General features: G+C 65.9%; 50 protein-coding genes and 1 pseudogene (2 of these 51 running past the window's edge). 17 read left to right on the top strand and 34 right to left on the bottom strand.

The window, feature by feature from the left end:
- From ABD05_RS33930 to ABD05_RS33940, 3 genes are all read right to left on the bottom strand, one after another.
- Positions 1–960 carry the 5' portion of a saccharopine dehydrogenase family protein gene (locus tag ABD05_RS33930; RefSeq protein WP_047904726.1) on the bottom strand. 285 nt of this gene lie to the left of the window's left edge, so only the first 960 of its 1,245 coding nucleotides appear in the window; its start codon is at positions 958–960; its stop codon lies beyond the left edge, outside the window.
- 43 nt (positions 961–1,003) lie between these two features.
- Positions 1,004–1,921 (bottom strand): hypothetical protein, encoded by a 918-nt coding sequence (locus ABD05_RS33935; protein ID WP_047904481.1) that lies wholly within the window; start codon positions 1,919–1,921, stop codon positions 1,004–1,006.
- A gap of 287 nt (positions 1,922–2,208) precedes the next feature.
- Positions 2,209–2,910, bottom strand: a complete 702-nt coding sequence (locus ABD05_RS33940; protein WP_047904482.1) for a glutathione S-transferase family protein — start codon at positions 2,908–2,910, stop codon at positions 2,209–2,211.
- Between the two features lie 135 nt (positions 2,911–3,045).
- On the opposite strand from ABD05_RS33940, the gene ABD05_RS33945 reads away from it, so the two are divergent.
- Positions 3,046–4,026 (top strand): helix-turn-helix transcriptional regulator, encoded by a 981-nt coding sequence (locus ABD05_RS33945; protein WP_047904483.1) that lies wholly within the window; start codon positions 3,046–3,048, stop codon positions 4,024–4,026.
- On the opposite strand, the gene ABD05_RS33950 is transcribed toward ABD05_RS33945, so the two are convergent.
- Both ABD05_RS33950 and ABD05_RS33955 read right to left on the bottom strand, forming a co-directional pair.
- Entirely contained in the window at positions 4,008–4,889 is an 882-nt protein-coding gene (locus tag ABD05_RS33950; RefSeq protein ID WP_148669205.1) for a hypothetical protein, read from the bottom strand. The genes ABD05_RS33945 and ABD05_RS33950 overlap by 19 nt on opposite strands.
- Positions 4,890–4,954: 65 nt before the next feature.
- Positions 4,955–5,599: an HD domain-containing protein gene (locus ABD05_RS33955; protein WP_047904485.1), complete on the bottom strand. Its 645-nt coding sequence runs from the start codon at positions 5,597–5,599 to the stop codon at positions 4,955–4,957.
- 156 nt (positions 5,600–5,755) lie between these two features.
- Here ABD05_RS33955 and ABD05_RS33960 point away from each other — a divergent pair, with 156 nt between their 5' ends.
- On the top strand, positions 5,756–6,163 hold the full coding sequence (locus tag ABD05_RS33960; RefSeq protein ID WP_047904486.1) for a DUF3224 domain-containing protein: 408 nt from the start codon (positions 5,756–5,758) through the stop codon (positions 6,161–6,163).
- Positions 6,164–6,300: 137 nt separating this feature from the next.
- Here the strand turns inward: ABD05_RS33960 and ABD05_RS33965 are convergent, their stop codons facing one another.
- The 4 genes and pseudogenes from ABD05_RS33965 to ABD05_RS33975 form a co-directional block, all read right to left on the bottom strand.
- Positions 6,301–7,866: a methyl-accepting chemotaxis protein gene (locus tag ABD05_RS33965; protein ID WP_047904487.1), complete on the bottom strand. Its 1,566-nt coding sequence runs from the start codon at positions 7,864–7,866 to the stop codon at positions 6,301–6,303.
- A gap of 318 nt (positions 7,867–8,184) precedes the next feature.
- On the bottom strand, positions 8,185–8,595 hold the full coding sequence (locus ABD05_RS33970; protein WP_047904488.1) for a VOC family protein: 411 nt from the start codon (positions 8,593–8,595) through the stop codon (positions 8,185–8,187).
- A gap of 168 nt (positions 8,596–8,763) precedes the next feature.
- Positions 8,764–9,047, bottom strand: a pseudogene (locus ABD05_RS39220) (cupin domain-containing protein).
- 104 nt (positions 9,048–9,151) lie between these two features.
- Entirely contained in the window at positions 9,152–9,979 is an 828-nt protein-coding gene (locus tag ABD05_RS33975; RefSeq protein ID WP_047904489.1) for an SDR family NAD(P)-dependent oxidoreductase, read from the bottom strand.
- 99 nt (positions 9,980–10,078) lie between these two features.
- On the opposite strand from ABD05_RS33975, the gene ABD05_RS33980 reads away from it, so the two are divergent.
- The 3 genes from ABD05_RS33980 to ABD05_RS33990 all read left to right on the top strand — a co-directional run bounded on the left by ABD05_RS33980 (position 10,079) and on the right by ABD05_RS33990 (position 11,549).
- Positions 10,079–10,453, top strand: coding sequence for a heavy metal-responsive transcriptional regulator (locus ABD05_RS33980; RefSeq protein WP_047904490.1), 375 nt, complete (start codon positions 10,079–10,081; stop codon positions 10,451–10,453).
- Positions 10,454–10,841: 388 nt separating this feature from the next.
- The gene (locus ABD05_RS33985) at positions 10,842–11,045 is read left to right on the top strand and encodes a cold-shock protein (RefSeq protein WP_011549079.1); all 204 of its coding nucleotides are present in this window, start codon (positions 10,842–10,844) and stop codon (positions 11,043–11,045) included.
- 279 nt (positions 11,046–11,324) lie between these two features.
- Complete coding sequence (locus tag ABD05_RS33990; RefSeq protein ID WP_047904491.1) at positions 11,325–11,549, top strand: hypothetical protein; 225 nt, start codon at positions 11,325–11,327, stop codon at positions 11,547–11,549.
- Between the two features lie 204 nt (positions 11,550–11,753).
- On the opposite strand, the gene ABD05_RS33995 is transcribed toward ABD05_RS33990, so the two are convergent.
- The 3 genes from ABD05_RS33995 to ABD05_RS34005 all read right to left on the bottom strand — a co-directional run bounded on the left by ABD05_RS33995 (position 11,754) and on the right by ABD05_RS34005 (position 14,591).
- Positions 11,754–12,881, bottom strand: a complete 1,128-nt coding sequence (locus ABD05_RS33995; protein WP_047904492.1) for an aminotransferase class V-fold PLP-dependent enzyme — start codon at positions 12,879–12,881, stop codon at positions 11,754–11,756.
- Between the two features lie 231 nt (positions 12,882–13,112).
- Positions 13,113–13,652 carry a P-loop nucleotide/nucleoside kinase family protein gene (locus ABD05_RS34000; protein WP_047904727.1) on the bottom strand — a complete coding sequence of 180 codons (540 nt, stop codon included), beginning with the start codon at positions 13,650–13,652 and terminating at the stop codon, positions 13,113–13,115.
- 207 nt (positions 13,653–13,859) lie between these two features.
- Entirely contained in the window at positions 13,860–14,591 is a 732-nt protein-coding gene (locus ABD05_RS34005; protein ID WP_047904493.1) for a TetR/AcrR family transcriptional regulator, read from the bottom strand.
- Between the two features lie 52 nt (positions 14,592–14,643).
- On the opposite strand from ABD05_RS34005, the gene shc reads away from it, so the two are divergent.
- Together shc and ABD05_RS34015 are read left to right on the top strand one after the other, a co-directional pair.
- Positions 14,644–16,698, top strand: coding sequence for a squalene--hopene cyclase (gene shc, locus ABD05_RS34010; RefSeq protein WP_047904494.1), 2,055 nt, complete (start codon positions 14,644–14,646; stop codon positions 16,696–16,698).
- A gap of 207 nt (positions 16,699–16,905) precedes the next feature.
- The gene (locus ABD05_RS34015; protein ID WP_047904495.1) at positions 16,906–17,277 is read left to right on the top strand and encodes a cupin domain-containing protein; all 372 of its coding nucleotides are present in this window, start codon (positions 16,906–16,908) and stop codon (positions 17,275–17,277) included.
- A gap of 37 nt (positions 17,278–17,314) precedes the next feature.
- On the opposite strand, the gene ampC is transcribed toward ABD05_RS34015, so the two are convergent.
- Positions 17,315–18,484: a class C beta-lactamase gene (gene ampC / locus ABD05_RS34020; protein ID WP_047904496.1), complete on the bottom strand. Its 1,170-nt coding sequence runs from the start codon at positions 18,482–18,484 to the stop codon at positions 17,315–17,317.
- Between the two features lie 594 nt (positions 18,485–19,078).
- On the opposite strand from ampC, the gene ABD05_RS34025 reads away from it, so the two are divergent.
- From ABD05_RS34025 to ABD05_RS34035, 3 genes are read left to right on the top strand one after another with little or no spacing between them, the layout of a single operon-like run.
- Positions 19,079–20,380 carry a hypothetical protein gene (locus ABD05_RS34025; RefSeq protein ID WP_047904497.1) on the top strand — a complete coding sequence of 434 codons (1,302 nt, stop codon included), beginning with the start codon at positions 19,079–19,081 and terminating at the stop codon, positions 20,378–20,380.
- On the top strand, positions 20,374–21,156 hold the full coding sequence (locus ABD05_RS34030; RefSeq protein ID WP_047904498.1) for a DUF1266 domain-containing protein: 783 nt from the start codon (positions 20,374–20,376) through the stop codon (positions 21,154–21,156). The genes ABD05_RS34025 and ABD05_RS34030 overlap by 7 nt, the downstream gene beginning before the upstream one ends.
- 14 nt (positions 21,157–21,170) lie before the next feature.
- Complete coding sequence (locus ABD05_RS34035) at positions 21,171–23,159, top strand: DUF4034 domain-containing protein (protein ID WP_238594205.1); 1,989 nt, start codon at positions 21,171–21,173, stop codon at positions 23,157–23,159.
- Positions 23,160–23,214: 55 nt separating this feature from the next.
- On the opposite strand, the gene ABD05_RS34040 is transcribed toward ABD05_RS34035, so the two are convergent.
- Positions 23,215–24,027 (bottom strand): alpha/beta fold hydrolase, encoded by an 813-nt coding sequence (locus ABD05_RS34040; protein ID WP_047904500.1) that lies wholly within the window; start codon positions 24,025–24,027, stop codon positions 23,215–23,217.
- Positions 24,028–24,116: 89 nt separating this feature from the next.
- Positions 24,117–24,587: a hypothetical protein gene (locus ABD05_RS34045; RefSeq protein WP_047904501.1), complete on the bottom strand. Its 471-nt coding sequence runs from the start codon at positions 24,585–24,587 to the stop codon at positions 24,117–24,119.
- Between the two features lie 403 nt (positions 24,588–24,990).
- On the opposite strand from ABD05_RS34045, the gene ABD05_RS39385 reads away from it, so the two are divergent.
- Positions 24,991–25,125 carry a hypothetical protein gene (locus ABD05_RS39385; protein WP_006405345.1) on the top strand — a complete coding sequence of 45 codons (135 nt, stop codon included), beginning with the start codon at positions 24,991–24,993 and terminating at the stop codon, positions 25,123–25,125.
- 52 nt (positions 25,126–25,177) lie between these two features.
- On the opposite strand, the gene ABD05_RS34055 is transcribed toward ABD05_RS39385, so the two are convergent.
- From ABD05_RS34055 to ABD05_RS34095, 9 genes are all read right to left on the bottom strand, one after another.
- On the bottom strand, positions 25,178–27,670 hold the full coding sequence (locus ABD05_RS34055; protein WP_175804812.1) for a glycoside hydrolase domain-containing protein: 2,493 nt from the start codon (positions 27,668–27,670) through the stop codon (positions 25,178–25,180).
- Between the two features lie 641 nt (positions 27,671–28,311).
- Positions 28,312–29,499 carry a YncE family protein gene (locus tag ABD05_RS34060; protein WP_047904503.1) on the bottom strand — a complete coding sequence of 396 codons (1,188 nt, stop codon included), beginning with the start codon at positions 29,497–29,499 and terminating at the stop codon, positions 28,312–28,314.
- A gap of 122 nt (positions 29,500–29,621) precedes the next feature.
- A complete protein-coding gene (locus ABD05_RS34065; RefSeq protein WP_047904504.1) occupies positions 29,622–31,124 on the bottom strand; it encodes a M81 family metallopeptidase in 1,503 nt (500 codons plus the stop codon).
- The gene (locus tag ABD05_RS34070) at positions 31,121–32,410 is read right to left on the bottom strand and encodes a Zn-dependent hydrolase (protein WP_047904505.1); all 1,290 of its coding nucleotides are present in this window, start codon (positions 32,408–32,410) and stop codon (positions 31,121–31,123) included. The genes ABD05_RS34065 and ABD05_RS34070 overlap by 4 nt, the downstream gene beginning before the upstream one ends.
- A 34-nt stretch (positions 32,411–32,444) precedes the next feature.
- A complete protein-coding gene (locus tag ABD05_RS34075) occupies positions 32,445–33,146 on the bottom strand; it encodes an ABC transporter ATP-binding protein (protein WP_047904506.1) in 702 nt (233 codons plus the stop codon).
- The gene (locus ABD05_RS34080; protein ID WP_047904507.1) at positions 33,143–33,910 is read right to left on the bottom strand and encodes an ABC transporter ATP-binding protein; all 768 of its coding nucleotides are present in this window, start codon (positions 33,908–33,910) and stop codon (positions 33,143–33,145) included. The genes ABD05_RS34075 and ABD05_RS34080 overlap by 4 nt, the downstream gene beginning before the upstream one ends.
- Positions 33,907–34,950, bottom strand: a complete 1,044-nt coding sequence (locus ABD05_RS34085) for a branched-chain amino acid ABC transporter permease (protein ID WP_047904508.1) — start codon at positions 34,948–34,950, stop codon at positions 33,907–33,909. The genes ABD05_RS34080 and ABD05_RS34085 overlap by 4 nt, the downstream gene beginning before the upstream one ends.
- Positions 34,947–35,807 (bottom strand): branched-chain amino acid ABC transporter permease, encoded by an 861-nt coding sequence (locus tag ABD05_RS34090; protein WP_047904509.1) that lies wholly within the window; start codon positions 35,805–35,807, stop codon positions 34,947–34,949. Before ABD05_RS34090 ends, ABD05_RS34085 begins: the two co-directional genes overlap by 4 nt.
- 69 nt (positions 35,808–35,876) lie before the next feature.
- Positions 35,877–37,085, bottom strand: a complete 1,209-nt coding sequence (locus ABD05_RS34095; protein WP_034182498.1) for an ABC transporter substrate-binding protein — start codon at positions 37,083–37,085, stop codon at positions 35,877–35,879.
- A 229-nt stretch (positions 37,086–37,314) separates the two neighbouring features.
- Between ABD05_RS34095 and ABD05_RS34100 the strand changes: the two genes are divergently transcribed.
- On the top strand, positions 37,315–38,169 hold the full coding sequence (locus tag ABD05_RS34100) for a FadR/GntR family transcriptional regulator (protein WP_047904728.1): 855 nt from the start codon (positions 37,315–37,317) through the stop codon (positions 38,167–38,169).
- A gap of 151 nt (positions 38,170–38,320) precedes the next feature.
- On the opposite strand, the gene ABD05_RS34105 is transcribed toward ABD05_RS34100, so the two are convergent.
- The 3 genes from ABD05_RS34105 to ABD05_RS34115 are packed head-to-tail and all read right to left on the bottom strand — an operon-like array spanning position 38,321 to position 42,613.
- Positions 38,321–39,745 carry an aldehyde dehydrogenase family protein gene (locus ABD05_RS34105; protein ID WP_047904510.1) on the bottom strand — a complete coding sequence of 475 codons (1,425 nt, stop codon included), beginning with the start codon at positions 39,743–39,745 and terminating at the stop codon, positions 38,321–38,323.
- A 28-nt stretch (positions 39,746–39,773) separates the two neighbouring features.
- Positions 39,774–41,171: an aspartate aminotransferase family protein gene (locus tag ABD05_RS34110; RefSeq protein ID WP_047904511.1), complete on the bottom strand. Its 1,398-nt coding sequence runs from the start codon at positions 41,169–41,171 to the stop codon at positions 39,774–39,776.
- 50 nt (positions 41,172–41,221) lie between these two features.
- Positions 41,222–42,613, bottom strand: coding sequence for an APC family permease (locus ABD05_RS34115; protein ID WP_047904512.1), 1,392 nt, complete (start codon positions 42,611–42,613; stop codon positions 41,222–41,224).
- A 252-nt stretch (positions 42,614–42,865) separates the two neighbouring features.
- Here ABD05_RS34115 and ABD05_RS34120 point away from each other — a divergent pair, with 252 nt between their 5' ends.
- The 3 genes from ABD05_RS34120 to ABD05_RS38465 all read left to right on the top strand — a co-directional run bounded on the left by ABD05_RS34120 (position 42,866) and on the right by ABD05_RS38465 (position 46,899).
- Positions 42,866–43,960 (top strand): AraC family transcriptional regulator, encoded by a 1,095-nt coding sequence (locus ABD05_RS34120; RefSeq protein WP_047904513.1) that lies wholly within the window; start codon positions 42,866–42,868, stop codon positions 43,958–43,960.
- Positions 43,961–44,286: 326 nt separating this feature from the next.
- Positions 44,287–46,722, top strand: a complete 2,436-nt coding sequence (locus ABD05_RS34125; RefSeq protein ID WP_047904514.1) for a PEP-utilizing enzyme — start codon at positions 44,287–44,289, stop codon at positions 46,720–46,722.
- Between the two features lie 24 nt (positions 46,723–46,746).
- Positions 46,747–46,899, top strand: a complete 153-nt coding sequence (locus ABD05_RS38465; RefSeq protein ID WP_158361730.1) for a hypothetical protein — start codon at positions 46,747–46,749, stop codon at positions 46,897–46,899.
- A gap of 40 nt (positions 46,900–46,939) precedes the next feature.
- Here the strand turns inward: ABD05_RS38465 and ABD05_RS34130 are convergent, their stop codons facing one another.
- Complete coding sequence (locus ABD05_RS34130) at positions 46,940–47,314, bottom strand: S26 family signal peptidase (protein ID WP_047904515.1); 375 nt, start codon at positions 47,312–47,314, stop codon at positions 46,940–46,942.
- A gap of 333 nt (positions 47,315–47,647) precedes the next feature.
- Between ABD05_RS34130 and ABD05_RS34135 the strand changes: the two genes are divergently transcribed.
- Together ABD05_RS34135 and ABD05_RS34140 are read left to right on the top strand one after the other, a co-directional pair.
- Entirely contained in the window at positions 47,648–48,628 is a 981-nt protein-coding gene (locus tag ABD05_RS34135; protein ID WP_047904516.1) for a bifunctional helix-turn-helix transcriptional regulator/GNAT family N-acetyltransferase, read from the top strand.
- 191 nt (positions 48,629–48,819) lie between these two features.
- The gene (locus ABD05_RS34140) at positions 48,820–49,509 is read left to right on the top strand and encodes a pentapeptide repeat-containing protein (protein WP_047904517.1); all 690 of its coding nucleotides are present in this window, start codon (positions 48,820–48,822) and stop codon (positions 49,507–49,509) included.
- Positions 49,510–49,562: 53 nt separating this feature from the next.
- Here ABD05_RS34140 and ABD05_RS34145 read toward each other — a convergent pair whose 3' ends face one another.
- From ABD05_RS34145 to ABD05_RS34170, 6 genes are all read right to left on the bottom strand, one after another.
- A complete protein-coding gene (locus tag ABD05_RS34145; RefSeq protein WP_047904518.1) occupies positions 49,563–50,129 on the bottom strand; it encodes an SLOG cluster 4 domain-containing protein in 567 nt (188 codons plus the stop codon).
- 78 nt (positions 50,130–50,207) lie between these two features.
- Complete coding sequence (locus tag ABD05_RS34150) at positions 50,208–51,455, bottom strand: MFS transporter (protein WP_047904519.1); 1,248 nt, start codon at positions 51,453–51,455, stop codon at positions 50,208–50,210.
- Between the two features lie 351 nt (positions 51,456–51,806).
- Positions 51,807–52,136 (bottom strand): H-NS histone family protein, encoded by a 330-nt coding sequence (locus tag ABD05_RS34155; protein ID WP_047904520.1) that lies wholly within the window; start codon positions 52,134–52,136, stop codon positions 51,807–51,809.
- Between the two features lie 1,129 nt (positions 52,137–53,265).
- Positions 53,266–54,693 carry an aspartate ammonia-lyase gene (gene aspA / locus ABD05_RS34160; RefSeq protein WP_047904729.1) on the bottom strand — a complete coding sequence of 476 codons (1,428 nt, stop codon included), beginning with the start codon at positions 54,691–54,693 and terminating at the stop codon, positions 53,266–53,268.
- 433 nt (positions 54,694–55,126) lie between these two features.
- Positions 55,127–56,608 (bottom strand): cysteate racemase, encoded by a 1,482-nt coding sequence (gene cuyB, locus ABD05_RS34165; RefSeq protein ID WP_047904521.1) that lies wholly within the window; start codon positions 56,606–56,608, stop codon positions 55,127–55,129.
- Positions 56,605–57,242: the final stretch of a dicarboxylate/amino acid:cation symporter gene (locus ABD05_RS34170; RefSeq protein ID WP_047904730.1), read on the bottom strand. It continues 652 nt past the right edge of the window; only the last 638 of its 1,290 coding nucleotides appear in the window; the start codon falls outside the window, past its right edge — the gene reads right to left on this strand; it ends in the stop codon at positions 56,605–56,607. The genes cuyB and ABD05_RS34170 overlap by 4 nt, the downstream gene beginning before the upstream one ends.

Below are 57,242 nucleotides of genomic sequence, written 5' to 3' on the forward strand. Positions count from 1 at the left end.
ACCCTCACCGGGTTTCGGCAGCAGGAAGCGCTCCATCAGGCTGCGCACCGGCTTGATGAGGACACCCACCATGAACGCGCCGAGGCCTGCCACCATCGCCAGCGCGGCCAGGCGGCCCTTGAGGCCCGTGCCGGTCATCACGGCTTCGTCGTAGGTGAACCGGCTGCCGTACGCATTACCTGCAAGCGCATTGGAGCGATGCACGACACGCTCGTTGATTGCCGCCATCACGAAGGGCGCGATCCACGCGTCGCAGTCGCGATCGAATTCAGCCGATCGAACCGCGTGCTGCCGCACCGCGAAGCCATGACCTTTCGGGCACAGCGAATAAGGATCGAGCAGTTCCCTGCGCAACGCGGGATCGGCCGCGGCTTCCCGGACGACGTTGATCACGCTCGCCACCGTACCGCCCGATGCGCCGCCCTTCAGCGTTCTGACGCGCATCTTCACCTGCCCGGCCGGCACGCCCCATTGCTGCCGTGCCTGTTGCTGCAGGAAGAACACGCCCATGTCCGACGGAACCGAATCGAACCCGCAGCAATGAACGATGCGCGCGCCCGATCGCCGGGCCGCGGGCTCGTATTTTTCGATCATCTGCTTGATCCACTGCGTCTCGCCGGTGAGGTCGCAGTAGTCGGTGCCGGTTTCCGCGCAGACCCTGACCAGCGGCTCCCCGTAAAGCGCGTAGGGCCCGACAGTCGACACGACCACCCGCGTTTGCGCACAAAGCGCCCGCAATTGCGCTTCGTCGGCCGCGTCGGCGACGATGATCGGCACGGACTGCCCCGCCGCGCCGAGCGCATCCCTGACCTGCCTGAGCTTCGCTTCGGACCGGCCGGCGATGGCCCAGCGCAGCGTCTCGTCGGCGCCCGACAGGTAATCGGACAGGTAGCGGGTCAGGATCTGCCCGACAAAACTGGTGGCGCCAAATACGACGAGATCGTGGGTCGGCTGGGTCATGGACGGTTCCTTCGGCGCGGGCGTGTCGCGAGCATCCGTGCCGTTAGCGTTGCTTTCCGGGTTCATCGAAGGCCTTCAAAGGCGTCGGCAGGTTCAGGACCAGTTGCGCGTCTTTTACCACGTCGAGACGCATGACGGTGGAAGCGCCGAGCCCGTCGAGCAGCTGGCTCAGCGGGCCGCCGTGCCGCACCAGCTCGACACCGCGCGGCAACAGGCGCTGGGCGAACGATAGCGTATTGGCTTGCTCCAAGGTTTGGTGCCATTCGCCGTCGATGCGATTGATCATCGTCGTCGTGCTCATCCGCGATTGCGGCGCGACGTGGGTCAGCGCAGGCAGCGGCACGCTCAGGCTCAGATCCGGACGGCCTCCCGAGCCGGCAATGCGTGCGCTGGCGGCGGCGCCGAGGTTCACGTCGATATCGGCGAGCCACTTGGGCAACTGATAGCCGTGTACGCCGCGAACCCGCGCGATTTCAGTGGTAACCGGCAGCGCCAGCACGTGCGCGAAGAAGCTCCGGCGCCGCATCGAGTCGATCAGCTCCAGTGCGTGCGACCCGCGCGCGCCGGGCCGGCGGATCACCACCGCGACGGAAACTTCGTCATACGGATCGTTATCGCAGACCGAATACGAAAAGGAGGTCAGCGCGACCAGCCCTTGCCCGGGGAGCGCTCGCAGCGGTTCGAGCGGTACCGGCAGCATGGTCCGCAGGCGTTCGAGCGGCGCAAGGAACAACAGCTGAATGCTGCTGGAACGGTAGTAGAAGTTCGGCGCCCAGGTCGGCCCGACCCGCGAAACGACCTGACGCTTCGGAATCCGACGGAAAAAATCGATTTTCCCCGCGGCGGGATCGCGCGCCACCTCGTCCAGGTCCGGATTCATCCGGAACCGGTCGTAGTACCCGCCTTCGGGCACGTCGACCGTATGCGGCCCGAATTCAACCTGTGTAAACCGCCTGTCCATGTTCGTCGCCTCTCGTCGATGATTGACCGTCGCAGGCAACACCCGAAGCCTGCCGATTCACTGCCGTCAGCAAGCACTCTAGGATTGAAGTCAACTTTAAGGTCAAGGATCCGAATAGAGGAGCAAGTCGGTCTTCGATTACGTGGCTCGCCGGCAATCGCGTTGCGGTCGAATCATTTGGCGGTCGTGCGACGGCCCTTGCCGCGTATCGTCACCACGCCGTGATCGCGCAGCCGATCCATCGAACAGGAGCAGGCACGGGATACGTCACAATGAAAGCCGAAATCTCAGGCTGAAGGCCGCCCTCTACCCGCTACCGAAGGCACCTGGTCAAGCCCGCGAAGAAAATCGGGAACCGCTTCTCCGATCGACGCGAGATAGCCGGCCATCGCGCCGGCGACTTTCCGCACGGCGGGACGTGCGGTCATCCGCGCACGCCACGCGAGCAGGTTCGGCGTCTCCGTTGTCATCGGCGCCCCCTTGCGTGCACCGAACAACTGCGCCATGTAAAACGCGATGTCGGCATAGGAATACGCCCCGGCCAGAAATTCCCGATCGGCAAGTACGCGCTCCATGCGCCGATAGTATTGCGACGCTTCGGCGCGCGCGGCCTGCGCCGCCGGATCGTCCGGCGTCGCTTCAAGCCCCATCAGCCGGATAACGTGCGGAAAATAGATTTCGTCGCTGCAATGTTCGAGCTGACGCGCGATGGCGCGCGCCGCCGGATGCGCCGGCCATAACGCAGGATCGGGCTTCAGATCCTCGAGATATTCGAATATCTGCGTGGAATCGAAGATCTCCAGCGTGCCGTCCATCAGCACCGGCACCTGCCGCTTCGGATTGATGCGCAGTACGTCGGGATGCTTTGGGTCATAGCCGCGAAGCTGGCTGAACGGCGCCATCACCAGCTCGAAGTCGATACCCTTCTCGTGCGCAGCAATCTCGACCTTGGCACCGAACATGCTCAGCGGTCCGGAAATTATCTTCATCGCTTTTCCTTTACTTTCTCGAATGCGCTCGTGCTTGTTCGAGCTTGTTCTCGATTGAACGGATCAGGCATGCCGCAAAGCATAAGTCCTATAACATGACACCTCATGTCAGGTATTTGAGGTAACGTGTCGCGTATGAAAGCCAGTCGCCTGTTGTCGATCATGATGATGCTGCAAGCGCGCGGCCGGATGACCGCACCGGCGCTTGCCGAAGCGCTGGAGGTGTCCGAGCGCACGATCCTGCGCGATATCGACCAGCTCTCCACTGCCGGCGTGCCCATCTGGGGCGATCGCGGCCGCAACGGCGGTTTTCAGCTGCGCGACGGCTGGAGTACCGATCTCACCGGGCTCACCGAGCACGAAGCGCATGCGCTGATCCTGGCGGGTTTGCCAGGGCCGGCGAGAGAGCTGGGCCTCGACGGCATGGCCAGCTCCGCACGGCTGAAGATGATGGCCAGCCTGCCTCCCGGCTCGCGCGAGCAGGCCGATCGTGTCGCCAGCCGGCTGCACATCGATACCGTCGATTGGTACCGGGCGCAGGAAACGCCTGAATTCCTGCGAGAAGTCGCCGACGCGGTGTGGGGTTCGTATCGTATCGACGTGAAGTATCGGAGCTGGCGCGGTATGTCCCGCCGCGAACTCGAACCGCTCGGCCTGGTGCTCAAGGGAGGCGCCTGGTACCTGATTGCCAAGGTCGTCGGCAAGCCCGGCGCACTGACCTTCCGGCTGGCGAATATCTGCGAATTCAGCGCGACGCGCCGCCGTTTCAAGCGCCCTGCGCGATTCGATCTGGCGGCGCACTGGCGTGACGCGATGAGCCGGTACGAGACCGATCTTTATCGGCTGACCGCCCATATCGCCGTGTCGCCGCGCGCCGAGAACTGGCTGGCCAATGCGCGGATCAAGACCGCGCCGGTCTTGCAGAAGGCCGGCAGCGCGGAGGTGCCGTCAGGATGGAAGGAACTCCTGATGCCCATCGAATCCATCGAGCACGGCGCGCGGAAGCTGCTGGGGTACGGCGCGCATCTGAAGATCCTCGGGCCGCAGGCTCTGAAGGATCGATTCATCGAAGAGTTGTCGCAGTTGAAGGTGCTCTATCAATCAGGTGACGAATGAAGCGGTGCCGTTGGCGTCGATGCGGTCGCCGGCCGATGCGTGGTGCCGGCACCACTGCCCGCTTTCGAAAGCGCGACGTCGATCAATCGCGCATCGTTGCGTGCGCGTGCCGCATGCAGGGCGATCGCAATCTTCCGATACGCGTCACGATTGGCCACCGATGGCGGATCGCAGCGCAGCAGGTTGTCGGCGCCGGAGTCGTCGCGAATGGTCAGCTTCGCCGGCTGACCGGCGCTGATGTAACCAAGCTGCCGGTTTGCCGATGGACGGTCGCGCTTCAGCATCGTGTCCGTATGCCCGTCCGTTCCCCACTGAGCAGGCTGGCCAGCCTGCCAGCCCGCCCCGCATATCGCGCCTGTTTGATCGGCGGTGATGCATCCGGTGCGGATCTCGATCATGGAACAGTACTCGCGGCTCAGTACGGATTCCGGTTGCCCTGGTCCAGTCGAGACGGTCCCCTGCTCGTCCCGCGCGACGACGACGTATTCGCCGGATGGCGAGATATCGCCGTCGTTCGGCGACTCCATTTGCGTGCCGTCGCCCGCGTTCGACTCGCCGGCTCGTGGCAGCAGACCGAATGTCGTACCGTTCGGGAATTGGAAAACGGCCTTTTGCCACGCGCGGCCGGACAATGGTGCTCGCGGGTTCGAGGCGTTGCCATAGAGAATCGCCGCGCCGCCCGGCAAAGCGAAGCGGAAGGCCGACGACGATGCAGCGACCTGTGCCGGCGGTGCAGCGGCGGCGGCGAGCGACGAGACCGCCGCGACCACTGCGCCAATTCGAAACGTCGAAACACGTGCGTTGATGAATTTTGAAGTTGCGGTTTTCAAAATAGCATTCTCGGGACAGAACCCGATGATCATATCGTTTCGCATTAGACGATGTCGATCGGGTGCAGGCATCAGGTCGAACGCAACCGATCGCGCAGTCAGATCTCGTCAACAAACTCGTCGAGAAAGCGACGCAACCGATCGTGGCGAATGTTCGCCAAACGCGCACCGGTAGCGGTCTGAAAACCGGACGCCAGCTTCAGCAGTTTCGTGTGGAAGTGATCGATCGCGAATCGCGTGTCGTCGAGTTCGCGTGCCGACGCGTGCGGATCGACCGGGTCATACAACGCGCTGCCCATCCGGCCGGCGACATAGAAGCAACGCGCGACACCCAGCATGCCGATCGCATCGAGCCGGTCGGCATCCTGCAGCGTTTTTGCTTCCAGCGTCATCGGCGCGACACCGGCCGAAAAACTATGCGCTTCGACCGCATGCGCGACAGCGTCGATCTTCGCGTGCGGCCAACCCAGCGACTTCAGCACCAACCGTGCCTTGTCCGCCGACAGACGCGATGCCTGCGCACGATGCGGAGCGTTCTTCTCTACCGCCACGCAGTCGTGCAGCAGTGTCGCCGCAAACAGCACTTCGGCGTCTCCGCCCTCCTCGGCATGGATCGCCACCGCGTTCTTCCACACGCGTTGCAGATGCGACGTGTCATGGGAGCCGTCGCCATTGGCGTCGTTCCAGTGAGCCAGCAGGGTCTTGGCCAAATCCTGAAAGGGGGCAAACGCAGGGGTCGTCACGGGCTCGGGTGATTAAAGACTGGATGCCGATTATCGCCTCACGCGCAGCGAGGCACACGGTTTGCGGTCTATCCCGGCGTATCAAGCAAACCGTTACCTCCGGCGGAACCCGATTGCCTTATAGTGCGGAGTGTCCATTCGACGAGGAGATCCGCAATGAAACTGCAGGCCAACGGTCCGTTTGAAGTGAAGCTGAATCCCGAATCCCTGAGTAGCGTTGCAGAAAATACCGGGCTCGGCCGCATGTCGCTCGACAAGCAATTTCACGGCGACCTGGAAGCCGTCAGTCACGGCGAAATGCTCGCGTTTCGAACCACTGTCCAGGGCTCCGCGGGCTACGTCGCGATGGAAACCGTGCAAGGCACGCTGGGTGGCCGCGAAGGCAGCTTCGTCCTGCAGCACAGCTCCACCATGAGCCGCGGGCAGCCGAAGCAATCGATCACCGTCGTACCCGATTCCGGGACGGGAGAATTGCTGGGGCTCTCCGGCTCGATGATCATCAACATCGACAACGGCCAGCATTCATACACCTTCGACTACGAGTTGCCTGAATCGCCGCAGTAAATCAACACACAATGGTGCCGCCGGCACGGTAACGCGTTCCGGCCTCTCGCGTGCCATACGGAAAGCGGCTTCGTTCGTCAGCGCGTCAGAAAGCATTCGACATCGACAATCCGGCTGCGACCGCGGACATCAGTACGTCACGCGACAGCCTCGTCACGCAGCCGAAACTGCGCGACCGCCGCGCTCAACCGAGAGCCCTGTTCGTCGAGCGACAGCGCCACGGCCGCCGCTTCCTCGACCAGCGCGGCATTGCGCTGCATCGTCTGTTCCATCTGGATGACCGCGGCGTTCACCTGCTCGATGCCCGACGACTGTTCCTCGAAGGCGTTGCTGGTTTCGCTCATGATCGCGTTCACGCGCTCGACCGCGGCAACGAGCTCGGCCATCGCCGAGCCGGCCAGCGTGACGAGGCCGCTGCCGTCTTCGACGCGTCGCGCGGAATTGCCGATCAGATCCTTGATTTCCTTCGCCGCCGACCCGCAACGCTGCGCGAGCCCGCGCACTTCCGTCGCGACAACCGCGAAACCGCGCCCCTGCTCGCCGGCACGCGCGGCTTCGACGGCGGCGTTCAATGCGAGGATGTTCGTCTGGAACGCGATGCTCTCGATCACGCCGACGATGCCGGAGATTCGCGCGGAGCTGCGCGAAATCTCGGACATCGTCTCGACGACGCGCTGCATCGCGTCGCCGCCGCGCGACGCGATGCCGGCCGCACCCTCGACGTAAGTGCGCGCATCGCGCGCGTTGTCAGCATTCTGGCGCACGGCCGCCGTCAGCTGCTCGACGCTCGCCGCCGCCTGCTGCAGCGACACGGCCTGCTGCTCGGTGCGCGCGGACAGGTCGACGTTGCCGCTCGCGATCGTGCGGACGTCGCCGACGATCGTCTCGGTGCTCGCGCGCACCTGGCTGACGGTGTCGACGAGACCGTCCTGCATCCGCTTCAGCGCATTCAGCAGATAGGCCATCTCGTTTGCGCCGGGAATGACGACCGTTCCGGTCAGGTCGCCTTTCGAGATTTTTTCGAACTGATCGACCGCGAGATTGATCGGTTCGATGATCGCCTTCGCAAGCACGCGCTGCGCAAAGAAGCCGACGACGAGCGCAAGCACCGCGACCGCCGCCATTCCCCACACGATCCGGTGGAAATGAACGCCGGCCGCCTCGTAGCGGGCCTTTTCGCGTGCGACCTGGAACGATTCGAGCGCGTCGATCGCGTCCTGGTACGCGGTGAACAGCGCGGGTGGCGCGGTGCGCTGCGTGTCGAGGAAGTTGAACGCGTCGTCGCCGTCGAGCTGCGACAGCGCCTTCAGGAACACACGGTCGAGCAACGCGCGACGGCGGCTCTGCAGCGTGTCGAACAGCGCCTGCTCGTCGGCGTCGCGCGCGTGCAGGCGCGTGTAGGCGTCCAGCTCGTCGTTGCTCTGCTTGAGGAGCGTATGGAGTTGCGCGATTTCCGCCTTGCCCGGCTGGCCGGCGCTGATGATCTGCGCGACGTCGCTCATCCGTTCGCGCAGCACGAGCATCCGCTCGGAGCTGGTCTTCAGGTGCAGCAGCGACGCGGTGTCGTCGCGGTACATCGCCTCGAGCGAACCATTGCTCACGTAGAGGCCGGCGATGCATGCGCCGACCACCAGCACGAGCAGCACGGTATAGCCGGCGATGGTCGCGACGAGTCCGCCACGGATGGTGAATTGTTTTCGCATGACGTTCCCTTGCGCAGGCCACGCGCGGCCTGCGGCGGATGTGGATTCCGGATCACGAAAGACGAGCGCTGCGTCGCAACATGCGCAACATGCGGCACGTGGGCTACGAACGGGTTAACGACGCGGTCGGCGGGAAGGTTTTATCTGCACGCGACGCGAATCTTGACGATTGCGACAGATGGGGGGGGCTGAAGATGCGTGCGGCCGGTGCGTTCGCTGTCGAGCGAAGCCGTGCCGGCGGGGCTCCGCGGGCGGAATTCGGGCAACCGCGGACGGAAAGCGAAACCCTCGGGTCACGCCCTGCGCTGCAATGATCGGCTATCCGTCGTTGGCCAGCCTTGAACGGATCTCGTCAACCGGGAAGTCGCGCTGGTGCGTGGCAATCTGCCATGTGTTTCCCCACGGATCCCTCACCATCGCGCGCCTGTCGCCGTAGGGCATGTCGGCTGGAACTTCGAGCGAGATCGCGTTCGCTGCAATCGCTCGCGGATAAGTCGAATCGACATCCTCGACATAGACGTACAGAAACGCCGGCATCAGATCGCGCAGGCCGTCTCCGCCGCTGACCATCACGACGGAATCGCCGATCCGCATTTCGGCAGGCAGCCCGGCGCGGAATTCGCCCTGTGCGTGAAACACCGTCCGGATGAATTCGATCAGGTTTTCCGGATCCCGGACCGCGATTCGGGGCGTGACGGTATGCCATCCATCGGGTTGAAAGTTGGTCATGTCGCGCGGCCTCCGAAGGGATTTCCGAGGGTATTGTCCTCCGGGCGCCGGAGGTCTGCAAAAGGGAGGTAGCAGGCGATTGCGTTTGTCGGCAACCGGCCAGGAGCCGTCAGTCGGCCGGGCCGGTTCGAAGCGGCCGTTCGTCTGCGCTTCCACTCAAGAGCTGCGTTAGCGAATCTCCACCTCGATGAATACCACCTCGTGGTCGGTCGCGTTGACGACGTTATGTTCCCCCCCTTCAACCCGGCGTAACTTTGCCCTGCACGCAGTTGCGACTCCCGGTTGCCTTGCGCTGTCTCGAGGAGAAGTTGGCCGTCCGTTTGCGGTACCACGACATAGTCATGCCCGTGAACATGCCAGCCGGTCTCGGCGCCGGGTGCAAATCGCCACTCGGTGACAATCACGCGTTCATTCAATACCTGCTGCGTTGGAATTGCCTGCGGACGATCCATGAGCGCTTCCTCAGCGAAGTGGGCAACGAGGTTGGTCGGGTATCCGCCGAAGACGATCTGCGGATCGCAACGTCGAGAGCCTACCATGTGGAAACAGCGCAACCCTACGCATTGAGATTTGTTGCCGCGAAATCCTGAACCTCTCTCGGGCGAAGGATTTTTTCAACGAGCCGAGCCGACATCTGGCGGCTCAGTAGTCTCTGCAAGTTCGCAAGTAGCCGATTTCGCACCCCCACGACCCGATAGCTCAGATTGCGATCGAGCGCCCACAACGCATCCTGCACCACGTTCGCGACCGGCATCGGCACGCCGACCGCAGCCTCCTTCGCGCCCACAACGTCGAAGAAGGCCGTTTGCGTCGCACCAGGACATAGCGCGACGACCCGGATGCCCCGCTGCCGGTTCTCTGCCCAGACGGCTTCCGAAAATGACAGGAGAAAGGCCTTCGTCGCGCCGTAGACGGCCATATACGGATCGGGCTGGAATGCCGCGGTTGACGCGACGTTGATGACTGCGCCATCGGATCGCGCTTGCATCCCCGGCAGCAGAAGATGCGTCAGCTCGATCGCGGCGATGCAGTTCACCAGGACTTCATCGCGCTGGCGCGTCGACGGAATCGTTTCAAAGCGCCCGTAAGCTGCGAAGCCCGCGTTGTTGATCAGCACATCGACGACCGTGCCGGTCGCCTTCAGATGACGATCGATCGTGTCGACGGCGTTGGCCTCGCTCAGGTCGACCGTCAGAAAATCGGCGTCGCACGCATGGTCGCGTCGCAGTTCTGCGGCCAGATCGCGCAGCTTGTCGTGAGAGCGTGCGACCAGCAGGAGTCTCGCACCGCGTTCGGCCAACGCGTAGGCAAACGCGCGCCCGATACCCGACGATGCACCCGTGACGAGTGCTGTTTTTCCGCCAAAATCGAAAGATTTGCTCATGGGCTGCTGATGGAGTGGAACGGGAGTTGCACTCTAAACCGTTGACTATAGGCAACGGTCAAGCGTAAATGACGCTCCACGACATTGATTGGAGGCAGCATGCGCATCGGCGAGCTATGCAAGCGGGCGGGTGTATCGCGCGACACCGTCCGTTACTACGAGCGTATGGGTCTGCTGGACAAAGCAACGCAACCTAACGCGACGAACACTTACAAGCGCTATTCCGAACTTTCGTTACAGCGGATACGGCTGATCGTTCACGCGAAGGCGCTGGGCTTCACGCTGGCGGAAATTGGCGACGTTGTCCATGTATGGGAAAGTCCGACCTTCGGCGTTGACCAAAAGGTCGCGTGCCTGCAAGCAAAGCTCGCCGAACTCGACGCAAAGAGTCTCGCGTTGAACACGCTTCGAACAGGATTGCTGAATGCGTTGGCCAAAGTTGGCGGCGATTGCGTCGAAGAAGAAATAGCGTGATGAGTCGCGGCCGTGCAAGGGCCATGCTGCCTCGAACAGGAGCGTCAATGGCCGCTTCGATCGCACGCGAGCGTCCGTTCAGGGTCGTTCAGACCCCCGACCCCGGCTTAGGCTCTGTCCGACCTGCGCACCATGCCAGGCATGGCGCACAGCCAGTCAGGGCCACATCACCTCACCCACAAAACCACCCACCCGGTGAAACAGTTACAAGTTAACCATTGACGCTGACACCACCCGGCGGTTAGTGTACGCCCCTGAAGTTCAAGAAGTTCGATTGCTGTTCATCAATTGATCGCCTCTCAGCGGTATTCGTTGTCCACTCCCTCCTTGATGCTTCTCCCGCTCTTGAACAGAGCAAATTTACTTATTTTTTTCTCAAGGATTCTTCATGGATACCGGTATCGTCAAGTGGTTCAACGACAGCAAAGGCTTTGGCTTCATCACTCCGGACAAGGGCGGCGACGACCTGTTCGCGCACTTCTCCGAAATTCGGGCCGACGGCTTCAAGACGCTGGCTGAAAATCAGAAGGTGAGCTTCGAAACGAAGCAAGGCCCGAAGGGTCTGCAAGCGGCCAACATCAAGCCGCTGTAAAGTTTGAAGGACCCGGCCTCCTGAAACGGACGCCGGGTTGCAGCGACATCCTCGCGGAGCGTTGTCTCCCAAAGTTGGCGCGATCGCTCATAGCTGCATCTGTTTGTTCAGCAGCTTGCCAAGCGCCACACGCCTCGTTGCACTTCATTCTCCCCTCTGGCTGAAAGGCCCTTTTTTCGCATTCCGACTGCTTCAGATTCAGCTCGCAATGGCTTTGAATCGGCGCATCCGTGCACATTTGGCACGGCACGCGCGCATTCGCACATCATTAAAATTAAAATGCACACCAAACGAATTCAACAATACAACGGCTATGCCGTCCAACCCTCGGCGCATCGTTTGCCCGACGGTAGTTTTTCATCCAACCTGCTGCTCGAACGCACCGACAGCTCGCGCGCCGAAGGCCGCTACCAGTTCTATTCGCTCGATTACTTCACGAGTGAAGCGCAGGCGCTGCAGCACTCGACGCGCTGGGCACGCAACTGGGTCGACACGCGCGGTTAAACCGCGGTTAAACGTAACGCCCCAGTACCGGACGCCCAACGCAAATGAGGCACCCGGGCGCGCACGACACAGCGCGCCCGAACGTCGCGCGCGATCGATTCGTTACCTTCCGATCCGATCCGCGCGCTCGGTTCGAACTTCCCGACCTTCCCTTTCGACGTCGCCGGCAACGATTCGGCTGCGCACGTGCCGCGGAAAATCGACCTAAAGAACGCGCTCCAGCGCGTCGGCGAACCTGGCAACCGCACCTTCGACGTCATGCAGTTTTTCCAGACCGAACAATCCGATGCGGAAGGTCTTGAAATCTTCAGGCTCGTCGCATTGCAGCGGAACGCCGGCGGCGATCTGCAAGCCGACATCGGCGAATTTCTTGCCGGATCGAATGCCGTCGTCGTCCGTGTAGCAGACCACGACACCCGGCGCCTGAAAACCTTCAGCCGCCACGCTCCTGAAACCTTTGTCGGCCAGCAGCGCGCGAACGCGCGTGCCGAGCTCGAGCTGCTCCGCTCTCACCTTGTCGAAACCGTATGCGTCGGTTTCCTTGATCACGTCGCGCAGCGTCGCGAGACTGTCGGTGGGCATCGTCGCGTGATACGCGAACCCGCCGTTCTCGTACGCTTCCATGATCTGCAGCCATTTGCGAAGATCGCACGCGAAGCTGGTGCTGGTCGTCGCATCGATTCGTTCGCGGGCGAGCGGGCTGAGCATGACCAGTGCGCAGCAGGGTGACGCGCTCCAGCCCTTTTGCGGCGCGCTGATCAGCACATCGACGCCGCTGGCCTGCATGTCGACCCACACCGTGCCGGACGCGATGCAATCCAGTACGAACATGCCGCCGACCGCATGCACGGCGTCGGCCACCGCGCGCAGATACGCATCGGGCAGCATCATCCCGGATGCGGTTTCGACATGCGGCGCAAAGACCAGATCCGGCTTCTGTTCCCTGATCGCGGCGACCACTTCCTCGATCGGGGCCGGTGCGAAGGCGGCCTGCCTTCCCGGTTCGACCGGACGCGCCTTCAGCACCGTCGTTTCAGACGGAATGCTGCCCATGTCGAAAATCTGCGACCAGCGGAAACTGAACCAGCCATTGCGGATGACCAGGCACTTCTTGTTCGTCGCGAACTGTCGGGCGACGGCTTCCATGCCGAACGTCCCGCTGCCCGGGACGACGACGACCGCCTTCGCGTTGTAAACCTTTTTCAGGGAAGCGGAAATGTCGCGCATGACGCCCTGAAAGAGCTGCGACATATGATTGATCGATCGGTCGGTGTAGACCACGGAATATTCGAGGAGCCCGTCGCGGTCGACATCGGGAAGTAAGCCAGGCATGGTCGTCTCCGGTTAAAGATGAACAATGGCGTCAGGGCGAGCCGTATCCGTGACGGGGTACCGCTGCACCGATGCAGATTCGTTTTATTCTTGGCGAAAGCCGATTCTAACGAAGGCCGCCCGCAACCTGGCGCATATTTTGTCCGCTCTCCGGCACGCGCATGACGTTGCGCGGCCGCCGGCCTGAGCGAAGCGCCGGCGGCAAACCGGTGGCGCGGTCACGACGCGAGGCTACGCGCTGACGGCGCCCGTCTCGTCATAAGCCACGACACTCAACCCTTCCGTCGCATCCGGCGCGACGAAGTACCGTGTGATCTGCTCGAACTCGGCCTCCGACGCCTGGAACGGATGCTCCCCTTGCGCATTGCGCACGCGCAGACGCGCCTTGCAAACCGCATCGCCGACATCGAGGTAATGCAGTCGATGGCCGCAGCCGGCGGCCTGCGAAAGCGCGTGCCCCCATGCGCGCGCAGCGACGGTATTGAACGGAAGATCGAGAACCACCGAGACACCGGCCTGCAGCAAAGCGCGGACGTGATCGACGATCACATCCTTGATGCGCGTTGCGCAGCGGACATAGTCGTCGATCGACAGAATCTCGCCCGGATAGAGGCGAGCCAGCCAATCGTCTTCGCTGATCAAGATGGTCCGCTCGGCGCTCGCGAGCGCCGCGGTCAGCGTCGATTTTCCGGATGCGATCTTGCCGCATACCATGTGGAGCATGACCGCATCGTTCGATGCTGTTGCGTGACGCGTCGTTTCAGTCTGCATTTCCAGGCGCTCCATCGATTGCCCAGAAAGCAAAAACCCGCCTTCCGGGCGGGTTGTGATCACATGCATTCAGTCGATGGCTACCCCGCCGGCAAAAGTGCGGCGCGAATAATCGAACGGGTAGGCGATCGGTACATGCGCACCAGCATAGCCAACTGCCCGATTGCGAGCAAGCGGGTTCGAGGCCAAGGCCGCGCGACAACGTGATCACGTCATTCTTCCGATGCGTCCGCGTCCCGCCGCGTCATCGCCCTCCTTCGGAAACACCCCCTTGCTCATCGCATCCAGTTGCCGGACGATCTCCGAACGCAACTCGTTCGACACCTCGACACTGTCGAGCAATTCAGAAATCCACAGCCCGTCGGCCGCGAGCCGGCAGATCATCAGCGTCGCCGCCCGCTCCAGCGGCACGGGATCGGGCCGCGACCATTCCCGCATCGGCACCGACCAGCGCGCGCGCGTTTCCTGCTCGGTAATCATCGACGCGACCAGCACGCGCAGCACATCGGTACTCGCCGCCGGATTGGCCGCATCGAGCACCGCATGCAGATAAGCCCGCGCCGCCGCGCCGTCGCCGCCGGGATCCGCCGTCGTACGAGCGGCCATCTGCGCGGCGAACCGCTCGGTCGCCTGCCCGAACAGCGCATCCAGCAGCCCCTGCTTGTTTGCGAAGTGATACTGCAGCGCGCCTTTCGTCACGCCGGCACGCTCGGCCACCGCGTCGAGCGTCAACGCGGCCACGCCGTGATGCGTCGCAATCTCGGATGCGGCCGCCAGCAATTGCGCGCGCACCTGATCCGGTGCTTTTTTCCGCCGCACGCCGGCAGCGGCGGCAGCCACCGGCGCCGATGATCCCTCGGACGCCCGTGCGGCGGCCGTTCCAGCCGGTTCGACAGGCGCGGACACGTCGTGCGGCGCGGGTTCAAGGCGTTTTTTCATGGTGCGGATGTTAGCACCCGGCGTCTCGATATAAACATTCCGGCTGGATGGTATGATCCGCCGCATGAACAAACCCACCCCATCCCCCTGGTCCGCGCTCGACACCGCCATCGCCCGTGGACGCGACGCGCTCGTGCGTCTTCAGCAGCCCGACGGCAGCTGGTGTTTCGAACTCGAATCCGACGCGACGATCACCGCGGAATACATCCTGATGATGCATTTCATGGACAGGATCGACGACGTCCGCCAGGAGAAGATGGCGCGCTACCTGCGCGCGAACCAGCGGCTCGACACGCATGGCGGATGGGCGCTGTACGTCGACGGCGCGCCGGACGTGTCGTGCAGCGTGAAGGCGTATTTCGCGCTGAAGGCGGCCGGCGACAGCGAACACGCGCCGCACATGGTCCGCGCGCGCGACGCGATCCTGAAGCTCGGCGGCGCGGCACGCTCGAACGTGTTCACGCGCATCCTGCTTGCAACGTTCGGCCAGGTGCCGTGGCGCGCGGCGCCGTTCATGCCGATCGAATTCGTGCTGTTCCCGAAGTGGGTGCCGATCTCGATGTACAAGGTCGCGTACTGGGCGCGCACGACGATGGTGCCACTGCTCGTGCTGTGCTCGCTGAAGGCGCGCGCCCGCAATCCGCGCAACGTGTCGATCCGCGAGCTGTTCGTCACGCCGCCGGACCAGGAACGTCACTACTTCCCGCCCGCGCGCGGCATGCGCAAGCTGTTCCTCGCGCTCGACCGCACGGTCCGCCATATCGAGCCGCTGATGCCGAAGCGCCTGCGCCAGCGCGCGATCCGCCATGCAGAGGCATGGTGCGCGGAACGCATGAACGGCGAGGACGGGCTCGGCGGCATCTTCCCGCCGATCGTGTACAGCTACCAGATGATGGACGTGCTCGGTTATCCGGACGATCATCCGCTGCGGCGCGATTGCGAAAACGCGCTCGAAAAGCTGCTGGTCACGCGGCCCGACGGCAGCGTGTATTGCCAACCGTGCCTGTCGCCGGTGTGGGACACCGCATGGAGCACGATGGCGCTCGAGCAGGCGCGCGGCGTGGCGGCGCCGGAAGCCGGCGAGCCGGCCGGCGCGCTGCGCGAACTCGACGCACGGATCGAGCGCGCGTACGACTGGCTGGCGGAGCGCCAGGTAAACGACCTGCGCGGCGACTGGATCGAGAACGCACCGGCCGATACGGAGCCGGGCGGATGGGCATTCCAGTACGCGAACCCGTACTACCCCGACATCGACGACAGCGCGCTCGTCACCGCGATGCTCGACCGCCGCGGCCGCACGCATCGCAATGAGGACGGCACGAACCCGTATGCGCCGCGCGTCGCGCGCGCGCTCGACTGGATGCGCGGGCTGCAGTCGCGCAACGGCGGCTTCGCGGCCTTCGACGCCGACTGCGACCGCATGTACCTGAACGCGATCCCGTTCGCCGATCACGGCGCGCTGCTCGATCCGCCGACCGAAGACGTGTCGGGCCGCGTGCTGCTGTGCTTCGGCGTGACGAAGCGCGCGGACGACCGCGCGTCGCTCGTGCGCTGCATCGACTACGTGAAGCGCACGCAGCAGCCCGACGGCAGCTGGTGGGGCCGCTGGGGCACGAACTACCTGTACGGCACCTGGAGCGTGCTGGCCGGCCTCGCGCTCGCCGGCGAGGACCAATCGCAGCCGTACATCGCCCGCGCGCTCGACTGGCTGCGTGCACGGCAGCATGCGGACGGCGGCTGGGGCGAGACGAACGACAGCTATATCGACCCGAAACTCGCCGGCACGAATTCCGGCGAAAGCACGTCGAACTGCACCGCATGGGCGCTGCTCGCGCAGATGGCATTCGGTGACTGCGAATCCGACTCGGTGAAGCGCGGCATCGCGTATCTGCAGTCGGTGCAGCAGGACGACGGCTTCTGGTGGCACCGCTCGCACAATGCGCCGGGCTTTCCGCGCATCTTCTACCTGAAGTATCACGGCTATACCGCGTACTTCCCGCTGTGGGCGCTCGCGCGTTATCGACGGCTCGCGGGCGCTGCGTCGGCGTCGGGCTCGGCCGCGTGCGGTGCGATGGCAGTGGAGGCAACCGACACGGCAGTCGCCTGAGCGACGCCGCGCTAGACAGGATGCCGCGCTCGTACGAGATCGCGCGACTCGAGAACCGGCTCCGGCGACACCCGAAATCCGGCAACTGACCGGGCCGGCCCGTCGATCTGCGAAGATGTCGGATGCAGGACCGTTTGTCGCCACGGAATCGCCCGGGCGCGCCGCTGGCGCGCCCCACTCCACCCAACTCGACGAAGCATGCCCATCATGATCGACGTTTCTTCCATTACCGACGCGCTCACCCCGAGCGGCGAACCGACGCAGTACCGCGTGTTGCCCGAGAAGCTGATTTCAGGCGATCCGCTGCAAACGCTCACGCCCGGCTTCGCGAGCCCGTGCGGCCGTTTCTCGACCGGCATCTGGGAAAGCACGCCCGGATGCTGGCACGTCGCGTACACCGAAGCGGAATACTGCGAGATCCTGGAAGGCACGTCCGTGATCACCGACCTGGAAGGAAACAGGAAGACCCTGCGTGCCGGTCATCGTTTCGTGATTCCGCCGGGTTTTCGCGGCACGTGGGAAGTCGTCGAGCGCACGCGCAAGATCTTCGTCGCGTACGACGAGCAACCGCCCGAGTAAGCGGCCGCGCATCGTCCGCCGCAGCAAGCAGCAAGCGTTACCGCCCGCCGCCGAGCGACTCGAGAATCCCGTAAGCGGCCTTCACGCGGTCCTCGATCGGGAAGTTGCGGTTCGCGAGCATCACGATCGCGATCCGCTTCGCGGGAACGAACGCGACATACGTGCTGAAGCCGTTGGTCGAGCCCGTCTTGTTGATCCATGTGTCCGGGTTCGGCGCGAGCGGCGGCTTGATCGCGCTGGCCGGCGTCGCATTGAACAGCATCTTCGGCGCGTTGCCTTCGAGCAGCGTCGGCAGTGCGACCGGATACGGATACTGCTCCCAGATCAGGTCCTGCGTCATCGGCCCTGCGCGGAAATAGCCGGTGTGCGTGCGCTCGATCGCGCGCTGCAGCCGCGGCGCCGTGTCGACCAGCCCCATGTTCGCCTGCACGAAACGCAGCAGGTCGGCCGCCGTGGTCCGGACGCCGTACGCCTGCTGCCACAGCATGCCGCCCGTCATCCGGATCGGCTTGCCGTCCTGCGTATAGCCCTGCGCATAGTCGGCCGTGCGCGCGTCGGGCACGTTGATATAGGTGTGCGTCATCCCGAGCGCGGGAAAGAGCCGCTGCTCCATCAGCACCGAGAAGTCGCGGTTCATCGCTTTCGCGGTGAGCCACCCGAGCATCCCGATCGCGACGTTCGAATACGTGCGGCGCGTGCCCGGCGCATACGCGGGCTGCCACGCGTCGAGATAACGGATCAGGCCCGCGTCGTCGCGGATGCTGTCCGGCACCTGCAGCGGCATGCCGCCAGGCGTGTGCGTACCGAGCTCGAGCAGCGTCACGCCGCCGAACGGCTTGCCCTGCAACGCGGGCAGGTACTTGGCCGCAGGATCCGCGAGCGACAGCTCGCCGCCCTCCTGCGCGTCGGACGCGAGCGTCGCGGTCAGCGTCTTGCTGACGGAGCCGATTTCGAACAGCGTGTCGCCGGTGACGGGCTTGCCGGTTTGCGTCGACATCACGCCGTAGTCGAACACGTAGGGCTTGCCGTCGGCGACGACGCCGATCGCCATGCCGGGAATGGCGAACTGCTTCATCAGCGGCGCGACGTGGCGGGTCACCGTGTCGTGGATGTCGTCCTGCGTGACGGCGGCCGCGCGGCCGGCCGTGGCGGTGGCGCACGCGGCGACGAACAGGGTCGCGGCGAAGCGTGTCGCGTTGAATCGCATGGTGGCGGTTCCTTTGATATCGGATGGTTGCATGGACAACAGATCCGGCCGCGCCGCGCGAAGATCGTGGCAGCCGGCCTGTCGAAGCAGGACTATCCACTACCGGCCGGCCATCAACAATCGACGATATGTTGCGCGAGCCGAAAGAAAAACTTATGAGATACGCGAAGCGCCGGATTGCACCGCTGCAATCCCGAGTCGCTCGACGGTTTGCCGGAAAAACCTGTCGTTCTTAACGGCATCCAATCCGGCAGCTGAATCGCACTGCATCTAAAATCGATGAAAAAGAGATAAGTCTTGTCAGATCGGCAAACGCCGGCATGCCGCGCGATTGATTTGCCCGCGCGGATCGCAGTAGACTCGCGAAAGCAAAAAATAAAATCTGTCCTGAGAGAAACCATGAATCGCCATTCCCCGATCGCCCGCTCCCGCGTCGTTGGCTGCCGCGCGGCCGCGTGATTTTCACGCGTCGACCGACCTGCATCGGGCACCCGCGACACCGTCGCGTATCGCGCCCGCAAGCCTTCCAGCCCGCAAGCCGACAACCTCCAGGGTCCCGCCAGCGGATACCCTGCCTGACCGGAGAGTAACCCCGTGACCGAAACCGTGGCCGCGTCCGCCTATCGGCCGCGCGATGTCGTCAATGCACCCGACATCAAGGCGGCCATCGCGCGACGCAGCGCCGAGCGCGGCGATCCGGCCGACATCCTCGCGTGGCTCGGCAACCATTTCTTCCGCTGGGTCGTCGGCGCGTTCGAGCAGGCGCAGCCGCTCGATTCGCTCGCCGACTACCGCGCGCTCGCCGGCGCCGACCGGCCGGCGCCCGACTGGCTCGTGCGCCGGTTCCGCGCGCAACCGGCATCCGGCGGCGCCATCGGCATGGCGGCCGAGCCGTCGCCGCAACCCGTGGCCGAGCCGAAACCGCTCTACTTCATCGATCCCGAGCACATGCTGCTGATCGATCGCGAGCGCGTGCTGGTCGAATTCCTGCGCTCGCGCGCCGGCACGCGGCTCGCGCAGAAGCTGCAGCGCATCACGTGCGCGATGGCGCTCGACATGTGGGAACGCGAACACCAGCGTATGCAGGCGCGCCGCGACAAGGGCTGGGTGCCGAGCAGCGGCCTTGCGCTGCGCGAGGTACTGCGCACGCCGAACGGAATCGTCTTCGAATTCGCCGGCGATCATGCGGCGCTGCGCGAGGAGCTGGCTTACGAGTCGTTCTATATGCAGCACTGTCTCGGCCAGTTCGCGGATCGCCGCCGGCTGCGCGGCGGATACGGCGAGCAGTACGCACAAGCCGCGCGGGACGGCCGGCTGCGCCTGTTCACGCTGCGCGGCGCGGGCAACCAGCCGCACGTGACGATCAGCCTGACGGTGACCGGCGACGGCCTGCGCATCGACCAGATCAAGGGCAAGCAGAATCGCCATCCGGTGCGCCGCTACGCGGACGACGTACGCCAGTTCCTGCGCACACTCGCGCCGCGCGGCGAGCGTCATCCCGACTGCGAGGGCATGGGCCTCGTGTTCGAGCCGGAGACGCCGGGCGCAGCCGTCGGCGAATGGACGTTCGTCACCGACGTGCGCTCGCCCGACCATTTGCTGAGCGTGATGAGCGAGAACTTCCACCTGATCGAGCATTTCGCGCAGCCGCCGGCCGTGCTGCAATGGCTGCTGCTGCGCAACGCGCCGTACGCGCTCGGCCAGCTTCGGCAGATCGATCCGGCCGTCGCGGCGGCCGCGCGCCACGCGTTGCCGGTCGATGCGCTGCCGGCCGCGCGCGAACCGGACGCGCCACCGGCAACGGCCGCGTTCGCGATCGAAGGCATTCCGATCGATCCCGCGCTGTGCGCGGCGTTCGTGCTGCCCGCGACGGCGCACGGGAGCCCGTCATGCTGAAGCTGCTGATCGGTGCGGCCGTACTGTGGCTCGTGTGGTACGTGTGGCGTTCGTTGCGGATCGCCGCGCGGATGGTGCGCGAAGTCGACGCCGACCAGGCCGCGGGCGCCGACCGCGCGGTGCCGGTCCGGCAGACCACCGCGGTTTCGCTCGCACGCACGCTCGCCGACCAGGCGCCGCCGAATCGCCGCCGCTGGGCGCTCGCGCTCGCCGACATCCTGCTGATCCGCAACGGGCTGCGCTGCGATTGCGACGACCTCGTGTACTCGCTGCCCGACACGCAACGCGAACAGCTCGCCCGCCAGTTGCGGCGCGAACTCGACCTGCCGGCCGACCTGCCCGAGTGGCAGATCGTGCAGCGCGTGCCGCCGATCCTCGCGGGCTGGATTCGCGGTGTCGGCCGCTCGCACGAAGGCTTCTACGAACGGCTTGCTGCCGTCGGCCGCGTGCGCGACGCGCTCGCGTTCGATTGCGCGCGCACCGCGTTTCTCGTGCGCTGCATCGCGCTGCTCGGCTGGGCGTCCGAACAACAGGCGTGGGTCGTGCTGCTGCTCAATGCGCAGCGCGCGCAGGACAGTTTCGACAGCTGGGAAGACTTCGGGCTCGCGTATGCACGGGCGCGCCAGCACTGGCTGCGCGGCAGCGGCCAGGACGGCCCCGCGTCGTCGCGCGCCACGCAGGAAGTGCGCGAGCACCTGCGCAATCCGTCCGGAAACTGGCTTTCGCTACCGTGGAAGCGCTACCGCATCTTCGATCCCCAACCCGTTTCGTCATGACCGCCGACACAGAAATGTCCTCCGCTCCCGCCGACCTGATTCCGCCCGCGAAATCCCGATGGCTCATCTGCGACGTCGACGCGCTGCTGCGCGCGGGCGATTTCGCCGCGCTCGACACGCAACTCGACGCCGCGCTCGCCGCCAGCTTCGCCGACCGCACGGCCGAGGCGCGCTACGTCGACGCGCTGCCGGCCGACGTGCAGCCGTGCATCGACGCCGGCGCCGAAGGCCTCGCACGCCTGCGCGCATGGCAGGCCGCGAACCCGCACTCCGCGCACGCGTGGCTGTGCGAAGCGCATTACTGGCACCACTGGGCATACGAGTACCGCGGCTCCGGCTGGGCCGAGACGGTGACCGAATCCGGCTGGATCTGCGCGCATGCGTGCGCCACGATGACGATCGTCGCCGCGCTGCGCGCGCTGGTGCTCGCGCCGACGATGTGGAGCGCGCCGAAGGTGATCTTCACGAGCGTGTCGTCGTTCGACGAGCCCGAGTGGCTCACGCAGCTCGTGCAACAACGCCGCTGGCCCGTGACCGAGCTGCACCTGAACGTCGGCGCCCACGACGAGGGCACGCGCGCCGAACTGCAGGGCATGCTCGCGCGTTCGGGGCTGAATCCCGAGGTGCCCGTCGCGTGCCCGGCGGATTTTCCGGAAGCACTGCCCGGCCCGGTCCACGGCAAGAAGCTGCGCAAGGGCAAGTGGTACTGGATGGAAGCGACGCTGCATATCCACCCGCATCAGTTTTTCTCGATGCGCACGTTCATCTGGTACATGCAGCCGCGCTGGGGCGGCTCGCACGACCACGTCCGCGCATTCGTCGATTCCGACGCGTGCGCGCACCTCGACGCGGTCGAGAAGGACCGGCTGCGCCACGAAATCTGGCGCGACGACTATTTCGGCAAGACGCTCGATTCGGATGACGACGACGACGATGCGCGCCGCGCGATGGCCGCGACGCTCGCGCGGGCGAAGGCCGCGCTGCATCCGTATCACCGCTGGGAAACGCTGCACTGGCTCGCGCACAGTCATTTCATGCGCAGCGAATACGAGCAGGCTTACGCGCGCCTGCAGGAAGCCGAGCGCGACCAGCCGATCGACGACAACCACGCGATGGCAATGGGCGTACGGCTCGCGCTCGACCTCGATCCGCAGGGCGCCTGGCTGACCGGTGCGATCGAGCGCGCATCGGATGCGCGCGCATGCACGTCGGCGATGATCCTGCGCGGCTACGCCCATCGCACCGGCACGTTCGGCTTCGCACAGGACGATGCACGCGGCGATGCGTGGCTCGAAGCCGCGCGCGTGAACGAGCCGGGCTCGCTCGCATGGAACCAGCTCGCGTCCGCGATGCGCGACGAAGGCCGTCGGCCCGCCGACGCCGTCGCGCTGTGCCAGCTCGGCTATGAAGCGGGCGGCGATTCGTGCGACTACCTGCTCGGCTGCTTCTACGAAGACGGCATGCACGTCACGCAGGATCTGTACCGCGCCGCCCATTACTTCCGCGAGTCGGTCGGCGACGGCGGCAACATGGCCGCCTACAAGCTCGGGTTTGCGTACTATCACATCGCAGGCGCCAGCAAGGACGAAGCCGAACGCTCGCGCATGCAGGTCGAGGCCGTCGAGGCCGCGCGCATGGCGCACGAGATGGGGCATACCGAGGGCCTCGAGACGATGCTGATGTTCATCGCCGACGTCGACGATCTCCCGTCGCGCCATCGTTACGTCGACGAACTGCGCCGCCATGCGGAAGGCGGCCATCCGGCGGCGATGGCCGCGCTGTCGTCGATCCTGGCCGACAGCCGCGACAAGTCGCTCTACAACTATCGCGAAAGCGTGCGCTGGATCATGGGCGCACAGGCGATCGCGCCGGACGACGAATACGTGCGCAACATCACGCGCCTGCGCCACGAGGACGGCATGCTCGGCAAGCTGCTGTACAAGCTGCACCGCAAGCAGATCAAGGCGCACGAGATTCCCGGCAGCGACAACGCGATGGTCTGAGCGCGGGCGACCAACACGCGCGCCCATCGACGGGCCGCGCGTGCCGTGCGCGTGGTCAGCCCGGCAGCCGGTCGAGGAACGCCAGCATCGCCGCGTTGAATCGCGCGGGCCGCTGCAGCGGCGCGAAATGGCTCACGCCGGGCAGGATCGTCAGCGTCGCACCGGGAATCGTGCGCACCAGATATGCCGCATGCTCGGGCCGGATGAATTCGTCGTGCTCGCCCTGCACGATCGTCACCGGCACGGCGATCGCCGCGAGATCCTGCGCGCTGTAATCCGGTTGCGTGCGCATCATTTCGCTGACGGCCGCGACGAATGCGTCGAACTGGTCCGGCGTCGCGGACAGTTGCGCGTAGTCCTTCCGGTGCCGCGCGAAGCAGCGGTCGATCAGCGGGCTCGGCACCATCTCCTTCGTGCCGCCCGGGTCCATGTTGCACGCGAAGAAGAACACGCCGGCCACGCGCTCCGGCGCGCGGGCCGCCAGCACGAGCGCGATGCACGCGCCGTCGCTCCAGCCGACGAAGCGTGCGCGGTCGACGTGCAGCGCATCCAGGACCGCGAGCACGTCCGACGCCATGCGTTCGTAGGAATACGGTTGGTCGTCGCGCGTGCTGCGGCCGTGGCCGCGGCTGTCGACCAGGATCGCGCGGTAGCCGGCCGCGAGCAGCGCCGGCACCTGGTTGCCCCAGTTGCCGCCGTGGCCGAGGCCGCCGTGCAGCAGCACCACCGGCGGGCCGTCGCCGAACGACGCGTGCCAGATGCGCGCACCGTCGTGCTCCAGCCATCCTTCGGTATCGGCCGCCGGCAGCGGCGTGCCGCCGTGCGCATCGAAGCGGACGAGTTCGTCGTCGTCGAGTTCCGCATTCATCGTTCTGCCGTCCTTTCGAGGGGGACAAGCTTGCGATTGTAATGCGTGCGGCCGACACGGCCATGACGGCCGAGCGCGGCCGGAAACCGTCAGGCCTGCGTCGACACCAGCCCGCCTGCCGGCGAACCGCCTGCCTTCTCGATCGCCGCGGCGAGTTGCGAGATCGCCGTCGCCAGTGCCCCCGAAATCGCGCCGGCTTCCGCACTCAGCGATTGCTGCTCGATCGCCGCGGCCGGGTCGTCCTTCGCGCGCTGCGCGGCGCTCGCCATCTGTCGCTCGATCGTGGCGAGCTGCTTCTGCAGCCGCTCGATCAGCGCCTTCAACTGGCTGACCGCCGGGTTCTCCGACGATGCGCCCGATGCGCCGAGCGTTTCGCCGGTGCCGCCGGCCGAACCCTTCGTGCCGGTGGTGCTGGGCGTGCCGCCGGTGCCCGTAGTATCCGTTGCGCCGTCGGCGGACGATGTCGCAGCGGGCGTGGCCGATGCGGCGCCCTGCGTGTTTGCGGTGACGCTGCCGTCCGCCAGCGGGGATCGCGCGGTCGTGGAGAAATCGATCTGCATCGTGTCGGTCCGTGTGTCGGTAAACGAATCGTGACGGGGTGGCGTGAAATGCCTTCCAACTCGTTTACGGCATTCGTCACACGAAACTTGAGTATCGCGGTCGGACGAATCCTGCGGTCAATCGCAGCATTCAAGTCGCGAAAGGGCCAGATTGTCAGCATGGCGGCGCTGGTAAAATTGCCGCTTCGCCGGCCGGATTCGCGCGTCGACAGCGCCTCACGGCACGATCGCGCAGGCCGCCGGTTTCGACTCCTACCCTTCCGGGTGCGGCACGTGACGCGTGCCGCGCCGCGGTCGCGGCTTCGCGGGTCGCCCTCTCCGTCCGCCTTCGTGCACCGCTCGCCGGGTCGAGCGGCGAGCGCCGTGCGGCGCGCTTACTTCATACGCATTCGAGGAACACACGATGGCCCGCATCGGCGCCTTCTGCATCACGACGTGGCTTGCCGCCGCGATTCTCTACTTCGGCCAGCACTCCGTCGCGATGATCGCGCTCAGCGGCGTCGTCGTATTCGGCGGGTTCGATCTGCTGCGTCCGTAAGTACGCATCGCGACGACGGCACGCATGGCCGTGACGATCGCGACGTCCGCGGTCATCGCGCGCCGGCCACGCGTATCCGCATCGCGTCGGACGAACCGCTCGCCGTCATGCGCGTGTAGTCCGCGTTCGGCCCGGACGGCGGCGTCAGGTTGTCGGCGGCCGCCCATTGCGTCGGCGTCGCGGACAGCGCGTAGCGCATCGTTCCGCCATTGGCGATCGTGCCCAGCGGCAGCCACGAACCCGCGTAGTCCGCGCCATTGACCTTCAGCGACCGGATATACGCGAACGTCGGGCGCCCCGAGCCGTCGATCGCCACCTGCTTGTCGCTGTCGAGCCGCAGCGTCTTGCCGTTGCCTAGCCAGACGGTGATCCCGCTGAACTGCGGCGTGGACAACGCAAGCCCGGCTTCCGACGGAATAACCGGGAACATGCCGAGCGCCGCCCACACGTACCAGCTCGACGTCGCGCCCATGTCGTCGTTGCCCGGCAGCCCGTCGCGGCCGGTCGTGAACGCCTTCGACATGATGATCGGGAGAACGTACTGTGCGCCGCTCGGTTGCCCGGCCCAGTTGTACCCCCACGGCGACTGGAACGACGGCTCGTTGCCGATGTACAGGTTGGTGGACGATTCGCCGCCGTTCAGATCGCCGGAGGTCGGCACGGTCGAGAACGGCGTCGCGATCGCAAACAGGTTGTTCAGCCGCGTGACGGCCGCCTGCTTGCCGCCGATCGCGTCGATCAACGCGGTCCAGTCCTGCGCGAAGGTCCAGAAATAGTTCGGCTCCGTCGATTCATGGAACGAACCCGGCACGAGCGTGCCCAGCGTGCCGGGCGCCGAACCGGACGGCGGCGCGTTGCGCGCGGCGATCACCTTGTTCGTGTAGTCGAAGATGTTGCGCCACCACCCCGCCCGCGTGTACAGCGTGCCGATGTTGTCCGGCGTCACGCCGACCGACGGCGCGTTCAGCACGCTGGCCGGCAGCGCCTGCAGGAACGCGGCCGCCGAGCGGTCGCTCAGCACGCGCTCGATGGTCGCGGACGACGAGTGACCGTCGTCGCTTTGCGACAGGTAGTGGGCCGTCAGGAAATTGGCGAGCCCCGCCGCGCTCGTGCGGTCGTTGCATGCGCTCGACGGGTCGAACACGGACTGCTTCGTCAGCCGTGCGGCCGACACCAGATCGAAATCGGTCGCGCCAAACTTGTACGCGCCTGCAATCACGTTCAGCGCGTTGTCGCCCGCCATCGGCGTCGAGTCGTCGCTGCCGTCGACCCAGTGCGGGAAGGCGCCGCACTGCAACGCGTCGACGACGAGCGATTGCATCATGTCGCTCGATTCCTTCGGCGCAAGCATCGCCAGCAGTTGCGCCTGCGACCGGTATATGTCCCACAGCGAGAAGCCCGTGTAGTGATTGCCGGTGCCGCCGACGGATCCGTCGGCGCGCCGGAACGCGTAGTCGCCGACCCTGGCCGTCGCGCGCGGCGGGATGGTTCCGGTCTGGTCGACCGACGTCGGATAGCTGCCGTCCGCGTTCCTCGGCTGGCGCATGCTGCGGAATTCGCCGTTCGAGTCGCTGTACAGCGTCGGCGTGCCGAACACGCGATAAAGCGCGGTGTAGAACTTCGTGAGGTTCGCCTTCTGCGTTGCGTCCAGCAATGCGGAATTCGCGGCCTGGTCGATCTGGATCGTGTTGAGGCGTTCGTTCCACAAACCGGCGGCATTCGTGCGCGCATCGTCGAACGCGAGTTTCTCGCCCTCGTCGCGCAGGTTGCGCTGCGCGTTCCCGACGCTGACCGACGAGACCGCGACCTTCACGGTCACCGTCCGGTCCGCGTCGGTCAGGTCGAACTGCAGCGTCGCCGCGCCGTTGCTGGCGGTATTCACCGACGACGTGCCCGCCTGCCTGCGCAGCGGCTTGTCGAAGGTCGCATAGAAATACACGGGCGCATTCCACACCGTGCCGTACGGCGTGCAGAACGCCGGCGCCACGGCCTGCCCGCTCATCGACTTGCCGTCGCTGGCAATCGCCAGCGCGACGTTGTTGGCGGTGACCTTCGTGCTGCCCGAATCGCTGTTGCCGTTCAGCTTCGCATCGATCGAGAAGAAGCCCTTGTCCTTGCTCGTGTACGTGAAGCGCGCGATGCCGGAACGTGGCGTGGCGCTCAGCTCCGTCACGATGCCGTTCGCGAGGCGGACCTTGTAGTACCCGGGTTGGGCCGTTTCATCAGCATAGTTGTAGCCGATGCCGATCGGCCGGCCGCCCGACGCAACCGCCGTCGCCGCATCGGTCGGCAGCATCGCGACCGCGCCCTGCCCCGGACAGCCGACACCGCTCAGGTGCGTTACGCTGAAGAAGTCGATCGTGCCGCCCGCCCCGCCCGACGACAGGTAGCCGCCCGAGCCGTTGAAGTTGTAGCGCGGCGTGTTCGGCCCGAAGTTCACCATGCCGAACGGCACCATCGCACCGGGGCTCACATTGCCCGCGTAGCCGGAATCCGCATTGACCTGCGTGCCGATGAGCGGATCGACGAACTGCGTCAGCTGCATGTCGGTGCGCTTGGGCGGCGCAGGTTGATCGGGCTGAGACGGTTGAGGCGGCCCCGAAGTCGGTGGCGGCACGCTCGACGGTGTGTCTCCAGAGCCATTGCTGGCAGTCGCAACACTGTTCACGTCGTCGCCGCCACACGCGGCAAGCGCTGCGCAAGTCAGTGCGGCGATGAGCAAGAGTCGTGGATTGTTCATTTTTCGTTTAGTACCGTTAATTAAAACGACTAATCCGGCGGAGACGATATTCCGGCACGCTGCAATGCTTGCGACCCTGCACGGCACGTCGATGTCGCGCGGCGCGACGCCGGCTGCCCACAAGCGACGTCGCACTGAATCTCACATGCTCACACTCTGCATGTATCGTTGCTTCCGCAACCATCACCCCGTCACCCTGTATCCGGGATACGTCACAATCTTCCCAGGGGCTTACAGTGCCGCAACGACTGTTTATTCACCACAAGAAGTTTCCCGAATTTTCAGTTTGTTTAACTAAACAAATCGGAGTTAAGTGGCTTTGGGTATGAATTGCCGCCATTTTTTGCGTTGCAGCGGTGTCGGAGGGGGATGCACATCGACAGGCACCCGGAAAACCCGGGCGCCACATGAACTCATCGGATATGAGCGACCAGGCGCCCCGCGCGTCAGCGCGGCAACGTCCTCAACGAAGACGGCCCGCCGGTCAGCGCAATACGCTTGCCCGTATCGCGCAGCTTGCCGCCTTCCACCGCATAAAGCGCCAGCTGTCGTTCGACGTTGAACTGCACGATCACGTGCCGGCTGTCCGCGGTAAACACGATGCCCTGCGCGGCTTCGCCGCCGGGCAACTCGCTGGTCTTCACGGCCTGCCCGTCGCGGATCTCGAACAGCAGCACCTTGCCGAGCTTGTGGCGGCCCGGATTGTCGGGCGTCAGGTTCGAGCCGTCCATCGCCTGCACGGCGATCCACTTCCCGTTCGGCGAAATCGCGACGCCTTCCGGCAGCGACGGCACCGTCAGGTACTGGACCGTCCGGAACGGCACGCGCGACACGTCGATCAGCGCGACCGTATCGGCGTCGCCCGCAAGCGTGCCCGTATAGCCCGGCAGCCCCGCGAGCCCGACGTTGCTGACGACGGCCCAGTGGTTGTCGCTCGACACGTCGATCGTGTAAGGCGCGACGCCCGTGCTCAGGCGCGCGCCGCTGTCGGTCACCTTGCCGTCGTCGACGTTCAGCACCGCGACGCCCTGCTCGTCGCGCAGCGACACGAGCGCATGCTTGCCGTCGTGCGTGAAGCTGATCCCTGCGAGCCGCTTCTTGCCGATCTTCAGGTTGCCGTCGAGCGTCACCTGCGTGCCGTCGATGCGCAGGATCGACACGCTGCCGTCGACGTTCGCGACAAGTGCGATCCGGCCCGAGCGGTCGATCGCGATCCCTTGCGGATGCGTGCCGAGCTCGATGCGCGTGATCGCGGGCGGTGCGGTGTCGAGATTCACGACCTGCAGAAACGTGTCGAACACGAGCTGCTTCGCGGCCGTGTCGTAGCGCGTCGGTGCGCCGACGAGCGCGAGCTTCGCGTCGGGCGTGATCGCGACGGCCTGCGGCGGCCCCTGGATACCGTTCTCGACGTCGACCTGCAGTGCGACCTTCGGCGGGAACGTGCTGGCGTCGAGCAGCGTCAGCGTGTCGGCTGGCGGTGAAGCCGGAAAGGTGTCGCGGCCCACGACGCGCTGGTACTTGCCGTCGTTGCCGGACACGATCCAGTCGGCGGCGTGCACGGCGACGGCCGTCGTGGCGAGGGTCAGCGCGGCGAGCAGGCGCGCGCTGCGCAGGCGGAAAGGATTCGAATGCATGGCGGTCGGTTCTCCGGATCGGTTGCGGACGCAATGGATTGCACGACCCTGCTGCTCGACGGGTCGATGCCATCGCATGATGCCCGAAAGCACGCAAATCCGGCGTCACGCGCCCCGTTCCGTCAGGCCGCCGGCGACGCGCCCCGCTCCCACCGATCGACGTCATCGAGCGGATACACGGGCCGCGCAAGCCGCTCGTAGCGAAACAGCCCGTAATCCGAGCCCGTCACGCCACGGCTGTCGCATTCGACCAGCGCGGCCGCGATCGGCACGAACACCGGCCGGCAATACATCCGCGATTTCAGCAGCAGGAAGCGCGCGCGCCGAGGATCGACGCCGACGCTCTCGAACACGCCGAGATCCCACGGCTCCTGCGTGCGCTCGGTGACGACGAGCGTCGCCGCGCCGATGTCGAGCACGGCCGTGCGGCCCATGTATGCGCGTTGCCCCGTGTACGTCGGCCCCGTGATCACGTATTCGCCGTCGGTGAGCGCACGCACGACACCCGTCGCGCGGAATGGCTCGCGCCGCACGCCGCCGTGCGACGGCAGCCGGTTGCCGACCGGCACCGTGACGGTTGCGCCGACGCCCGCATCGATCAACGCCGCGACGGCCTCCGGATCGCACAGCGGCCCGCTAACGATCCCGTCGAGCCCGTGCGCGAGCGCTTCTTCGAGCAGGTCCATCGTGTCGCACGGGCCGCCCGACATGCAGTTGTCGCCGTGATCGAGCATCAGCACCGGGCGGTCCGCGTCGCGCGCGAGCGCCGCGGCCTGCGCGACCGATTCCGCGAGCGGCGCGCTGCGGTACACGAACGCGTCGCGAGCATCCCAGATTTGCCGCGCGATGCGTTCGGCCACCGCATCGGCCGCGGCCCGGTCGCCGTCGGCGACCACGACGACGCTGATGCACGGCGCGGGAATATCCGCGAGCGAAAAGCCGGGCAACACCGATACCGCGAGCATCCCGTCGGCCTCGGCCGCGCGCGCGGCCTCCACCGCGCGCCGCATCGCGCCTTCGGCGCTCGCGCTGAGCAGCGTCGACGTCATCAGCGGCGGTTGCCGCCATGCGAGCACCGGCCGTACACGACCGTGAAGCCGGTCGAGCAGCACGCGCGCCGCGTGCTCGCCGGTCTCGTACATGTCGACGTGCGGATAGGTCTTGAAGCTGACGATCACATCCGCATGGTCGATCATCTTCTGCGTGACGTTCGCGTGCAGGTCGAGCGCGACCGCGATCGGCGCGTCGGGCAGCGCCGCGCGCACGCGCGCGAGCAGGTCGCCCTCGCCGTCCGCGCTCTGCTCGGCGACCATCGCGCCGTGCAGGTCGAGCATCACCGCGTCGCAGCCGGGCGCGGCCGCGACGATCGCGTCGCAGATCGCCGCATACGCATCGGCCGCAACGGGCCCGCTCGGGTTCGCGGCCGCCGACACCGGCGTCACGATTTCAGCGCCTTCACGCGCGGCCGCATCGATGAACGCGGCCATCGCGGTGCGCATCCCGTGGTTCGCGCGATACGCGTCGTCGCCCCAGTCGGGGCCGTTGCGGCCGAACGCGGCGAGCGGCGTCGGCACTGGCGAGAACGTGTTGGTCTCGTGGTTCATCCGGGCGATCAGGATTTTCATCGCGCATCACCTTCCGCGATCCCGGCAGCGCCCAGCATCGCCTGCAGCAGCACGTTGCAGCCGGCTTCCAGATGCACCGGATCGGCGTCCTCGATCTCGTTGTGGCTGATCCCGTCCTTGCACGGTACGAAGATCATCGCGGTCGGCGCAACGCGCGCGAGATACACGGCGTCGTGGCCCGCGCCGCTGATCACGTTCATCGACGACAGCCCGAGCGCGCTCGCGCCGGCGCGAACCTGCTCGACCAGCGTCGCGTCGAACGGCTGCGGCGGGAAGTACACGACCTGCTCGACGTCGATCCGCATGTCGGCCGATGCGCCCAGGTCGGCACACGTCGCGCGCAGTTTCGCATCCATCGCCGCCAGCGTCGCGTCGTCGGCCGCGCGCAGGTCGACGGTCAGCGTCACGCGGCCCGGAATCACGTTGCGCGAATTCGGGTGCACGTCGACCCAGCCGACCGTGCCGCGTCCGTGCGGCGGATGTGCGCACGCAATGCCGTTCACCGCGCGCACGAGATCGGCCGCAACCAGCAGCGCGTCGCGTCGCAACGCCATCGGCGTCGGGCCGGCGTGCGCCTCCATCCCGTGTACGGTCACGTCATACCAGCGCTGCCCGAGCGCGCCCTCGACCACGCCGATCGTCGTGTCGTGCGCCTCCAGCACCGGCCCCTGCTCGATATGCGCTTCGAAATACGCGCCGACCGGATGCGCGTCGCGCCCATCGTCCGCATCGCCCGCATAACCGATCGCGACCAGCGCGTCGCGTACCGACACGCCGTCGCGGTCGCATTGCGCGAGCGCATGGTCGAGCGTGAACGCGCCCGCGAACACGCCGGAGCCCATCATCACGGGCACGAAGCGCGAGCCTTCCTCGTTGGTCCAGACGGCGACCTCGAGCGGCGCACGCGTGCGCACGCCCGCGTCGTCGAGCGTGCGCAGCACTTCGAGGCCCGCGAGCACGCCGTAGTTGCCGTCGAACTTGCCGCCGGTCGGCTGCGTGTCGATATGGCTGCCCGTCGTCACGGGCGGCAGGTCGTCGTGTTCGCCTGCGCGCCGCGCGAAGATGTTGCCGATCGCATCGACCCGCACCGTGCAGCCGGTGTCCTTCGCCCATGCGACGAACAGGTCGCGCGCCTCGCGATCGAGTTCGGTGAGCGCGAGGCGGCACACGCCCCCTTTGTCGGTTGCGCCGATCCGCGCGAGACGCATCAGGCTGTCCCACAGCCGCGCGCCGTCGACGCGCAAGCCGGACGCCGCAACGGCCGGTGTCGAATCCTGAACTTGCATCGATGGAATTCCTCGCAATGAAAGGGCACGGCGCTTACGCGACGCCGACGCCCAGGTAACGGTCCTTCACCTCGTGATCGACGGCGAACGCCGCGTTGCTGCCTTCGTAGACGATCACGCCCTGTTCGATCACGAAGTGGCGGTCCGCGAGCTGCGTGCACACTTCGAGGTTCTGTTCGACGAGCAGGATCGCGACGCCGGCCGCCTTGATCCGCTTCAACTGCTCGACGATCTCCTCGACGATCACCGGTGCGAGCCCCTCGACCGGCTCGTCGAGCATCAGCAGCCGCGGGTGGTTCATCAGCGCGCGGCCGATCGCGAGCATCTGCTGTTCGCCGCCCGACAGCTGCGCGCCGCCGTTGCGGCGGCGCTCCTTCAGGCGCGGGAAGATCCGGTAGATGTCGTCGAGCTGCCACGGCGAATCGCGGCGCGCGCCGAGCCGCAGGTTTTCCTCGACCGACAGCAGCCGGAAGATCCCGCGATGCTCGGGCACGAAACACAGGCCGCGCGCGGCGATCCGGTGCGCGGGCTGCCCGGACACCGGCCGGCCCGCGAACGTCACCGTGCCGCCGGTCGGCGCGACGACGCCCGCGATCGTCTTGAGCGTGGTCGACTTGCCCGCGCCGTTGCGGCCGAGCAGCGTCACCGTCTCGCCTTCGTTCACGTTCAGCGAAATGCCCTGCAGGACGTGGCTCTTGCCGTAGCAGGCATGGACCTCCTTCACGTCGAGCATCATGCGCGGCCTCCGGTGATCATGTTGCCGAGATACGCACTGCGCACGCGCTCGTCGCCGCGAATCGCGTCAGGCTTGCCTTCGACCAGCACGCGGCCCTGCTGCATCACCGTGATCGTGTCCGAGATGTCCATCACGATTCCCATGTTGTGTTCGATCAGCACGACCGTGTAGTCGTCGCGCAGGCCGCGGATCAGCGCCTTCATGTCGTCGAGATCGTCGATCCCCATGCCCGACGTCGGCTCGTCGAGAAAAATCGCGCGCGGCCGCGCCGCCAGCGCCATCCCGACCTCGAGCCGGCGCTGCTGGCCGTGCGACAGCACGCCGCCCGCCGTGTCGGCGAAGCGCTGCAGGCCGAGCCGCTCGAGCACGTCGTCGACGATGCCGTCGTGCGCGAGCGGGCCGCGCGGCGGGGTCCACGGATTCAGCGCACGCCGCGATTCGACGCCCTGTGCGGCAACCCGCAGGTTCTCGCGCACGCTCAGGTTCGGAAACAGGCTCGTCACCTGGAACGAGCGCGCGATGCCGCGCCGCACGCGCTTGTAATCGGGTTCGCGCGACACGTCGTGACCGTCGAACAGGATCGAGCCCGACGTGATCGGCAGCGTGCCCGTCAGCGTATGGAACAGCGTCGTCTTGCCCGCGCCGTTCGGGCCGATCACCGAATGCACGGTGCGCGGCATGATCCGCAGGTCGACGCCGCCCAGCGCCGTGAACTTGCCGTAGCGCTTGACGACGCCGCGCGCCTCGAGAATCGCTTCGCTCATTGCTGCTCCCTGGCATCAGCCGCCGTGCCTTCGGTGCGCCGCAGCTTCGCCGCGACGCGTTCGCCCAGCCCCCACAAGCCGCGCTGCATGAACAGGCTGACCGCGATCAGCACGAGGCCGAGCAGCAGCAGCCAGCGCGGCCACAGCGTCGACAGCCAGTCCGCGAACAGCACGTAGAACGCCGCGCCGAGCACCGACGCGAACAGGTTGCCGGTGCCGCCGATCACCGTCATCACGAGGATCATCTCGCTCGTGTGATAGTCGATGTTCGACAGCGGCGCGATGCCCGTCATCAACGCGTGCAGCCCACCCGCGAGGCCCGTGACCGCGCCCGAGATCACGAACGCCGCGAGCTTGAAGCGCTTCACGTCGTAACCGGCCGCCGCCGCGCGCGCCTCGTTGTCGCGGATCGCGAGCAGCGTACGGCCGAACACCGAGCGCGACACGCGCAACAGCAGCCAGAACACCGCGACGAACAGCACCGCGACGAAGCCGTAGTAGCGCCACGGCGAATCGAGCGAGACGAGCGGATGCCCGAACGCGGCGAGCGCGGGACGCGGGATGTCGAGCAGCCCGTTGTCGCCGCCCGTGGCGTCCGGCGTCGTATAGGCGAGAAAGTAGAACAGCTGCCCGAACGCGAGCGTCAGCATCACGAAGTAGGTGCCGCGCTGCCGGATCGAGAACCAGCCGACGAGCGCCGCCGCGACGGCGCCGAGCACGGCGGCCGAGAGCAGCGCGACGCTCACCGACGCGACGCCGCGTGTCAGCACGAGCCCCGCTGCATAGCTGCCAAGCCCGAAGAAGATACCCTGCCCGAACGACAACAGCCCCGTAAAGCCGAGCAGCAGGTTGCAGCCGAGCGCGGCGAGCGCGAACACCAGCACCTCGGTCGCGAGCGAGCCCGAGCTCAGTGCGATCGGCAGCACGCACACGACGGCCACCGCGAGCCAGCCCTCCGGGCGTTGCAACGCAGCGCGCCATGCCGGCGCGCGCTGCGAGGCGGCCGCCCCCCGCGGCAGCGGTTTCGACGATTCGATCATGCAGCCCTCCCCAGCAACCCGTTCGGACGCAGCAGCAGCACGGCCGCCATCGCGACGTAGATCATCAATCGCGCGCCTTCCGGCCACAGCGTGCTCATCAGGCTCTGCACGATGCCGACCAGCAGCCCGCCGACCAGCGCCCCGAGAAAATTCCCCATCCCGCCGACGACGACCACGACGAACGCGACGCCGAGCGCCTCGATGCCCATGAACGGATCGACGCCGCGAATCGGCGCGGCAAGCACGCCCGCGAGCGCCGCCGTCGCCGCGCCGAGCGCGAACACGAGGCTGAACACGCGCGTCACGTTAATGCCGAGCAGCGATACCATCTCGGTCGATTCGCTGCCCGCGCGCACCGTACTGCCGAGCCGCGTGCCTTCGAGCACCCACCACAGCAATGCGGCGAGCACGGCAGTGAAGCCGATCACGAACAGCCGGTATTTCGGGTAGACGAAGCCGCCCCAGATCACGACGCCGTTCAGCGCGTCGGGCGGCGGCACGTTGTCGCCGAGCGGGCCCCATGCGAGGATCGCGCACTCCTGCAGCACGAGCGCGAGCCCGACCGTCGCCAGGATGTGGAATTCATGCTGCTGCGCGTACACATGACGCAGCACGAGTTTTTCGACGCCCCATGCGAACGCGCCGACGACGAGCGGCACGACCGCGAGCGCGATCCAGAAATTCGCCGACCATTGCAGCGCCTGGTAGCAGAGATACGCACCGAGCAGGTAGAACGCGCCGTGAGCGAAATTCACGAAGCGCAGCAGGCCGAACACGATCGACAGGCCGACGGCGAGCAGGAAATACAGCATGCCCACGCCGATGCCGTTGACGATCTGCAGCAGATAGACGTTCATGGCTTCCGTGTCGGAAAGGAAGGTAACGGACGTCCGCGGCACACGACGGCCGCGGACGCATGCACTACGTCACGCGAGCTTGCAGCCCGTCTTGTCGACCGGCAGGAACGACTGGCCCGAGCTGACGATGTCGGCATAGTCGTCCGCGCTCTTCATCCGGCCCTTCGGCTTGCCCTTCAGCAGGTAGTAGTTCTTCAGCACCTGGTGGTCGGCCTTGCGGATTTCCTCCGGGCCCGTGAGGCCGTCGTACTTCATGCCCTCCATCGCCGCGACGACCTTCTTCGGATCGGCGCTGCCGGCCTTCACCATCGCGTCGAGCAGGATCTTCGAGCAGATGTACGAACCCGCGAGGCTGTAGTTCGGGTTCGCCTTGAACACGGCGTTCGTGCGCTTCACCAGGTCGCGGTTCAGCGGCGAATCGATCCCGTGCCAGTACTGCGCGCCGAAATACACGCCGTCGCAGATGTCGGGGCCGAGCGCCTCGAACTGCTCGAGGCCCGATGCCCACGCGAGCAGGATCGTGCAGTTGCGCTTCATCCCGAAGCTGACGGCCTGGCGCAGCGTGTCCGACGATTGCGAGCCGAAGTTCAGGATCAGCAGCACGTCCGGCTGCGCGGCCGCCGCGTTCGTCAGGTAGCCGCTGAACTCCTTCTCCGCGAGCGAGTGGTAGCTGTTGCCGACATGCTCGATGCCCTTCTCCTTGAAGATCGCTTTCGCGGCCGACAGCAGGCCGTCGCCGAACACGTATTGCGGCGTGATCGTGTACCAGCGCTTCGCCTTCGGCAGCATCTGGATCAACGGGCGCACCGTCTGCTCGATCGCGCCGAAGGTGGGCACCGACCAGCGGAACGTCGCGGCGTTGCAATCCTTACCGGTGATCTCGTCCGCGCCGGCCGTCGTGATGAACACGCCGTCCGCCTTCTGGACTTCCTTGCCCATCGCCAGCGATTCGGACGACAGGATGCCGCCCGCGAAAAAGCGCACGCCCTTCTGCTGCGCGATCTCCTGCACGCGCCGCACGGCGGTCGCGGGCTTGCCCTCGGTGTCGAGCGCCGTATAGGCAAGCGGCGCGCCGAGCACCTTGCCGTATTGCTTGACGGCGAGCTGCATGCCGAGGTCGGCGTACTTGCCGTTGGCGGCGAACGGCCCCGACATCGGCACCGGGCATGCGAGCTGGATGGTCGACCCCTGCGCGAACGCGGCACGGGACGACATGCTGCCGAGCGCACCCGGCACGGCCGACAGAGCGGCCAGTTTCAACAGTTCTCGGCGATTCAAGTTGACGCTCCTGATAAAGGGGGACACACGCGATGCGACCGACTGCCAAACCGTGCCCACGCCCTGCAGGATGCGCGCCGCCGGTTGATCCTATTTATCATGATAAATAGAATGAACCTGATGCTAAAGTTGATCAAAATTGGTGTCAATCAGGCAAAATTCCGTACCCCGCGCCGGGACGGATCGTCGACGATGACGCGGCGCGCAGTCAGACAAAGGAGTCGTGAAGATGGTCATGGACCGAGCCAGGGCGGGCCTCGCGGTCGAAATCAAGCAGCCGAAGCGGGCCGACCTCGTCGCCGAGGAGATCAAGCGGCTGATCACCGAGAAGGACCTGAAGCCGGGCGACCGCCTGCCGCGCGAAGCCGAGCTGCAGCAGCTCTATGCGGTGAGCAAGAGCACGATCCGCGAGGCGCTGAAGTCGCTCGAGGTGCAGGGGCTCATCAAGGTCACGACGGGGCCGTCGGGCGGCGGGATGGTCGTCGAGGTGCCGCTCGACCGCACGCTGCAGCTCCTGCAGAACTACCTGTTCTTCAAGGACGTGACGATCGACGACATCTATACGGTGCGAAAGCTGCTCGAACCCGAACTGGCGGCGGGCGCCGTGCCGCACCTGACCGAGCGCGACTTCGCGGCGCTGGAGGCGAACATCGCGTGTTGCGACGGCGCGTCGGGCGTGCACGATCGCGGGCACATGCTGCGCCAGCGGCAGGAGGACACGACGTTCCACGACATCCTCGCGGCCGCGAACCCGAACCCGTTCCTGCGATTCAGCTGCGAGCTGATCAACGAGATGATCCGGCAGTTGATCGAGTTCCGGAACGATACGCCGCTCGTCGAGCACAAGCGCTTCGGCGAAGCGAACGTGTCGATCCACAAGGCGATCCTGCAGGCCGCACGCGAGCGCGATGCCGAGCGCGTCCGTGCGCTGATGGTCGAGCACATGACCGAGGCGCCCAAGCATGTGAAGCGGATGAAAGGCAAGCTGCGCGGGCGCCTGATCCTCGACTCCGAGATCCGCAGGCGGGCCGCCGCTCACGTTGCGGGATCCGATGCGGCCGCAACGGATCCGGAGGAGGACTGATCGTCGGCAAACGCGGCGTTGATTCAAGGCCGATGACGCTCCGTTCCGTTCCGGGCCATAGCGGCCGAACGCGGCGAGCGGCGTCGGCACCGGCTAGAACGTATTCGTCTCGTGATGCACCCCGGCGATCGGGGTCTTCATCGCGCGTCGCTCAAGCGTACCCCGTCGTGCCTTTCGTCTCCAGATACTCGACGAGGCCGAACTCCGCATACTCGCGCCCGTTGCCCGAACGCTTGTAGCCGCCGAACGGCGCGGCCGGGTTCCACGCCGGGTAGTTGATATGGACATTGCCGACGCGCAGCCGCGCCGCGATCCGGCGCGCGCGTTCGAGATCCTTCGACTGCACGTAGGCCGCGAGCCCGTAGACCGAATCGTTCGCGAGCGCGACGGCCTCGTCCTCGGTCCGGTAGGTCATGATCGACAGCACCGGCCCGAAGATTTCCTCGGTCGCGATCGTCATGCCCGGCGTGACGTTCGAGAACACCGTCGGCCGCACGTAGAAGCCGCCGCCAAGCCCGTCCGGCCGCCCGGGGCCGCCGGCGACGAGCGTCGCGCCCTCTTCGATCCCGAGCCGGATGAAGTGCTGGATGCGGTCGAACTGCGTGCGGCTGACCACCGGCCCGATGCCCGTCTCCGGCGAACGCGGATCGCCGACGACGGTGCGTTCCGCCTCGCGGCGCGCGGCCTGCTCGGCCAGCGCCAGATGATCGGCATGCACGAGCATGCGCGTTGGCGCATTGCACGACTGGCCGCTGTTGCTGAAGCAACTGCGTACGCCGCGCGTGACCGCATCGTCGATATCGGCGTCGGGCAGGATCAGGTTCGGGCTCTTGCTGCCGAGCTCCTGGTGCACGCGCTTCACGGTATCGGCGGCCGCTTTCGCGACCTCGACGCCCGCGCGCGTCGAACCCGTGAACGACACCATGTCGACATCCGGGTGGCGCGACAGCGCATCGCCCACTTCGTGCCCATAGCCGTGCACGAGGTTGAACACGCCGGGCGGCACGCCGGCTTCGTGCAGGATCTCCGCGAACAGGATCGCGCTGAACGGCGCGATCTCGCTCGGCTTGAGCACCATCGTGCAGCCGGCCGCGAGCGCCGGCGCGACCTTGCACACGATCTGGTTGATCGGCCAGTTCCACGGCGTGATCAGCGCGCACACGCCGATCGGCTCGTGCGATACCAGCAGCGAATCGGTCTGCGTGCTGAAGCGGAACGACTGCAGCGCGCGGATCGTCTGTTCGAGGTGCGCGGTGCCGACCGCGGCCTGCATCGCGCGCGCGAACGCGATCGGCGCGCCCATCTCCTGGCTGATCGTTTGCGCGACTTCTTCGTAGCGGCGTCGATAAATCTCGAGCACGCGCTGCAGCAGCGCGACGCGCTCGGCCACCGACCAGTGCGAGTACGTGTCGAAGGCCTGCTTCGCCGCTTTGACCGCGCGGTCGACATCGGCCGCGCCGCCGATCCTGAGCTGCGCATACGGCCGCGCGGTGGCCGGGTCGATCACGTCGATCGACCGCGCATCGATCGGATCGAGCCACTGGCCGTCGATATAGGATTGTTGTGACGTTCGCATCGAATGCTCCTGTTATGAGGATGCCGGCTCAGCGCGTCGCACGCGCATAGGTGTCGACGAGGATGTCGCGAATCTGCGCGACGAACCACACGATCTCGTCGCGCGACATCACGAGCGGCGGCGAGAACTGCACGATCGGCGTGCCTTCATGATCGACGCCCGCGCGGCACATCAGCCCCGCGTCGAAGATCGCGGGCGCGAGCAGCGTCGACACGAACGCCTGCGCGCTGATATCGGCCGCCCAGCGGCGCGCGGCCTTGTCGGTCACGAGTTCGAGCGAGTAGTGGTAGCCGTCGCCGCGCACGTCGCCGACGCACGGCAGTTCGAGCAGGCCGTCGAGCGTCTGGCGGAACACCGCTTCGTTGGCGCGGACGTTCTCGAGCACGCCTTCGCGTTCCATGATCGCGAGGTTCGCGAGCGCGGCCGTGCATGCGACCGGATGGCCGCCGTACGTCGCGCCGTGCAGGAACATCTGCTGCGGGCCGTCGAGCACCGTGTCGACGACCGCGTCGCTCGCGATCACGCCGCCGAGCGGCACATAGCCCGACGCGATGCCTTTCGCGAACGTGATGATGTCCGGCTTCAGCCCGTAGCGCACCGACCCGAAATACTCGCCGAGCCGGCCGAACCCGCAGATCACTTCGTCCGCGACGAGCAGCACGCCGTGCCGGTCGCAGACGTCGCGCAGCCCGGCCGCGTAGCCGGCCGGCGGCGTCAGGCTGCCGCCCGCGTTCTGCAGCGGCTCGACGACGATCGCGGCGACCGTGTCCGGCCCTTCCTGCACGATCAGCGATTCGATCTCGTCGAGCAGGTGGCGCGTGAACTGCGCTTCCGTCTCGCCCGCCGGGCGGCCGTAGCGCTTCGTGTTGCTGACATGCCGCACGCCCGACATCAGCGGCTCGAAATGCTTGCGGAAGTTCGTCATCCCGTTCAGCGCAAGCGCGCCGAACGACGTGCCGTGATACGCGACGCGCCGCGCAATGAACTTGCGCCGCTGCGGTTCGCCGCGCGACTGGTGATACTGGCGCACCAGCTTGATCGCCGATTCGTTCGACTCCGAGCCGCTCGACGTGAAGAACACGCGGTTCAGGCCGTCCGGCGCGAGCGCCGCAAGCTTGTGCGCGAGCCGGATCGCCGGTTCGTGGCCATAGCCCCAGTTGGTTGCGAACGGCAGCCGGACCATCTGCTCGCGAATCGCGTCGCCGATCTCCGCGCCGTGGCTGTAGCCGACCTGCACGCAGTACAGCCCGGCCAGCGCATCGAAGTAGCGCTTGCCGTTGCGGTCGACGAGCCAGCAGCCTTCGCCGCGGTCGAACACGGTCAGCGCGTGGTCGCGATACGCATCGGCATGCGTGAAGTGCATCAGCAGGTGGCGCTTGCCGAGCGCCTGCAGGTCCGCATCGAGATTGACGTCAACAGCGTTCATGGGTCGTTCCTCCTTCAGGGGTTCAAGACCGGTATCCGGCAACCGGTCGTTCAATTCATCGACAGCGTCGGCGCCGGGCGCGTGAAGCCGCGCGTCAGCCACACGAGCTGGCAGAGGCCGAGCGCGAGCCAGCCGATGCCGACATAGAACGTCTGGCGCGACAGTCCCGACCAGAGCCACACGTTCATTGCGAAACCGAGCGCCGGCATCGCGCCGAACGTGATCCAGCCCGCGACATGGCGGTGCTCGGGCCGCCACAGATAGCTGCGCATCACGCACAGGTTCACGATCGCGAACGCGACGAGCGCGCCGAAGCTGATCATCGTCGACGCGAGATCGAGCGAGATGAACAGCGCGGACAGCGACACCACGCCGACCGCGAGCGTCGCACGCACGGGCGTGCGCAGCCGCGCATGCAGGTGGCCGAACACGCGCTCGGGCAGCACCTGGTCGCGGCCCATCGCGAACAGCACGCGCGTCACGCTCGCCTGCCCGGCCATCGCGCTCGCGAAGCAGCCGGCCACGTACACCGCGACGAACAGCGCCGACAGCGTGCCGCCGCCGATGCGCCGCATCAGGTCGAGGCTGGCCGAATCGAGATCCTTGAATGCGTGCCAGTCGGGGAACACCACTTGCCCGATGTATGCGATCAGCATGAACAGCAGGCCGCTCGCCAGCGTGCAGAGCAGGATCGCGCGCGGGACCGTGCGCCGCGGCTCGCGCGTTTCCTCGGACAGCGTGGTGACCGCATCGAAGCCGAGAAACGACAGGCACAGGATCGCGGACCCGGCGAAGATCGCGCGCGCATCGCCCGACGACGGCAACGCGACGGCCATCGACAATCCTTCGCCGCTCGCCACCCGCGCCGATGCGACGACGAAGATCGCGATGAACACGAGCTGGCTCGCGATCAGGATCAGGTTCACGCGATTGACGAGCCGGATGCCGACGATGTTCAGCCCGGTGATCAGCGCGATGCTCGCGACGATCCACACGCTGGCCGGCACCGCCGGAAAAATCTGCTTCATGTAGATGCCGATCGCGAGGTAGCTGATCATCGGGATGAACAGGTAGTCCATCAGCAACGCCCAGCCGACCATGAAGCCGGCCGACGTGCCGAAGTTGCGGCTCGCGAACGTATAGGCCGACCCGGCGCTCGGCATCATCCGCGCCATGTGGCCGTAGCTGCGCGCGGTGAACAGCATCGCGACCAGCGTGACCGCATACGCGGCCGTCAGGTGCCCTTTCGTCTCGCTCGTGACGATCCCGTAGGTCGTGAACACCGTCATCGGCAGCATGTACGCGAGGCCGAAGATCACCAGCGTGAACAGTCCGAGCGGATGCGCGTCGCGCCGTCCGTTTGCGTCGCATCGACGCGCGTGCGGCCCCGAGTCATTCGCCGAAGCGACCGATGCGGATCGACCTGGCCTGTCGTTGTTCATGCTGTCCTCACGTGGATTGCGTTCATGACGTCAACACGCGTTTCGTCGGCAACGCGCGCCTTGCACGATTCGGAAACGAGTGTGGTGCGCCAAAAAATCGACGACGAATGAGAAAAGCGGACGTAATCGGGGGATATTTGCGGACAGGTCGCCGCGCGTCGCGCTGGCCAGTCTTGAATGGTGCTGTGCCGCACTGGCGTTTTGCGGACATTCCGGCTATGTTCTACGCGACCCCGTCGCCGCGTCATCACCATGGATAGCCGCTCCCATCGAAACCAGAGCAGGGCCGAGCACAGCCTGCGTTCGTCGCTCGGCCTCGCGCGTCCGGCCGGACGCCAGGAAGACATTCCCGCCACCGTCCACGCGATCGCGGTCGCGCTGGACGAGTGCCGCGTGCGGCACATCGACGGCGCCGCGCTGCTCGAAGGCACGGGGCTCGGCGCGGACGAAGTCGCGTCGCCGAACCTGCACGTGAATCGCGCTCAGGAGCAGCGCTGTTTCCGCAACCTGCTGCGCTGCAGCGGCGTGCCGTCGATCGGGCTGTCGATCGGCGCACGGCTGCACGTGTCGACGCTCGGCCTTGCCGGTTATGCAATGCTGATCAGCGGCTCCGTGATGCAGGCGTTCCGGTGCATGAGCCAGTTTCCGCTGTTCATGGGGCTGTATTTCGATGTGCGTATCGATGCGCACGCGGACGGCATGAGCGTGACGATCGGCCGCTACAACGGCGAGCCCGATCTCGAGGTGTTTCAGGTCGACATGTGCCTGTCCAGCCTGCGCCTGATCGTGTCCGATCTCGTCGGCAAGCCGGTCTGGCCCGAGCAGCTGCAACTCGCGCGCCGCACGCCGCGCAACGCGGCCGACTACACGCGTCACTTCGGCTGCAAGGTCGCGTTCAATGCGGGCGACAACCGTCTCGTGTTCACGTCCGTGAACGGCACGGAAGCGCCGCGTCTCGCGAACGAAGTCAGCTTCAACGCGCTGCACGGCCAGTGCGAGGCGCTCGAACGGCAGTGGGCCGCGTCGGTCGGCACGCGCTTCGCCGATCGCGCGAAGGAACTGATGACGCGCGACCTGTCGCGCTTCAAGTCGATGACGTCGCTCGCGGATGCGCTGCACCTGACGGAGCGCACGCTGCGCCGGCGGCTCGACAAGGACGGCATCACGTTTCAGTCGCTGCTCGACGAGGTGCGTCGCGACGAAGCGGTGCGGATGCTCGACGATCACACGCTGACGGTCGCGACGATTGCGGAACGTCTCGGCTATAGCGAGCCGCGCAGCTTTCGTCATGCGTATCGGCGCTGGACCGGCAAGACGCCGCGTGCCGAGTCGAACGCCGACGCGTGAGCCGGACCGGTTACGGCTGCATTGCCGGCATCAGGAGTTTTTGCACCGGTAATCCCTGACCAGCGTCTGAATGGAGTCGGTCTGAACATCTCGGTCAATCGACAACCCGGTAACGCGTATCGATCGCGCATCGAAAATTCCGAAACCCGGAATGAATATCGCAATGAATCAACTCGCGTAGAATGCCCGCAACAATCAACCCGAACGGGGCCACGCTCGAATTCCGCCCGCACCGGCGCAATGCGAAAGCAACCCGTGGCATCCGCTGACGTCGCCGCGCAATCGGGCAAGCGCAACCGCGACGATCGTCGACCGACGAAGCCTCCATGAGCAAACCGATCCTGTACCTCCTCGCCGGCAACGGCAGCGCGGCCGACTGGTGGGACGACGCGCTGCCCCACTTCCGGCGCTACCGACCCGTGCCGCTGGAACTGCCGGGGTTCGGCGAACATCCCGCGCCGCCGTGCGACGACCTCGCCGCCTACGCGCAAGCGCTGCTGGACGCGACCGAGCCGGGCCACGCGATCATGGCGGTCGGCGTGAATGCGCTGCTGGTGCTGCACGCGTTGCAGCGGCGCCCCGGCCACTTCAGCCGCAGCGTGCTGCTCGCGCCCGTCGGCGCGTTCCTGTGGGAACGGCGCCTGCCGAAACTGATGGCGCCGAAGCCGCTGCGCAAGACCATCCACTGGCTGCTCGCGCACTACCCGACGCTGTTCGCACGCAAGTTCTCGAACCAGACCTGGACACGCGCGCAGTACCGCCGCATGGGCGCCGGCTACGCGCGCTGCCGCGCGTTCCTGCCGCACTGGGATCTCGTGCGCGCCGATACCGCGCTGCCGTTGCTCGAGTGGGTCACCGATCGCATCGAACTCGTGTGGGGCGACCAGGACAACGTGCTCGGCGTGCGCCAGGCCGCTGCGTGGTCGGCCATCCTCGCGCGCGCCGATCTCACCGTCACGCTGCAGGCCGGCTGGGGACACTATCCGTGGATCGATGCGCCGGCAACCTTCGCGCAGTGGCTCGAAGCAGGCGACACGGGCTTTGTCGCGCACACGAAAGGCGGACGCCTGGCGCTGGCCACAATGGCCGGGCTGCCGGTGCCGCCCGCGCTGTCGCTCACCCGCGCCGATGACCCGCGCCTGCACGGTTTTCTCGCGAGCCAGCCCGATGCCGAGTGGGCGATCCGCTCGTCGAGTCATGGCGAAGACCAGGCCGATGCGGCCAATGCCGGCCTGCACACGACGTTCCTGCGCGTACCGGCGTCGCAAGCGGCCGCGCGCGTGGCCGAGCTGCTCGACGGCGGGCTCGAGGAAGCGGTCGTGCAGCGCTTCGTCACGCCCGTGCTGTCCGGCATCGCGTTCGTGCGTCATCTCGCGGTCGAAGTCGAATGGGTGCAGGGCCACCTCGAAACGCTCGCCGACGGGCAGGCGAGCCCGCAGCGCGCGATCCTGTCGCGGCTCGGCGAGCCCTGGCAGAGCGGCACGTTCCCGACCGCGCACGGCTTGACCGCGACGCAACTGTGGACCTTCCTGCAACGCGTGCTGCGCGCGTTCCATTACGTGCCGGGCGATGTCGAATGGGCGTGGGACGGCACGCGGCTGTGGCTGCTGCAGTACCGTCCGATCAGCAGCTACGGCTGGCACCGGCACCTGACCTCGGCCAACATCGCCGAGATCCTGCCGCCGCAGCCGAGCCGGCTGGTCGAGTATGCGCAACGCCGCGCGGCCGGCAGCATCCCGGCCATCATGGCGCGCTGGGATGCACGCGTGCTGCGCGACAACGAGCCATTCACCGCGCTCTATGGCGGCGCGTCATACATCAACAACGACCTGTTCCTGGCGCGGCTGGCCGACTGGGGCGTATCGGCCGGCAACTACAGCGGCGAGATCGGCGGCGCGACGCCGCCGCTGCGCTGGCGACCGCTGCGCCTGCTGCGTTCGCTGCCGGTGTTCTGGCGCATGCTGCGCGTCGCGCGCACGCACCTGCCGACGCTCGAGCACGGCTTGCGGCGCTTCGACCGGGAACTCGCGACGCTCGTCGAGCAGCGCGCCGACGGCCGGCAACTGGCCGACTGGTTCACGCGCTTCTACGTGTTCGTCGTGCAGGGCAACCTGTGCATCGCGGCATCGCTCGCCAGCAGCGGCGGCGCACTGTGGGGGCGCCCGCCGACCGTATATGGCCGGCTCGACGACAGCCCGCACCGCTTGCCGTGGGAAACCGATCCGGGCACCGCGCGGCCGGCGGCCGCGGACCTGCCGCTGCAGGCGTTTCCCGACTGGCCGCTGCCGGTCCGCGTGCTCCACGCGCTCGGCGCGCCGGGCATGCGCGGCTGGTATCTGCAGGTGCGCGAGTGGTATCGCGACAACCTGATGCGCGTGTTCTTCCGCCTGCATCATGCGATGCCGGCCGCGGATCGCGACGCGTGGTTCGCGCCCCATCCCGAGCGCCGCGAACGCAACGGCAGCTTCTGGCAGGACGGCAGCGAAGGCACCGACGAGGCGACCGGCTTCATGATCTATCCGGGCGACACGCAGGGCGTGCTCGGCCACGACATCCTGCTGGAAGACACGCTCGACCCCGGCCGGCACGCGCAGTACCAGGCCGCGCGCGCCGTGATCGCGCGGATGGGCGGCCGGCTGTCGCACGGCGCGACGCTGCTGCGCGAACTGCGCAAGCCGTCGGCCGTGCTGCCGCGCGTCGACGCGGCGTGGGTCGGGCGCGAAGTGCGGCTCAGCGACGGCCGGCTGACGCTGGTCGAATAAGCGTAGCGCGCGCCGCCCGCCGGCATGTTGAAGCGGCTGGCGCCGGACGCACTGGAGCAGGCGATTGCGGGGATGGAAGCGCTGTCGCGGAACGGGCTGCGCTACCCGTTCGCGCAGTACGGCATCCAGCAGAACGTGCGCGCGGGAATGGAAGTCAGCTATCCGAAGACGACGTGACGCGTGACGCGTCGCGGCTGACGGAAGCCGGAATCGGCGCTCAGCGCTGCGGCGTGCGGACTTTCCCGTCGACCTTCAATACGCGCCGGTCGTGCGCGGCCTCGTATTCGACCGTCTGCGCGGGCGTGACGGCGCCGTACGACCGGCCGTTCACATAAACGGTGCCGTCCCGCAGTTCGACCCGATCGCCGTCGACCGTCGCGGTGGCCCGTTCACCCTGCAGCACCGCACCCGAGCAACCGGCGGTCGAAAAGCTGCGGACCGACGTGCCCGACGCCGAGGCGTTCCCGCCCTGGTCCGCCGCATGCGCCGCGCTACAGGGTGGCGCATCCATGCTGCCGGCAGCGTGGAGCGTTCCCGCGCTGATACCGCATCCGGCAAGCAACGCAATCGTCATCGGCAACAGCTTGTTCATGGTGGTCTCCGTGGTCCGTGGACCTGGATCGACAACGATGCATCACGTCCGGTTGATGGCCCGCGGTTGCGCAACCGGATCGACGATCGGTCGACACCCCTGCCCGCAGGTCGACCGGATGCGCCAAGTATGCATCCACGTCACGGCACTCCGCCATCCGCGCCATACCATTCACGACCGAAAACTGCCGACTCGTTCGGGCCCCTTGAGCGGCTTCGACGCCGCCCCAAGAAAGCGACTCAGGTGCCACCGCTTCGCCGAAAATCCGCCTTGATGAAGTTGCGACCCGCAACTATTATTGCTTGCGACACGCAACCTTTTCGGGCAGACACCATGGATCTCATCGACGTTCCCGCCAAGCCTCGCGAAGCGACCATCCTCGAGCTTCGCGACTTCTCCCGCAAACTGGTTCGCGAGCTCGGCTTCATGCGCGCGACGCTGGCCGACAGCGACTGGGCGCCATCGGCCGTTCACGCGATTCTCGAGATCGGGATGGCGCCCGGCATCAACGCCAGGGATCTCGGCAATATCCTGCGGCTGGACAAATCGAACACGAGCCGGCAACTCGCCCGGCTCGAAGCCGCCGGCATCGTGGAGCGCCGCGTGTCGAGCGACGATGCGCGCGCGACCGAGCTGACCCTCACCGCCGAAGGGAAGAAGCTTCGGAAGAGAATCGACCAGTTCGCGACGGATCAGGTGTCGAACGCGCTGCGTCGCATGATCCCGGCCGACCAGCAGGCGCTGCTGCGTTCGCTCGCGCTGTACGCCGATGCGCTCGCGCAAGACAACGCCGCCAAGGCGCCCACCGCGGCGCCCGACGCGCCGCAGATTCGCGAAGGCTACCGACCGGGCTGCATCGGCGACATCGTCGGCCTCCACGCGCGCTTCTATGCGGAGCACTGGGGATTCGGCGCTTTTTTCGAACAGCGCGTGGCGACCGAGCTGGCCGAGTTCGCGGGCGCGCTGCCGGCCGACGGCAAGGCGCTTTGGCTCTGCCAGGAAGACGGACGCACGCTCGCGTCGCTCGCGATCGACGGCGACCCGGCGACCGGCGTCGCGCATCTGCGCTGGTTCATCGTGAACGACGCGTTGCGCGGGTCGGGCATCGGGCGCCAACTCATGACGCAAGCCATGCGCTTCGTCGATGAGCGGCGGTTTCGCGAAACCTACCTGTGGACGTTCAAGGGCCTCGATTCGGCGCGCCATCTGTACGAGTCGTTCGGCTTTACGCTGACCAGCGAGTCCGCGGGCACGCAATGGGGAACCGAGGTGGTCGAGCAGCGTTTCAGTCGGCCAGGGCCGTCGGACTGCTGATGTTCGACCGGGATCGACAGCCTGTTCCGGCGCGCCGACATTTCGCCACGCATGCTGTCCCGGTATGTCGGCACGATGAACGAACTGTTCCAGGACGTGCACAAAAATGCGGTGAGCGATTCCGAACGCGCGATGCCGCGAAATCCGGATAATGTTTGCCCCGAACATTTCACTTGGCAACGGATCACCTGATGACGCAAGGAGTCTCCATTACCGGCCGCACGCTGGATCGCGCCGAATTGCTGCTGCTCGTCGAAGGCTCGCCGACACCCGTCCATCTGGAGGACTGCGACCTCGAAGGTGCCGACCTGTCGCGCCTGGATTTGCGAGGTGCACGCTTCGAACGATGCGCGCTCGCGGAAACATCGTTCGTCGGCACCACGCTGGCGCAGACATCGTGGATCCGGTGCCGGGCCCGCCAGGCCAGCTTTGCGTCGTCGGACCTCGAGGACGCCGTGTTCCAGTCGTGCGATCTCAACAATACGAGCTGGCGACGCAGCAAGCTCGGCTCGGCCCGCTTCAAGGAATGCCGGCTGACCGGGGCCAATTTCGAGGAATGCAAGTCGCTCGGCCTCGAATTCGAAAACACCTTGCTGGTCGGCGCGAGCCTGCGGCGCTTTTCATTCCGGAAGACCCGCCTCGTGGCACTCGATTTCTCGGACGCCGATCTCGCCGGTGCGGACTTTCGCGACGCCGTTTTCGAAGGCGGCAGCCTGCGCAACGCACATCTGAACGATGTGAAGTTCGACGGTGCCGACCTGCGCGACGCGGATCTGAGCGGCACGCCCAAACTGCTCGCGTCCGGCGTCCTCCGCGGCGCGACCGTTTCCTATGAGCAGGCGGCCATGCTGATCGAGAATCTCGGGATTCGGGTCGCGTAAAGGTCGCGCAGGGTCACGCAGACACGTTCGCGCCCGGTTCGTCGCCGCGCGACCTATCGCAGCGCCTGCGCCACCTGCGCCTGCTCCGGCGCCAACGCGTCTTCCACGAACCGGATCACGTCATCGAGCGACGACGTGCATGCGGCGCCGGCAGCGAGCTCCCGAAACGCGCCGTCCGGCCCGAAGCAGACAAGCGGCTTGCCCCAGCGCCGCGCGAGCGAAATCTCCTCGGCCGTGCCGTGTCCGCCCGGCAGCGCGACGATCAGGTCGCTGCTCAGCACGTTCACGTAGTTGCGGTTGATCGTCTGCGGATCGGCGCCCGGCTCGCGGCGCGGCAGCGGCGTGAGGATCGGGATGTCGACGAACGGATGCGGATAGCCGTCGAGCGGCACGAAGCCCGCGAGCGGATCGGCCTGCGTCGGCAGGATGCCGATCGATCGCCCGGCCCGCCCCGGCACGCCGGCGAACGCACGCGCGACCGCCAGCATCACGCCCTGCCCGCCGCCCGTCAGCAGGTTGAAGCCGGCCCGCGCGATCCACGCACCGAGCGGTTCCGAAAACGCGAGCCACGGTTCCTTGCCCGAGCCCATCACGCCGATCGTTCTGTTCTTTGCTTGCATCGTGGTTTCCGGTGAAGTCGTTGCGGTGGGTGCGATCGCATCGGGTTCCGACCGCAAGCGGGGCCGCGCCCGCCGCGCTCATTCGAGCTCGACGCCCTTGAGCTCGGGAATCAGGAACAGCGTCGCGACCATGTCGAGCACATAGAGGCCGGCGAGCATCGCGATGGCCGTCTGGAACGAGTAGTGCGCGGCCAGTGCGCCGACCGCGACCGGACCGAAGCCGCCGACCGCGCGGCCGATATTCCACAGCACGTTCTGCGCGGTCGCGCGTGCGGCCGTCGGATAGCCTTCGGACATCAGCGCCCCGTAGCCGCCGACCATCCCGTTGACGAACATCCCCATCAGCGCGCCGGCCCACAGCATCGCCGTCGGGTCCGACAGCCGCGCATACGCGATGACCGTCGCGACCGCGCCGAGCTGGTACAACAGGAACGTCGGCTTGCGCCCGATGCGGTCGGCGAGTTGCCCGAACACCCATACGCCGATCATCATCCCGACGACGGTTGCCGCCGTCCACAGCCCCGACTTCGTCAGCGAGAAGCCCATCTGCTTCGACAGGAAGGTCGGCAGCCAGATCATGATCCCGTAGTAGCCGAAGTTCTGGACCGAACACAGAATCACGATGCCGACGCTCGTGCGCGCGGTGCGGCCGTCAGCGACGAGCATGCGGAACGCGTTGGACTTCGGCTGCGCCGCGCGCTGCACGAACGCTTCCGGCTCGTGCAGCTTGTTGCGCATGACCCACGCGAGCAGCGCGGGCAGCACGCCGACCACGAACATGCCGCGCCAGCCGATGTGGAGCAGCAGGAACGGCGTCAGCAGCGCGGCCAGCAGCACGCCGGCCTGCCAGCCGAGCGCGACGTAGCACGACACCCGTGCGCGCTTGCTCGCCGGCCATGCTTCGGCCGCGAGCGCCATGCCGATCCCGAACTCGCCGCCCAGCCCGATGCCCGCGATGGTGCGGTAGACGAGCAGATCCTGGAAGCCGCGCGCGAACGCGCACAGGCCGGTAAAGATCGCGAACAGCAGGATCGTCCAGGTCAGCACGCGCACGCGCCCGTAACGGTCGCTCAGCGCGCCGAACACGATGCCGCCCGCGACGGCGCCGATCAGCGTCCACGTGACCAGCGCGCCGCCCTGCCCGGGCGTCAGCTGCAGCGCCGCCGTGATCGCGGGCAGCATGAAGCCGAGGATCAGCAGGTCGAAGCCGTCCATCGCATAACCGATCGCCGACCCGGCCAGCGCTTTCCAAGCGTACGCGCCGACCTGCTCCACGCGCGGCGCCGACGGGCCGCCGAGCGCCGAGGATTTGATGTTTGCTGCCATGGTGTCCTGCCACGAAAGTCCGGCGACATTCTAAGGCCTGTGGCCGCGCGCGACGGGCTGGCGAACGCGCCGGTGCGCGGCGCGGTACCGGCGTGCGACGGCGCCCGTTCCGGTCCGTCAGGCGTGCGCTTCCGACGAGGGTTCAGGATGCGCCGCGCGCCCGCTTCCGGGACGGAGAGCGGGAATGGCGGGCAATGAACGGGAAAGCAGCGATCCGGTGTCGGCGGCAAGGCCGGCGATGTCGCGATCAGGCCGGACACCGAACGAAAGACATTGTGCTGGCGGGGTGGTGCCGGCCGGTCCGCGCGCGCGAACCGGACGGCGCCGGGCGGCCGCGCGGCGCGGCGGGCTTCAGCCCTGATCGTCCCCGGGCCACCAGGTCTTGGCCTCGCGGTCGACGACGAGCGCGTCGAGATTCTTGCCTTCGAGCCATTTCGGCCGCGGGCCGCGGCCCGACCACGAGCGGCCGGTCGTCGGATCGTAATACTTGGCAGGCGCCTTGCGTTTTCGCTGGACGATATAGCCGAGCGCGCTCAGCACTTCCTGCTGCGTAATTCCCAAAAGCTCGACCTGTTCCTTGAACGCCGCGAGCGCGGCCTGCTTCTCCTTTTGCTTCGCGTCCGACAGCTTGATGTTCAGGTCCCGAAGTTGTGCTTCGAGTTCCTGCAGGGCCTGGGTCATGTATTCATCCTCTTTGGGCATGTTTTTGCAAAAAAGCTCCGATGCGCGAACCTACCACGAAGTTCCGCCGATCGGTGCTGTCACATATGCGAATCGTTTGCCTGAGCCGGCACGGTTTGCGCGACGCGCACGAAACGACGTCGCGCGTCAAAAACAGACAGGGCCGGGCCGGTAACGCGCGGCACGCCGCATGCGAACGCACGGCGAACGGCTGCGGCAAGTCATGCGCCGCACCATGGCACTGGCGCGGCATGGCGCGAATGATAACAGTGCGCGGCTTTGCATTGCGGGAGTTGCAGGCCGGAGCCTGAACGACCCGACGTTTGCCGGCCGAGGCCAATGCCTGCCCGGGGCGGCCTACCGGTCGACGCCGTCGACGTCCCACGCGACCCGGTCGAACAGCGCGCGCAGCTTCGCGCCGCGCGTCGCGATTCTGCGACGTTGCGCCGTCAAGTACAAAGTGTCCTGAAAATAACGCATCACGTGTCCGTCAGTCTACGTCTGTCGACGGTATGTCCTTGATACGAAAAACATGATCTGGCCAGACGGCACGAAATAAAGCACAAGCCGACCAAAAGAATATGTTCTTTAAAATCAATCGCCTATATGATCAGCCTCCAGCTAATCTGCTGGCTCCCATACGAGTTGAACAAAGTTTGCGAGATTTCGGTGCGTCGAAGCCCGTAAATCGGGGCAAGGATCATCCCGGGCAACCGGCTCCGCCTACGAACACCCCCGTACGATTTCCTCACGCCCAAGACGCACGAATACGCGTCCCGGCTGCCCGGACAGAGCTTCGATGCTTTCCACGATTTGCCTGGGCTTGAAACCCGTCGCAAGATTACCTCGACTTTCAAGAGGTGCCGCGTGTCTTGAGATTCAAGAGGCTGCTCCACTGGGCGCGTGCGAATGTCAGCCTTCGTGGCCCGGAAAGCGGGATGAACACCCCCCATTGCGGGTCGGGTCGAACAGGGTCCGCGAGCGCACGACCTGACGGACCTGTCGCGCCCCCTGACGGAGGGGGCGCGGTGGGCTCATATCGCGCGTTTCGGAAGGCAGCGGTCATTTGCCGTCCGATCCCGTCATCGCTTCCCGGCTCGACACCGGGCGCCTCATACGGCCCGATCGCTTACCGTGCCGGCGGGATATGAAGCGGCGTGGGCTGCGTGAGACCCTCTGGCTTGAGGATCTCGTCGAGTTGCTGCCGGGACAACAGCCCGCGCTCGAGCACGATGTCATAGACCCGGCCACCCGACGCATGAGCCTCCATCGCGACGGACGTCGCGTTGGCGTAGCCGATGTACGGATTGAGTGCGGTCACGATGCCGATCGAGTTCTCGACCGACGCGCGCAAGTGCTCCGCGTTGGCCGTGATTCCTTTGACACATCGCTCGGCGAGTGTCAGGCAGCCATTGCGCAAGTGGGTCACACTCTTGAACAGGCTGTGCGCAATGATCGGCTCGAAAGCATTCAACTGGAGCTGACCGGCCTCGGCCGCGAAACTCACGGTGACATCGTTGCCGATGACCTCGAACGCAATCTGGTTCATTACCTCAGGGATAACCGGGTTGACCTTTCCCGGCATGATGCTCGAGCCGGCCTGCATGGGCGGGAGGTTGATCTCTCCAAGACCCGCGCGTGGGCCGCTGGAGAGCAGACGCAAGTCGTTGCAGGTTTTCGAGAGCTTCACGGCCACGCGCTTGAGCACGCCGGACAACTGGACGAAAGCGCCGCAGTCCTGCGTCGCTTCGACGAGGTCAGGTGCCGTGACAAGCGGAATGCCCGTGATTTCCCGGAGATGCTTCAGCACGAGCGGTGCGTAATCGGGGTGCGCGGTAATGCCCGTTCCGATCGCCGTCGCGCCCATGTTGATTTCGCAGATCAGCAGCGCCGCCTCTCGAAGCCGTTCTTCATCCTCTCCGAGCATCACGGCGTAGGTGCTGAACTCCTGACCGAGCGTCATCGGCACCGCATCCTGCAATTGCGTACGCCCCATTTTCAGAACGTCCTTGAACTCCAGCGCCTTGGCTTCAAAAGCGTGCCGCAGAATCTCCATCGCCTCGATGAGATTCAGGATGCCGAACCAGGTCGCGATTTTCAGCGCCGACGGGTACACGTCGTTGGTGCTCTGGCCGATGTTGACCTGCTCGTTCGGATGCAAATACTGGTATTCGCCCTTCTTCCTCCCTAACAGTTCGAGCGCGCGGTTGGCGATGACCTCGTTGGCGTTCATGTTGGTCGAGGTCCCCGCGCCCCCCTGGATCACGTCGACCACGAACTGATCGTGCAGCTTGCCTCCCAGCAATTCGGCGCAGGCACCGACGATCGCGTCACACCGCGCGGTGTCGAGCAGACCCAGCTCATGATTCGCCAGTGCCGCGGCCTGCTTGATGCAAGCGAGTGCCTTGATCAACGCCGGGTAGACAGAGATCGGTGAGCCGGTTATCGGAAAATTTTCCAGCGCGCGCAGCGTGTGAACGCCGTAGTAGGCGTCGGCGGGAACTTCGCGATCTCCCAGCAGATCATGTTCGGTTCTAAACGAATTTTCGGCAGCCATGGGCATGCTCCTCGAGCGAAAACGGAGTTGATCGGGGTTGAAGCCCCCCTTGAAATCCGGCTGCCGGGCTTGCCGTCGCAGCGGCCGCCGCGTTATCCGGTTTCGTATCCGCAGCCCACACGCTGGCGCCATTCAACGAACAGGCGCATACGAGAAGCGCGGCGGCAACCGTCGTGCGCGACCTGCTCAGACAGGTGGCTTGCCGAAGGGTAGTCTTGATGTTCATATTCAGTCTCCTGAAGGGATTTGAAAGCACAAAGAACGACGTCGCGTATCAATGTCATTACGGAGTACTACTTTTATACGGGGTCCACGTTCCATTCGATGTGTTCGGCGGAGGTCGATTGACCCACGTGGCTGCCCGATATGACCGCCGAACATCCCTACCCTGCGTTCGTTGTGTATGCCGCTTTGGTCAGCGAGACCGACCGGGTCAGCCCGCCGATCGGGTAACCGGCCGCTCCGCTGCTGCGGTCGCCAGGGCGACGCATTGCCGTGCAAGAACATCGGTAGGATCGACAAGACCGACGCGTGTGCCTGTCCTTCCCACGAAGCTGCTCTGCGGCAGCAGAAGCGGCAGCTCGGTACATCCCAATACGATGACTTCAACGCCTGCCGCAATGAGCCCGTCAATGGCGGCAGAGATATCGTCGAGGCAACGTCCGGTGGTAAATCCCGCTTTCACGCCTTCCGGGCCGTAGATCGCTTCCATCACGCGTGCCTGCAATTCCGCTCCAGGCACGATTTGCCGCAACCCCTCCGATTCCAGGGCTTTCTCGTAGACGCCGCTTGCGATCGTCCCCGAGGTTGCCAGCACGCCAACGCAGGAAATCAGCGGAAACGTCTCCCGGAGATGGCGGACCGTAACGGTCAGCATATTGACGATCGGGATGCCCAGATACGGTTGAATGCGTTCGACAAATGCATGGGCGGTATTGCACGGAATGGCGATGATGTCCGCGTCGCCCGACTCGAGCTTCTTGCAGGTCGCATAAAGCGAGATGGTCGGGTCGGGACCGTCACCGATCAGGTTTTCCGTGCGGTCGGGAATCTGCGGATTCTGTTCGATCAGAAGCCTGATATGGTCCTGGTCGCGATTGGCCGGCGTGTTGCGCACGATCTTCTGCATGAAGTCCACCGTCGCCGCGGGCCCGACGCCGCCGACTACGCCCACTTTGAAGATGGATTCGGGCAAACCGTAATTGCCCGCTATCACGTACTGCGCATACGCAAGATTCGAATCGATCAGCGGCACGCGAAACGGGCCCATTTCCTCTGCCACGAGCGCAATTTCCGTCAGGCCCGGCACGATGATATTTGCGCCCTGCTCGATGAGGTCCTCGCACGCTTCGCGCAGCAGCGCGACAGGCCGGCCACACAGGTTGCCGCTCTTGACGCCGTCGGCGCCGTAGACAGCCTCGGTGACGAGGTCGATACCATCACGTGGCCGGGGGTAAATCACCTCGAATTCCGGCGCCGCGAAGTACTTTTCGAAGAGCCCTTTTCGACGGGAGTAGTCCGAGGTCAACACCCCGATTCGCCGGGCAGCCGGAAACTTCCTTCGCACATGGCTGCGAACGGCTTCCACCATATCGACGATCTGCAACGGCGAGTTGGCCTTCAGCTCGTCGATGAACGTATGACTGATGAAGCACGGGAGTACCACGGTCGTCACGCCCCGCTTCTCGAAGCCGCGGATCATGTCGAAAATGTAGAGCTTCCGTTGAGTCGTCGCTTCGCCACCACTGGCCGCCCCTCGAAAGGGATGCTGCTCGAAAATGACGTCGACGTGTTCCGCATCGCTCGATGCGGGCGTCGATTTGACGAGCTTGAAAAAGACATCCGCGCTGGCCAGTGGACCCAGGCCGCCCACCACGCCGAACTTTTTCCCGCTCAGCACGTTTGCGCCGATCATTTCGTTTCGCCCTGCAATTGGCCCAACGCAACGCTGTTCTCTCCATCGTTCTGCCGGGCGAGCCGCTTCAACTCCCACTTGGCAATGACGGCCGTCGAGATACTGTTGCCGATCACGTTGGTGGCGGTTCGCCCCATATCGAGGATCTGATCGATCGCGAGAATCAGCACCACGCCGGACGGCGGCAGATGAAACATCGGTGCAACTGCGGCGACCACCACCACGGAACCTCTTGCGACACCGGCCATTCCCTTGCTGCTCAACATCAGGACGAGCAACATCATGATTTGCGTGCCGACCGGCATGTCGATGCCGAATGCCTGCGCAATAAAGATCGCGGCAAACGCCTGGTACATCATCGATCCGTCGAGATTGAACGCGTAGCCGAGCGGCAACGTAAAGCCAACGACCTTCTTGTCGATACCGAACGCTTCAAGCTTCTCGGTCAGTCGCGGATACGCGGCCTCGCTGCTCGCGGTCGAAAAAGCGAGCATCGCCGGTTCACGGACGGCTCTCAGCAACTTCCAGATCGATTTGCCCAGGAACACGTAACCGACGACGATGAGGGCGATCCACAGCAGGACCAGACCGAGGTAGAAGCTGCCGACGAGCTTGCCGTACGTGGTCAGCACAT

Source organism: Burkholderia pyrrocinia (assembly GCF_001028665.1).
Classification (GTDB): Bacteria; Pseudomonadota; Gammaproteobacteria; order Burkholderiales; family Burkholderiaceae; genus Burkholderia; species Burkholderia pyrrocinia.

Bases quoted from the DNA above. Each gene is read 5' to 3' on its own strand.
- ABD05_RS34035 (WP_238594205.1), top strand. From the start codon at position 21,171: ATGTCCTCCGCTCCCGCCGACCTGATTCCGCCCGCGAAATCCCGATGG.
- ABD05_RS33980 (WP_047904490.1), top strand. From the start codon at position 10,079: ATGCGCATCGGCGAGCTATGCAAGCGGGCGGGTGTATCGCGCGACACC.
- ABD05_RS34040 (WP_047904500.1), bottom strand. From the start codon at position 24,027: ATGAATGCGGAACTCGACGACGACGAACTCGTCCGCTTCGATGCGCAC.
- ABD05_RS34120 (WP_047904513.1), top strand. From the start codon at position 42,866: ATGGATAGCCGCTCCCATCGAAACCAGAGCAGGGCCGAGCACAGCCTG.
- ABD05_RS34075 (WP_047904506.1), bottom strand. From the start codon at position 33,146: ATGATGCTCGACGTGAAGGAGGTCCATGCCTGCTACGGCAAGAGCCAC.
- ABD05_RS34085 (WP_047904508.1), bottom strand. From the start codon at position 34,950: ATGATCGAATCGTCGAAACCGCTGCCGCGGGGGGCGGCCGCCTCGCAG.
- ABD05_RS33990 (WP_047904491.1), top strand. From the start codon at position 11,325: ATGCACACCAAACGAATTCAACAATACAACGGCTATGCCGTCCAACCC.
- ABD05_RS34065 (WP_047904504.1), bottom strand. From the start codon at position 31,124: ATGAAAATCCTGATCGCCCGGATGAACCACGAGACCAACACGTTCTCG.
- ABD05_RS33970 (WP_047904488.1), bottom strand. From the start codon at position 8,595: ATGACCAACTTTCAACCCGATGGATGGCATACCGTCACGCCCCGAATC.
- ABD05_RS33950 (WP_148669205.1), bottom strand. From the start codon at position 4,889: ATGATCATCGGGTTCTGTCCCGAGAATGCTATTTTGAAAACCGCAACT.
- ABD05_RS34130 (WP_047904515.1), bottom strand. From the start codon at position 47,314: ATGAACAAGCTGTTGCCGATGACGATTGCGTTGCTTGCCGGATGCGGT.
- ABD05_RS33995 (WP_047904492.1), bottom strand. From the start codon at position 12,881: ATGCCTGGCTTACTTCCCGATGTCGACCGCGACGGGCTCCTCGAATAT.
- ABD05_RS34105 (WP_047904510.1), bottom strand. From the start codon at position 39,745: ATGCGAACGTCACAACAATCCTATATCGACGGCCAGTGGCTCGATCCG.
- ABD05_RS39385 (WP_006405345.1), top strand. From the start codon at position 24,991: ATGGCCCGCATCGGCGCCTTCTGCATCACGACGTGGCTTGCCGCCGCG.
- ABD05_RS34125 (WP_047904514.1), top strand. From the start codon at position 44,287: ATGAGCAAACCGATCCTGTACCTCCTCGCCGGCAACGGCAGCGCGGCC.
- ABD05_RS33940 (WP_047904482.1), bottom strand. From the start codon at position 2,910: ATGAAGATAATTTCCGGACCGCTGAGCATGTTCGGTGCCAAGGTCGAG.
- aspA (WP_047904729.1), bottom strand. From the start codon at position 54,693: ATGGCTGCCGAAAATTCGTTTAGAACCGAACATGATCTGCTGGGAGAT.
- ABD05_RS34080 (WP_047904507.1), bottom strand. From the start codon at position 33,910: ATGAGCGAAGCGATTCTCGAGGCGCGCGGCGTCGTCAAGCGCTACGGC.
- ABD05_RS34100 (WP_047904728.1), top strand. From the start codon at position 37,315: ATGGTCATGGACCGAGCCAGGGCGGGCCTCGCGGTCGAAATCAAGCAG.
- ABD05_RS34140 (WP_047904517.1), top strand. From the start codon at position 48,820: ATGACGCAAGGAGTCTCCATTACCGGCCGCACGCTGGATCGCGCCGAA.
- ABD05_RS34055 (WP_175804812.1), bottom strand. From the start codon at position 27,670: ATGCAGCTGACGCAGTTCGTCGATCCGCTCATCGGCACGCAGGTCAAT.
- ABD05_RS33945 (WP_047904483.1), top strand. From the start codon at position 3,046: ATGAAAGCCAGTCGCCTGTTGTCGATCATGATGATGCTGCAAGCGCGC.
- ABD05_RS34045 (WP_047904501.1), bottom strand. From the start codon at position 24,587: ATGCAGATCGATTTCTCCACGACCGCGCGATCCCCGCTGGCGGACGGC.
- shc (WP_047904494.1), top strand. From the start codon at position 14,644: ATGATCCGCCGCATGAACAAACCCACCCCATCCCCCTGGTCCGCGCTC.
- ABD05_RS34135 (WP_047904516.1), top strand. From the start codon at position 47,648: ATGGATCTCATCGACGTTCCCGCCAAGCCTCGCGAAGCGACCATCCTC.
- ABD05_RS33960 (WP_047904486.1), top strand. From the start codon at position 5,756: ATGAAACTGCAGGCCAACGGTCCGTTTGAAGTGAAGCTGAATCCCGAA.
- ABD05_RS34060 (WP_047904503.1), bottom strand. From the start codon at position 29,499: ATGCATTCGAATCCTTTCCGCCTGCGCAGCGCGCGCCTGCTCGCCGCG.
- ABD05_RS34110 (WP_047904511.1), bottom strand. From the start codon at position 41,171: ATGAACGCTGTTGACGTCAATCTCGATGCGGACCTGCAGGCGCTCGGC.
- ABD05_RS33975 (WP_047904489.1), bottom strand. From the start codon at position 9,979: ATGAGCAAATCTTTCGATTTTGGCGGAAAAACAGCACTCGTCACGGGT.
- ABD05_RS33935 (WP_047904481.1), bottom strand. From the start codon at position 1,921: ATGGACAGGCGGTTTACACAGGTTGAATTCGGGCCGCATACGGTCGAC.
- ABD05_RS34005 (WP_047904493.1), bottom strand. From the start codon at position 14,591: ATGAAAAAACGCCTTGAACCCGCGCCGCACGACGTGTCCGCGCCTGTC.
- ABD05_RS34015 (WP_047904495.1), top strand. From the start codon at position 16,906: ATGATCGACGTTTCTTCCATTACCGACGCGCTCACCCCGAGCGGCGAA.
- ABD05_RS34030 (WP_047904498.1), top strand. From the start codon at position 20,374: ATGCTGAAGCTGCTGATCGGTGCGGCCGTACTGTGGCTCGTGTGGTAC.
- ABD05_RS34000 (WP_047904727.1), bottom strand. From the start codon at position 13,652: ATGCAGACTGAAACGACGCGTCACGCAACAGCATCGAACGATGCGGTC.
- ABD05_RS34115 (WP_047904512.1), bottom strand. From the start codon at position 42,613: ATGAACAACGACAGGCCAGGTCGATCCGCATCGGTCGCTTCGGCGAAT.
- ABD05_RS34090 (WP_047904509.1), bottom strand. From the start codon at position 35,807: ATGAACGTCTATCTGCTGCAGATCGTCAACGGCATCGGCGTGGGCATG.
- ABD05_RS33985 (WP_011549079.1), top strand. From the start codon at position 10,842: ATGGATACCGGTATCGTCAAGTGGTTCAACGACAGCAAAGGCTTTGGC.
- ABD05_RS34150 (WP_047904519.1), bottom strand. From the start codon at position 51,455: ATGGCAGCAAACATCAAATCCTCGGCGCTCGGCGGCCCGTCGGCGCCG.
- ABD05_RS34155 (WP_047904520.1), bottom strand. From the start codon at position 52,136: ATGACCCAGGCCCTGCAGGAACTCGAAGCACAACTTCGGGACCTGAAC.
- ABD05_RS38465 (WP_158361730.1), top strand. From the start codon at position 46,747: ATGTTGAAGCGGCTGGCGCCGGACGCACTGGAGCAGGCGATTGCGGGG.
- ABD05_RS33965 (WP_047904487.1), bottom strand. From the start codon at position 7,866: ATGCGAAAACAATTCACCATCCGTGGCGGACTCGTCGCGACCATCGCC.
- ABD05_RS34070 (WP_047904505.1), bottom strand. From the start codon at position 32,410: ATGCAAGTTCAGGATTCGACACCGGCCGTTGCGGCGTCCGGCTTGCGC.
- cuyB (WP_047904521.1), bottom strand. From the start codon at position 56,608: ATGATCGGCGCAAACGTGCTGAGCGGGAAAAAGTTCGGCGTGGTGGGC.
- ampC (WP_047904496.1), bottom strand. From the start codon at position 18,484: ATGCGATTCAACGCGACACGCTTCGCCGCGACCCTGTTCGTCGCCGCG.
- ABD05_RS34145 (WP_047904518.1), bottom strand. From the start codon at position 50,129: ATGCAAGCAAAGAACAGAACGATCGGCGTGATGGGCTCGGGCAAGGAA.